Annotated in this window: 57 protein-coding genes, 1 other RNA gene and 1 other annotated feature (2 of these 59 only partly in view); of the genes, 17 read left to right on the forward strand and 41 right to left on the reverse strand. The window is 43.7% G+C overall.

Annotated elements, in window-relative coordinates; translation table 11 throughout:
* The 4 genes from lepA to gpr all read right to left on the reverse strand — a co-directional run.
* On the reverse strand, positions 1-1,429 hold the 5' portion of the coding sequence (lepA, locus tag ACFP56_RS07535) for a translation elongation factor 4 (protein WP_379232882.1). Its footprint begins 389 nt before the window's first position; 1,429 of the gene's 1,818 nt are visible here — the first part of the coding sequence; it begins with the start codon at positions 1,427-1,429; its stop codon lies off the left edge, out of view.
* A gap of 151 nt (positions 1,430-1,580) precedes the next feature.
* Entirely contained in the window at positions 1,581-2,048 is a 468-nt protein-coding gene (locus tag ACFP56_RS07540) for a hypothetical protein (protein ID WP_379232884.1), read from the reverse strand.
* A gap of 14 nt (positions 2,049-2,062) precedes the next feature.
* Entirely contained in the window at positions 2,063-3,304 is a 1,242-nt protein-coding gene (gene spoIIP, locus ACFP56_RS07545) for a stage II sporulation protein P (RefSeq protein ID WP_379232886.1), read from the reverse strand.
* Between the two features lie 245 nt (positions 3,305-3,549).
* The gene (gene gpr, locus ACFP56_RS07550; RefSeq protein WP_379232889.1) at positions 3,550-4,554 is read right to left on the reverse strand and encodes a GPR endopeptidase; all 1,005 of its coding nucleotides are present in this window, start codon (positions 4,552-4,554) and stop codon (positions 3,550-3,552) included.
* Between the two features lie 193 nt (positions 4,555-4,747).
* Here gpr and rpsT point away from each other — a divergent pair, with 193 nt between their 5' ends.
* Positions 4,748-5,020, forward strand: coding sequence for a 30S ribosomal protein S20 (gene rpsT, locus ACFP56_RS07555; RefSeq protein ID WP_379232891.1), 273 nt, complete (start codon positions 4,748-4,750; stop codon positions 5,018-5,020).
* A gap of 106 nt (positions 5,021-5,126) precedes the next feature.
* On the opposite strand, the gene ACFP56_RS07560 is transcribed toward rpsT, so the two are convergent.
* The 8 genes from ACFP56_RS07560 to ACFP56_RS07595 form a co-directional block, all read right to left on the reverse strand.
* Positions 5,127-6,515: an ABC transporter substrate-binding protein gene (locus ACFP56_RS07560; RefSeq protein WP_379232892.1), complete on the reverse strand. Its 1,389-nt coding sequence runs from the start codon at positions 6,513-6,515 to the stop codon at positions 5,127-5,129.
* 357 nt (positions 6,516-6,872) lie between these two features.
* Positions 6,873-7,928 (reverse strand): DNA polymerase III subunit delta, encoded by a 1,056-nt coding sequence (gene holA / locus ACFP56_RS07565; RefSeq protein WP_379232894.1) that lies wholly within the window; start codon positions 7,926-7,928, stop codon positions 6,873-6,875.
* 230 nt (positions 7,929-8,158) lie between these two features.
* Positions 8,159-9,250, reverse strand: a complete 1,092-nt coding sequence (locus tag ACFP56_RS07570) for an anti-sigma factor family protein (RefSeq protein WP_379232896.1) — start codon at positions 9,248-9,250, stop codon at positions 8,159-8,161.
* The gene (locus tag ACFP56_RS07575) at positions 9,247-9,795 is read right to left on the reverse strand and encodes an RNA polymerase sigma factor (RefSeq protein ID WP_379232898.1); all 549 of its coding nucleotides are present in this window, start codon (positions 9,793-9,795) and stop codon (positions 9,247-9,249) included. The genes ACFP56_RS07570 and ACFP56_RS07575 overlap by 4 nt, the downstream gene beginning before the upstream one ends.
* 164 nt (positions 9,796-9,959) lie before the next feature.
* The gene (locus tag ACFP56_RS07580) at positions 9,960-12,518 is read right to left on the reverse strand and encodes a DNA internalization-related competence protein ComEC/Rec2 (protein ID WP_379232900.1); all 2,559 of its coding nucleotides are present in this window, start codon (positions 12,516-12,518) and stop codon (positions 9,960-9,962) included.
* A gap of 67 nt (positions 12,519-12,585) precedes the next feature.
* On the reverse strand, positions 12,586-13,119 hold the full coding sequence (locus ACFP56_RS07585; protein ID WP_379232903.1) for a deoxycytidylate deaminase: 534 nt from the start codon (positions 13,117-13,119) through the stop codon (positions 12,586-12,588).
* A gap of 89 nt (positions 13,120-13,208) precedes the next feature.
* Entirely contained in the window at positions 13,209-14,501 is a 1,293-nt protein-coding gene (locus tag ACFP56_RS07590) for a homocysteine synthase (protein ID WP_379232905.1), read from the reverse strand.
* Positions 14,502-14,567: 66 nt separating this feature from the next.
* Positions 14,568-15,134, reverse strand: coding sequence for a ComEA family DNA-binding protein (locus ACFP56_RS07595; RefSeq protein WP_379232907.1), 567 nt, complete (start codon positions 15,132-15,134; stop codon positions 14,568-14,570).
* A 103-nt stretch (positions 15,135-15,237) separates the two neighbouring features.
* Between ACFP56_RS07595 and comER the strand changes: the two genes are divergently transcribed.
* Complete coding sequence (gene comER, locus ACFP56_RS07600) at positions 15,238-16,077, forward strand: late competence protein ComER (protein ID WP_379232910.1); 840 nt, start codon at positions 15,238-15,240, stop codon at positions 16,075-16,077.
* Positions 16,078-16,126: 49 nt separating this feature from the next.
* Here comER and leuS read toward each other — a convergent pair whose 3' ends face one another.
* The 3 genes from leuS to ACFP56_RS07615 all read right to left on the reverse strand — a co-directional run bounded on the left by leuS (position 16,127) and on the right by ACFP56_RS07615 (position 19,689).
* A complete protein-coding gene (gene leuS, locus ACFP56_RS07605) occupies positions 16,127-18,568 on the reverse strand; it encodes a leucine--tRNA ligase (protein ID WP_379232912.1) in 2,442 nt (813 codons plus the stop codon).
* Between the two features lie 52 nt (positions 18,569-18,620).
* Positions 18,621-18,845 (reverse strand) — a binding site (T-box leader).
* A gap of 57 nt (positions 18,846-18,902) precedes the next feature.
* The gene (locus ACFP56_RS07610) at positions 18,903-19,340 is read right to left on the reverse strand and encodes a hypothetical protein (RefSeq protein WP_379232914.1); all 438 of its coding nucleotides are present in this window, start codon (positions 19,338-19,340) and stop codon (positions 18,903-18,905) included.
* Positions 19,341-19,377: 37 nt separating this feature from the next.
* A complete protein-coding gene (locus ACFP56_RS07615) occupies positions 19,378-19,689 on the reverse strand; it encodes a hypothetical protein (RefSeq protein ID WP_379233306.1) in 312 nt (103 codons plus the stop codon).
* 132 nt (positions 19,690-19,821) lie between these two features.
* Between ACFP56_RS07615 and ACFP56_RS07620 the strand changes: the two genes are divergently transcribed.
* Entirely contained in the window at positions 19,822-21,258 is a 1,437-nt protein-coding gene (locus ACFP56_RS07620) for a DEAD/DEAH box helicase (protein ID WP_379232916.1), read from the forward strand.
* Between the two features lie 165 nt (positions 21,259-21,423).
* On the opposite strand, the gene ACFP56_RS07625 is transcribed toward ACFP56_RS07620, so the two are convergent.
* From ACFP56_RS07625 to ACFP56_RS07640, 4 genes are all read right to left on the reverse strand, one after another.
* Positions 21,424-23,307 carry a sensor domain-containing diguanylate cyclase gene (locus ACFP56_RS07625; protein WP_379232918.1) on the reverse strand — a complete coding sequence of 628 codons (1,884 nt, stop codon included), beginning with the start codon at positions 23,305-23,307 and terminating at the stop codon, positions 21,424-21,426.
* Positions 23,308-23,509: 202 nt separating this feature from the next.
* Positions 23,510-23,779: a hypothetical protein gene (locus ACFP56_RS07630; protein ID WP_379232920.1), complete on the reverse strand. Its 270-nt coding sequence runs from the start codon at positions 23,777-23,779 to the stop codon at positions 23,510-23,512.
* Between the two features lie 99 nt (positions 23,780-23,878).
* The gene (locus ACFP56_RS07635) at positions 23,879-24,634 is read right to left on the reverse strand and encodes a pseudouridine synthase (protein WP_379232922.1); all 756 of its coding nucleotides are present in this window, start codon (positions 24,632-24,634) and stop codon (positions 23,879-23,881) included.
* On the reverse strand, positions 24,635-26,185 hold the full coding sequence (locus tag ACFP56_RS07640) for an RsmB/NOP family class I SAM-dependent RNA methyltransferase (RefSeq protein ID WP_379232924.1): 1,551 nt from the start codon (positions 26,183-26,185) through the stop codon (positions 24,635-24,637).
* A gap of 121 nt (positions 26,186-26,306) precedes the next feature.
* Between ACFP56_RS07640 and ACFP56_RS07645 the strand changes: the two genes are divergently transcribed.
* Positions 26,307-26,822 (forward strand): thioredoxin family protein, encoded by a 516-nt coding sequence (locus ACFP56_RS07645; protein ID WP_379232926.1) that lies wholly within the window; start codon positions 26,307-26,309, stop codon positions 26,820-26,822.
* A 12-nt stretch (positions 26,823-26,834) separates the two neighbouring features.
* A complete protein-coding gene (locus ACFP56_RS07650) occupies positions 26,835-27,353 on the forward strand; it encodes a PCYCGC motif-containing (lipo)protein (protein ID WP_379232928.1) in 519 nt (172 codons plus the stop codon).
* A 73-nt stretch (positions 27,354-27,426) separates the two neighbouring features.
* Here ACFP56_RS07650 and ACFP56_RS07655 read toward each other — a convergent pair whose 3' ends face one another.
* Both ACFP56_RS07655 and ACFP56_RS07660 read right to left on the reverse strand, forming a co-directional pair.
* Positions 27,427-28,236: a GTP pyrophosphokinase gene (locus ACFP56_RS07655; RefSeq protein ID WP_379232930.1), complete on the reverse strand. Its 810-nt coding sequence runs from the start codon at positions 28,234-28,236 to the stop codon at positions 27,427-27,429.
* A gap of 18 nt (positions 28,237-28,254) precedes the next feature.
* Positions 28,255-29,352, reverse strand: a complete 1,098-nt coding sequence (locus ACFP56_RS07660) for a quinone-dependent dihydroorotate dehydrogenase (protein WP_379233309.1) — start codon at positions 29,350-29,352, stop codon at positions 28,255-28,257.
* A gap of 179 nt (positions 29,353-29,531) precedes the next feature.
* On the opposite strand from ACFP56_RS07660, the gene ACFP56_RS07665 reads away from it, so the two are divergent.
* Positions 29,532-29,672, forward strand: coding sequence for a hypothetical protein (locus tag ACFP56_RS07665; protein WP_379232933.1), 141 nt, complete (start codon positions 29,532-29,534; stop codon positions 29,670-29,672).
* 172 nt (positions 29,673-29,844) lie between these two features.
* Here the strand turns inward: ACFP56_RS07665 and ACFP56_RS07670 are convergent, their stop codons facing one another.
* Positions 29,845-30,081: a ferredoxin gene (locus tag ACFP56_RS07670; RefSeq protein WP_379232935.1), complete on the reverse strand. Its 237-nt coding sequence runs from the start codon at positions 30,079-30,081 to the stop codon at positions 29,845-29,847.
* Between the two features lie 120 nt (positions 30,082-30,201).
* Complete coding sequence (locus ACFP56_RS07675) at positions 30,202-31,482, reverse strand: DNA polymerase IV (protein WP_379232937.1); 1,281 nt, start codon at positions 31,480-31,482, stop codon at positions 30,202-30,204.
* Between the two features lie 239 nt (positions 31,483-31,721).
* On the opposite strand from ACFP56_RS07675, the gene cimA reads away from it, so the two are divergent.
* Positions 31,722-33,347 carry a citramalate synthase gene (gene cimA, locus ACFP56_RS07680; RefSeq protein ID WP_379232939.1) on the forward strand — a complete coding sequence of 542 codons (1,626 nt, stop codon included), beginning with the start codon at positions 31,722-31,724 and terminating at the stop codon, positions 33,345-33,347.
* A 58-nt stretch (positions 33,348-33,405) separates the two neighbouring features.
* Here cimA and ACFP56_RS07685 read toward each other — a convergent pair whose 3' ends face one another.
* Complete coding sequence (locus ACFP56_RS07685; RefSeq protein ID WP_379232941.1) at positions 33,406-33,963, reverse strand: TlpA family protein disulfide reductase; 558 nt, start codon at positions 33,961-33,963, stop codon at positions 33,406-33,408.
* 161 nt (positions 33,964-34,124) lie between these two features.
* Between ACFP56_RS07685 and ACFP56_RS07690 the strand changes: the two genes are divergently transcribed.
* Positions 34,125-34,541 (forward strand): Mov34/MPN/PAD-1 family protein, encoded by a 417-nt coding sequence (locus tag ACFP56_RS07690; protein WP_379232943.1) that lies wholly within the window; start codon positions 34,125-34,127, stop codon positions 34,539-34,541.
* Here the strand turns inward: ACFP56_RS07690 and ACFP56_RS07695 are convergent.
* Genes ACFP56_RS07695 through ACFP56_RS07705 form a run of 3 tightly spaced genes read right to left on the reverse strand, consistent with a single transcriptional unit; the run spans position 34,527 to position 37,733 of the window.
* On the reverse strand, positions 34,527-35,264 hold the full coding sequence (locus tag ACFP56_RS07695; RefSeq protein ID WP_379232945.1) for an exonuclease domain-containing protein: 738 nt from the start codon (positions 35,262-35,264) through the stop codon (positions 34,527-34,529). The two genes, ACFP56_RS07690 and ACFP56_RS07695, sit on opposite strands and share 15 nt — an antisense overlap.
* A 12-nt stretch (positions 35,265-35,276) precedes the next feature.
* Positions 35,277-36,344 (reverse strand): DUF294 nucleotidyltransferase-like domain-containing protein, encoded by a 1,068-nt coding sequence (locus ACFP56_RS07700; protein WP_379232948.1) that lies wholly within the window; start codon positions 36,342-36,344, stop codon positions 35,277-35,279.
* 36 nt (positions 36,345-36,380) lie between these two features.
* Positions 36,381-37,733, reverse strand: a complete 1,353-nt coding sequence (locus tag ACFP56_RS07705; RefSeq protein ID WP_379232950.1) for an ammonium transporter — start codon at positions 37,731-37,733, stop codon at positions 36,381-36,383.
* Positions 37,734-38,107: 374 nt separating this feature from the next.
* Here ACFP56_RS07705 and ACFP56_RS07710 point away from each other — a divergent pair, with 374 nt between their 5' ends.
* Complete coding sequence (locus ACFP56_RS07710; RefSeq protein ID WP_379232952.1) at positions 38,108-38,548, forward strand: MerR family transcriptional regulator; 441 nt, start codon at positions 38,108-38,110, stop codon at positions 38,546-38,548.
* 62 nt (positions 38,549-38,610) lie between these two features.
* The gene (locus ACFP56_RS07715) at positions 38,611-39,279 is read left to right on the forward strand and encodes a zinc metallopeptidase (protein ID WP_379232954.1); all 669 of its coding nucleotides are present in this window, start codon (positions 38,611-38,613) and stop codon (positions 39,277-39,279) included.
* Positions 39,280-39,409: 130 nt separating this feature from the next.
* On the opposite strand, the gene ACFP56_RS07720 is transcribed toward ACFP56_RS07715, so the two are convergent.
* Together ACFP56_RS07720 and ACFP56_RS07725 are read right to left on the reverse strand one after the other, a co-directional pair.
* Positions 39,410-40,306 carry a LysR family transcriptional regulator gene (locus ACFP56_RS07720; RefSeq protein WP_379232956.1) on the reverse strand — a complete coding sequence of 299 codons (897 nt, stop codon included), beginning with the start codon at positions 40,304-40,306 and terminating at the stop codon, positions 39,410-39,412.
* A 26-nt stretch (positions 40,307-40,332) separates the two neighbouring features.
* A complete protein-coding gene (locus tag ACFP56_RS07725) occupies positions 40,333-40,974 on the reverse strand; it encodes a rhomboid family intramembrane serine protease (RefSeq protein WP_379232958.1) in 642 nt (213 codons plus the stop codon).
* A 92-nt stretch (positions 40,975-41,066) separates the two neighbouring features.
* On the opposite strand from ACFP56_RS07725, the gene tpx reads away from it, so the two are divergent.
* Entirely contained in the window at positions 41,067-41,585 is a 519-nt protein-coding gene (tpx, locus tag ACFP56_RS07730) for a thiol peroxidase (protein WP_379232961.1), read from the forward strand.
* A 45-nt stretch (positions 41,586-41,630) separates the two neighbouring features.
* Here tpx and ACFP56_RS07735 read toward each other — a convergent pair whose 3' ends face one another.
* The 3 genes from ACFP56_RS07735 to ACFP56_RS07745 form a co-directional block, all read right to left on the reverse strand.
* Positions 41,631-42,026, reverse strand: coding sequence for a DUF1499 domain-containing protein (locus ACFP56_RS07735; RefSeq protein ID WP_379233311.1), 396 nt, complete (start codon positions 42,024-42,026; stop codon positions 41,631-41,633).
* Positions 42,027-42,130: 104 nt separating this feature from the next.
* Positions 42,131-42,313: non-coding RNA, 6S RNA (gene ssrS, locus ACFP56_RS07740), on the reverse strand.
* Between the two features lie 51 nt (positions 42,314-42,364).
* Positions 42,365-43,174 carry a YesL family protein gene (locus tag ACFP56_RS07745; RefSeq protein WP_379232963.1) on the reverse strand — a complete coding sequence of 270 codons (810 nt, stop codon included), beginning with the start codon at positions 43,172-43,174 and terminating at the stop codon, positions 42,365-42,367.
* Positions 43,175-43,318: 144 nt separating this feature from the next.
* On the opposite strand from ACFP56_RS07745, the gene ACFP56_RS07750 reads away from it, so the two are divergent.
* Positions 43,319-43,456 (forward strand): YjcZ family sporulation protein, encoded by a 138-nt coding sequence (locus ACFP56_RS07750; RefSeq protein WP_379232965.1) that lies wholly within the window; start codon positions 43,319-43,321, stop codon positions 43,454-43,456.
* Between the two features lie 71 nt (positions 43,457-43,527).
* Here ACFP56_RS07750 and ACFP56_RS07755 read toward each other — a convergent pair whose 3' ends face one another.
* A complete protein-coding gene (locus ACFP56_RS07755) occupies positions 43,528-45,081 on the reverse strand; it encodes a DEAD/DEAH box helicase (RefSeq protein ID WP_379232967.1) in 1,554 nt (517 codons plus the stop codon).
* Positions 45,082-45,231: 150 nt separating this feature from the next.
* Between ACFP56_RS07755 and ACFP56_RS07760 the strand changes: the two genes are divergently transcribed.
* Both ACFP56_RS07760 and ACFP56_RS07765 read left to right on the forward strand, forming a co-directional pair.
* Positions 45,232-46,083 (forward strand): YitT family protein, encoded by an 852-nt coding sequence (locus ACFP56_RS07760; RefSeq protein WP_379232969.1) that lies wholly within the window; start codon positions 45,232-45,234, stop codon positions 46,081-46,083.
* A gap of 120 nt (positions 46,084-46,203) precedes the next feature.
* A complete protein-coding gene (locus tag ACFP56_RS07765) occupies positions 46,204-46,398 on the forward strand; it encodes a hypothetical protein (protein ID WP_379232971.1) in 195 nt (64 codons plus the stop codon).
* 100 nt (positions 46,399-46,498) lie between these two features.
* On the opposite strand, the gene ACFP56_RS07770 is transcribed toward ACFP56_RS07765, so the two are convergent.
* The 4 genes from ACFP56_RS07770 to ACFP56_RS07785 all read right to left on the reverse strand — a co-directional run bounded on the left by ACFP56_RS07770 (position 46,499) and on the right by ACFP56_RS07785 (position 50,259).
* Positions 46,499-47,533 carry a glycoside hydrolase family 53 protein gene (locus ACFP56_RS07770; protein ID WP_379232973.1) on the reverse strand — a complete coding sequence of 345 codons (1,035 nt, stop codon included), beginning with the start codon at positions 47,531-47,533 and terminating at the stop codon, positions 46,499-46,501.
* Between the two features lie 183 nt (positions 47,534-47,716).
* Entirely contained in the window at positions 47,717-48,685 is a 969-nt protein-coding gene (pfkA, locus tag ACFP56_RS07775; protein WP_379232975.1) for a 6-phosphofructokinase, read from the reverse strand.
* 32 nt (positions 48,686-48,717) lie between these two features.
* On the reverse strand, positions 48,718-49,746 hold the full coding sequence (locus ACFP56_RS07780) for a tetraprenyl-beta-curcumene synthase family protein (RefSeq protein WP_379232977.1): 1,029 nt from the start codon (positions 49,744-49,746) through the stop codon (positions 48,718-48,720).
* Positions 49,747-50,058: 312 nt separating this feature from the next.
* Positions 50,059-50,259 carry a cold-shock protein gene (locus ACFP56_RS07785; protein ID WP_379233313.1) on the reverse strand — a complete coding sequence of 67 codons (201 nt, stop codon included), beginning with the start codon at positions 50,257-50,259 and terminating at the stop codon, positions 50,059-50,061.
* Between the two features lie 286 nt (positions 50,260-50,545).
* Here ACFP56_RS07785 and ACFP56_RS07790 point away from each other — a divergent pair, with 286 nt between their 5' ends.
* The 3 genes from ACFP56_RS07790 (at position 50,546) to pepF (ending at position 52,980) form a co-directional block, all read left to right on the forward strand.
* The gene (locus ACFP56_RS07790; RefSeq protein ID WP_379232979.1) at positions 50,546-50,737 is read left to right on the forward strand and encodes a hypothetical protein; all 192 of its coding nucleotides are present in this window, start codon (positions 50,546-50,548) and stop codon (positions 50,735-50,737) included.
* A 60-nt stretch (positions 50,738-50,797) separates the two neighbouring features.
* Positions 50,798-50,977, forward strand: coding sequence for a hypothetical protein (locus tag ACFP56_RS07795; RefSeq protein WP_379232981.1), 180 nt, complete (start codon positions 50,798-50,800; stop codon positions 50,975-50,977).
* A 212-nt stretch (positions 50,978-51,189) separates the two neighbouring features.
* Entirely contained in the window at positions 51,190-52,980 is a 1,791-nt protein-coding gene (pepF, locus tag ACFP56_RS07800; protein WP_379233315.1) for an oligoendopeptidase F, read from the forward strand.
* 147 nt (positions 52,981-53,127) lie between these two features.
* Here pepF and ACFP56_RS07805 read toward each other — a convergent pair whose 3' ends face one another.
* The 4 genes from ACFP56_RS07805 to hemH form a co-directional block, all read right to left on the reverse strand.
* Positions 53,128-53,952, reverse strand: a complete 825-nt coding sequence (locus tag ACFP56_RS07805; RefSeq protein ID WP_379232983.1) for a DUF92 domain-containing protein — start codon at positions 53,950-53,952, stop codon at positions 53,128-53,130.
* A 36-nt stretch (positions 53,953-53,988) separates the two neighbouring features.
* On the reverse strand, positions 53,989-55,344 hold the full coding sequence (locus ACFP56_RS07810; RefSeq protein ID WP_379232985.1) for a CapA family protein: 1,356 nt from the start codon (positions 55,342-55,344) through the stop codon (positions 53,989-53,991).
* Between the two features lie 171 nt (positions 55,345-55,515).
* Positions 55,516-56,940 carry a protoporphyrinogen oxidase gene (hemY, locus tag ACFP56_RS07815; RefSeq protein ID WP_379232987.1) on the reverse strand — a complete coding sequence of 475 codons (1,425 nt, stop codon included), beginning with the start codon at positions 56,938-56,940 and terminating at the stop codon, positions 55,516-55,518.
* A gap of 4 nt (positions 56,941-56,944) precedes the next feature.
* Positions 56,945-57,671, reverse strand: partial view of a ferrochelatase gene (gene hemH, locus ACFP56_RS07820; RefSeq protein ID WP_379232989.1) — the 3' portion only. 218 nt of this gene lie beyond the right edge of the window; the window shows 727 of its 945 coding nt (coding positions 219-945); its start codon lies off the right edge, out of view — the gene reads right to left on this strand; the stop codon is at positions 56,945-56,947.

Below are 57,671 nucleotides of genomic sequence, written 5' to 3' on the forward strand. Positions count from 1 at the left end.
CGAATGAAGCGTAGCCCTTCGTGCTTGATTTCAGCTGATCGAAGAAATCATAAACAATTTCAGCTAGCGGAAGATTGTACGTAATCGTAACACGATTCTCATCCAAATACTCCATGTTGACAAATTCACCGCGCTTGTTTTGGCACAGCTCCATAATCGACCCTACATAATCATTTGGCACGATAATGTTGGCTTTAACAAACGGCTCCTCGACATAATCCAGCTTGCCTACTTCCGGATAATTGGATGGATTGTCAATCTCGATAACGGACCCGTTCGTTAACGTAACACGATAAATAACGCTTGGCGCTGTCGTAATAAGCGGAATATTGAATTCGCGCTCAATACGCTCTTGAATAACCTCCATATGCAGAAGTCCCAAGAACCCACAGCGGAAGCCGAAGCCTAGCGCCGTTGAGCTTTCTGGCTCATAGCGAAGCGAAGCATCGTTCAGCTCAAGCTTCTCTAGTGCCTCACGCAAATCGTTATAATCCTGCGAATCAATCGGGTACAAACCGCAGTATACCATCGGGTTGATGCGTCGGTATCCAGGGAGTCCTTCGCTGGCAGGACGGTTGGCATCAGTAATTGTATCCCCGACACGCGTGTCCTTCACATTTTTAACACCAGCTACAACAAATCCTACATCGCCAACACGCAGCTCATCGATAATCGTTGTTTTCGGTGTGAAGCAGCCCACCTCGATCACTTCAAACTCAGCATCGGTTGCCATGAAACGGATTTTTTGTCCAGCCTTGATTGAACCATTAACAACACGAACGTAGACGATAACACCCTTATAAGCATCATAATGAGAGTCAAATATGAGAGCTTGCAGCGGTGCATCTGGATCACCTTCAGGCGCCGGAACTTTAGCTACAATTTCCTCAAGTATATCTTCTATCCCAATGCCAGCCTTGGCAGAAGCAAGTACAGCTTCGCTTGCATCAAGACCGATTACGTCCTCGATCTCCTGCTTTACGCGTTCAGGCTCTGCGCTTGGCAAATCTATTTTGTTAATGACAGGCAATATCTCCAAATTGTTATCTAGCGCCAAGTACACATTTGCTAATGTTTGCGCTTCGATTCCTTGTGCAGCGTCAACGACCAACAAAGCTCCCTCACAAGCCGCAAGGCTTCGAGATACTTCATATGTAAAGTCGACGTGTCCAGGTGTGTCGATCAAGTTCAGTAGATACTCTTCACCGTCTTTTGCACGATACGCCAATCGTACGGATTGCAATTTAATCGTAATGCCTCGCTCACGCTCAAGGTCCATCTTATCCAGTACTTGAGACTGCATTTCTCTAGAGCTTAGCGCGCCTGTAATTTCAATAAGTCTGTCCGCCAATGTCGACTTTCCATGGTCAATATGAGCGATAATCGAAAAATTTCTAATTTTTTTCTGTCTTTCGCGAACGTCGGTCATGCCTAACCTCCACACATTCCTTGAATAAAATCAATCAACCTATTATAACAGTAAGCGTTATTCACATCAATGGACTTGGTTAGAAAAGTTTAACGGCGCAAAAAGGCAAGCAAATCGCTGCTTGTGCAATACACAACGACTGCTTGCCACCTTAATTGATCACATTGCTGAACAGATTAGCGATAAATTGAAGACCTGAAGAAGAAGCATTTTGCAGCACCTCGGAGGTTGAATCAGCGAATCGATTGACTGCTGGTTTCGATGCATCCTCATTTAACAGCAGCTTTTGCTGCAACTCCTCCTTCTCCTTCAAAAGTGCCAGTCGTTTCAACTCCGCAATTTCTTCTTCTAATACGGCGATTTCCCGCTCAATGGCACTTCCGCTTGCTTGGCCTTGCTTCACGGTCTCATTCGTTTGCAGGTTAGACGCTGCTTCAGGAGCTTCACGCTCAATTGGAATCAAGCCTGCTCCCTCGATTGATTGTGCAGCTGTAGCCGTACCGTCTAGCGGTCCATATACTCGCTCGATTCCAGATGAGGTCATTTCCAGCATATAAAGTGCTATGATCGTTATCGCGCTCCCGATAATTAGCCACTTCCAAGCATTGCTCCGAAACATTCCGAACACCTTCCTCACTGAGCTTGCTCCTCTTCATGAATTTGAGCAATGACATCAGCCAGCGCTTCAGCTGTCCGATAGCATTCCTCCAGGGTATTGTCGATTCCACCCACTTCAATCAGTACACTTTGATTTGACAGTGATTGGTTGTACTCTGCATTTCCGCTATTAGCATTTTTACCCCAAATGCCTCGAGATAAACCAGGATATTGCTCCTCCAGCTTCTCATGTATTTTAAGAGCAAAGGCCTCGTTCTCCTTCCAATTCGGATTGCGCTGTCCGATTATGAAATAAACCTGAGCATAGCTGTTTCCATTAATTTCGGCTGTCGTATATTTTCTTGGTTGAGAATCGCGATGCAGGTCGAAAATGTATTGCAGCTCATTGTTGCTGGCTATCGCTTCTCTTACCGTTTTGCGAGAATATTTGTAGCTGTACGCCCATTCATAATCAGGAACCTCTGTCGGATAATCGGTATCTGACACCATCGAGCCAAGGCCACGCTTTTCAAGCTCCTCTGCTAGCCGTTGGCCTACCAACGTAATGTTCGTATTGGAGGACTGCGCATCTCGCTCATTTGGTTTTAACTCACTATTCCATGATTCTCGATTATGCGTATGATAAATAAATGCGACAGGCTTTGATTGTTCTCCTGAGGTGTGCTGTCCCTTTTCCTGTTCAGGTCCACCCTCAGAAGCTGATTTGTTTGGCTCATGACTGCTCGGCGATCCGCTCCCAGTTTGCTTCTCTGCTTCGTCCAGCAGCTTGTCCAAGTATTGATCATCTATCGGCGCATAAGCAGCACCCTGATCATCCTGAGGAGCTCTTGCCGGATCAGCCCCTGCACCGCCATGAATCAATGTTGATTGCTCCTCAATACTGCTGTACAGCATTTCACTTGCTACGATGCTAGCAGGGTCCAGCAATGATACATTCGTTATTTTTTCCATGATCCATAACCCAAGCTTATGAAATGTAAAGGTGTCCAGCTGCTGATTGGCTGCATAGTATGGCAACTCCTCTGCAAGCATGGATTGCAAGGTCGCTTGCTTAAATTCGACGGAAGCAAGCTTGTTATCATTTTGTTTTGCGGCTACTTCATGACGCATATATGAACCTAATCCAATAATTAGGACAAAAACAATCGACAATGCCATCAAACTTAAAAACGTTTTGGCATATCCTTTAAGCTCCTTCCATTCCTCCACACTGTTCCATTGTTCAAGCGTTGTATTAAGCTTTAGTTCTCGTTCCATTGCTAACACCCTCTCCGGTTGTTTTCTATCAATCTACTTCTACTCTATGAGATCTCTCACACAACTAGAACTATAGATTTGAATTTAATAGAGTCATTAACGCGTTAGCCAAATCAAAAAGCCGAATCGAAGCATCTGTGCTTGGATTCGGCTATATGACATGATAGGTGTTGCTGTATGGATTACGTTTTGGTTGGCGTGTTTAGGGCGTGTCTGAAAACCCGTTCAGACACGCCCTAATTAACTTAATGGGTGTATGCAGCAACATTACTGCTGTCAATCGCTTCATGCAGTGCTGCATTCAAGCCGCTTGCAATAATATTGCCGATATCCTCAATAAACTCATCAATGTCTTTTGGCGTTACCAGCAAATTATGACCGACAGGCTCCAAAACTTCTTTTACAAAGGTCAATCGCTCGTCCTCACTCATTTGATTCAATAAGCCAAAGATTTTGTCATTGTCGCCATTATGGTTAGCCAGATGGTTTCGCATCAAATCAATTGTGTTGTTTACAATTGTAGATGCATACAGCACCGTTGGCACACCAATTGCAATAACGGGAACACCTAACGCTTCCTGCGTTATGCCTTTTCGCTTATTTCCTATTCCAGATCCTGGATGAATTCCTGTATCCGCAATTTGAATCGTCGTATTAACCCGTTCAATTGACTTAGAAGCCAATGCATCAATTGCAATAACCAAATCAGGCTTTGATTGATCAACGATACCTTTTACAATTTCGCTTGATTCGATACCAGTTGTCCCCAGCACGCCTGGAGAAACCGCGCTTACAGGACGATAGCCAGGTGCTACATCATTTGGCATCAGCTCAAAAAAATGTCTGGTCACGACCACATTTTCAACGACAATCGGTCCTAGTGCATCCGGTGTAACGTTCCAGTTTCCTAAACCAACAATTAATATTTTTGCATCCTTGTTTATGTTCGAACGCTGTAGGAAGAGTTCAAATTCTTTTGCCATATGGGTAGCAACTCGATCCTGCACAGTTGTATCGCCATTACGCAGCTGAGGCACCTCAATCGTGATATATCGACCTACCATTTTACCGATAGCCTGTGAGCCTGCCTGATCCTGCACGTGCAGACGTGTAATTAAAATTCCATTATCCTCAAACATCTCTCTCTCTATTCCTGGCAACGGAGCCGCAGTAAGCTCTGTAGCCATCTCAACAGCTTCAAGTGCAAGATCAGTTCGCACTTGATAAGCAGACAAATCAAGCTGTGACATTAAAGTTTCCTCCCTTGTCTAATCACTACACTGGTATTGTTTGCCCATTATAAACAATTCATTCACGTCCTATTTATTGAATCTGACCGCTCCACTCTTGCATTTTAGCTGACCACATGCTAATATATTTTAAGTTGTGTTGATAAGGTTTCTGGAAAAAGAAACGCTTTGACTAGTTTAGGAGGTGAATTCCATGCCAAACATTAAATCCGCGATTAAACGCGTTAAAACGAATGAAAAACGTCGCGCACTGAACGCTTCTCAACGTTCTGCACTTCGTACTGCTGTTAAAACAGCTGATCAAGCTCTTGTAGGCACTGATGTTGAAGCAGCAAAAGTTGCTTTGATCAATGCTTCGAAAAAATTGGACAAGGCTGTTACAAAAGGCCTAATTCATAAAAATGCGGCTGCCCGCAAAAAATCTCGTCTTGCTAAAAAACTTAACGCACTAAGCGCTCAAGCTTAATAGCCGATGAACCTAAACCTCGCCTAATGGTCGAGGTTTTTTATCTTTAAAAAATCAGCCGGTCCCATTATCATTGCAGATGGGGACCGGCTATCGTTTCGTCAAACTAATCCGCCCAAAGCTCGGCTATCGAACTATCCATTTGGGCTTTATATTTCTCTACCACAGTAGAAACGGAAATTCCTTCATTAAGCTCTTCCACTATTTCATAATAAGGCATGTTTGGGTATCCATCGATAATCTCGAGAAATCTAACGTTTTTGACAGTTTCTCTTGCATTGTTAACATCCTCTTCCGTCGCAAAACGTTTTTCAAACCCTGCCTGATGCGGATATTCGTACACAGACTCAATATCGAATATCTTCTCATACAGATATAAAATTTTATCTGGGTCTTCCACGGTCTTCGGAATTGTCAAATAGCTCGGCGAGGTTACAAAGCCATGATACATGGTCGCGCTAGGACCTTTAGGAGTTGGGAGAAAACCGAGATCATAATCAGACATGTCGGTATTCAATGAATCCATGTCATAATCTGCTCCAAAGAACATAAGCGTATTTCCTTGTGTAAAGAATTGCTTCGGTTCCGTCCAATCTCCGCCTTCTGTCGGCCTCACTACTTGCTCTGTCGCAAGCCTTGACATAAATTCCAGAACTTCTAAAGTTTTGGGATCCTCGAGCCCAGACTTGCCGTCAATTACAAAATTGGCACCGGTATTGGAAGCCAAAATAAAATTAAATGGAGCAGATGCAAGCCCCCATGTGTCCAGCTTTCCATCATTATTGGTATCCCAATTTGCTTCTTTGGCAACCTGTAAAAAAGTTTCCCAGTTCCAGTTATCCTCGTCTACATATTCCTGCAGAGGTTTCATCCCTAGCTGATTCATGAGAGTGCGGTTGTAGATAACGCCCCGAGCTGAAGAATTTATCCCTGATTTGAACCCGTATCCTCTTCCATTGTAATAGGAGTATTCAAAGGTATCTTGTTGAAGAAACACATCTGTATTAGCTACGTATTCGTCAACAGGCCAAAACAAATCCAGCTTGGTCAGTGATGGGATCATCTGTCCCCTAGCCAAGCGAATAATATCTCCGACTGGCTGTCCAGCCATTAGCGATGCCGTCACTTTTTCCTGGTACTCACCGAGATCGATTGTAATAAATTCCAATTCGAAATTGTGCTTCTCCTTCAATGCCTCCAAATTCGCTAATCTTTTTGCACCATCAGGAGTGTCATCCTTGATCGTTTCGTCATAGCTGCTCACCCATGTAATTACTCTACCACCCAAATCAAAATCCAACTCCGGTGTCGCGTTTGGATTAGTCTGTTCCAGTTCATCCTCGCCTAACGTAGTGTTTCCTGCTTCATTACCTCCTCCGTCTACATTCGTTACGACGTTATTAGCTTCGGTTCCGTTGCTTCCGCTGCTGCATGCCGCCGCGAAAACGATCAACAGGCTGCACAGCAATAAAAACAATACTTTTCTAACTACCATTTCGATTCCCCCTTATCTCTCTTTAGCGAGCGCTTACAAAAAGATGTGAATTCCTCACTTTAATACCTTGATTATGAAAGATATCAAAATTTAGGAATTCCTTTTGGATTATACTATCTACTCTGATGAGTAACCATAGCGGATATCAAGAAAATTTGTAATTACTCAATTAAAGAAATAAACGTAAGTGATCATATTAATAATTAATATGATGTTGATGGAAGTAATCGCAAGCACTATCCCTAAAGCTCTCTTTCGATACGAAAAAACTGTCCATCCTACTAAGCAGCATGATAAAAAAACTAGCCTCTATTGTAAAAATAAAGACTAGTTCATGTTTTGAGATTATAGTTGTGATTATGACAGCTTCCTGTGAAAGGACAACGAATAGCTGCTGCCAAGCGATAAAATAAACAGCTCTAGCCCAAGCGCTTTATCTACTCGTCCAGTCTTCATGCTGTAGTCCAAATCAGCTAATGAGCTTAAAAGCTCCGCCAACCGCTTTTTAGAATAGCTGCTTGCTTTTTCAGCTGCCAGCTTAACTGCGTACGGATGTGCGCCAATCATGCCTGCGATTTGCTTTGGACTATATTGTGCCTCCTCAAGCTCTTTGATGTGAAGCATCATCCGCAGTTGACGAACGATTAATGCAATAAGCTTAATTGGCTCCTCCTTGCGAATCAACAGCGCCTTGTACATAGCAAGCGCTTCATGTAATTTTATGTTAACAATCATATCCACTAGTGCGAATACGTCTTCTTCAATCGTAGCTGAGATCAACTGGTCAACAAGCGCTACAGTGATCTCCCCTTGATCGCCAACATGCAAACAGAGCTTGTCCAACTCCTGAGACAGCTGCTGCATCGACATTCCGATTCTTCGCATTAACAGCTCTGCTGCATCTGGCGTTATTTCTCTGCCTTGTTCTCCAGCTTTTTTGCGCAGCCATTGAATAAGCTGTATATAATCCAGCTCTGGGAAATGAACAATGACCTTGCGGTTCTTTAAGCTTTTTACAAGCTTTTTACGTTCATCAAGCTTCTCAGCTGACACTATAAATACGATAACTGTACTTTCCAGCGGATGGTCCATGTAATTCAATAACGCCTCTGGCCGATGCTCAAGCTTGGAATTTTCTTTAGCAGCAGCACTGAATATTGAGCTGTCCTTTACGATAATCAGTTTCTTTTCTACGAAAAAAGGAGCCGAATCTGCTTCAACAACTATCTCGTCTAATGTTGACTCCTGGGTATCAAATTTAACGATGCCCATATGCTGATCCTCATTCTTAAACATTCGATTTTTGATCAGCTCAACAAACTGCTCAATGCGGTAGCGATCCTTGCCGTATATTACATACAGCGGCGAAAACCGTCCCGCATTTACAGCTTTTATTGCCTCCGTTGCTTCCATTCCGAACCTCCCAAGCAGTTATCGTCAAAAGTGTACCATTGACACAAAGATTACGCAATGATTCCAGCAGCAAAACAAAGGGATGACCTTGCACGAGGCAGGCATCCCTTTGTTATATGTTAACATTCCTAGCCAGTTCCATGGCACTAGCTATAGAATGGTCTGACGACGGCTTAGACCTGTCGTAAGACGTTGACATATTGTAATATACGCAAGAACAACTTAATGTGTTACTCGATTTCGTCATTTATTTTAATCGTGAAGCTGTGTGATTCACCATTCACATCTATGACTTCGTACATAAATGACTTACCTTCCATATCCCAGCCTAACAGTGTAGCTGAACCTGCTACACTCATATCCCAAGTGCGCAGCAATTGACCCGTACTTGTCTCATACAAGGCTATTATATGCCCCTCAAACTGAACATAGACGTGTTCGTCAGGAGAATAATTTTTTTGAACCTCCGGCTGAAACCCGGCAATCCCGTGATCCTGTGATCCAACCATATTTCCGGCATCGCTACCTTGGTTTCCTGTTATTCCAAAACCGCCTTGATCTATTGGCAATGTTGGTGGCACTTCAGCAAACTCTTCTTCTCGAAAATAGCCTTGATTGCCTCGTGGCGAATCAATGGTAGCAGTAGGGCCTTCCGTCGAAGCTGGATGTTTGGGTTCAGCTGGCTTATCAGCAGACTCAAACGAATTGTCCGGATTTCTAGTCATTTCTACAGTACCTGTTGAGGTCCTGTTATCCTTTTCCTTTTCTTCCACCTGTGGCTGTAAGCCTCCAGTTGGCGAAGACATTGGTTCAATTAGATAGTCTCCCGATTCCTTGCTGGCAATATCTTGCATCATCATATTATGATAAGCATCCGCACCGTCAGAAGCGGCCTTAGACATTTGCATTACATCACCTGGCTCCGCAATGCGTGTATCTGTAGATAGCGCCACCTCATAGGCAAGATCTTTGGATGATTTGGAGTTTCCTACAAGGCTCGACATCACGAACACAACAGCTGCTGCTGCTGCCACACTCGCTGCCGTAGTCGCCCAGCGCATCCAAGGAGAATATTTTTTGGCTGCTGCACTTCGTTGGCGATCAATCGCATCCAGCTCAGGCAATATGGAATCTACAATATTTATCGATGGCGTTACACGAGGCAGCTGTTCAAGGCTTCCAGATAGCAGGGTTAGTCTCTCAAACAATTCTTTACAATCCTTGCATTCACTTAAATGCGTCATTAAAGTCGTCAGCTCTTGTTCATTCAGATCAAAATCCAATTGTCGCTGCATCAATTCACCTACTTCAGTGCAAATCATCCCCTAACACCACCTTTCTGATAATCTTGTAGCAGTTGCTGTAGCTGTTGTCTCGCTCGGAACAAATATGACTTGACGGTATTTAACGGCAGATCTAAAGAAGCCGCTATTTCATTGTAGGAAAAATCTTGTAAATACCGTAAAACAACTACTGTTCGATGATGTTCAGGTAGCTGCTCTATCGCTTGTCTTATATCTTCCATTGCGAAAGCGGCGAGCACATCATGCTCAACATTACTTTTTTCCTGAAACACTAGCTCATGTTCTTCAATTGATACTGTTGGTTTTGTGCGTCTGAACTTATCAATACAAATATTTGTAACGATTCGCTGTACCCATGTCTTAAACTGAGCCTTCTCCTCATAGGTATCAATCTTCGTATAAATACGAATCAGTGCTTCCTGTGAAGCATCGAGTGCATCCTGCTCATTGTTTAATATATAGTAAGCGGTTCGATACACATGGTTTTCAATTTCTCGCAAAAGAGTGACTAATGCTTCTCGATCACCCGACTGAGCCGCTTTAATTAGCGTTGGCTCTACCACGTGAAAGCTCCCCCTCTCATGCAACCTTACTGACGACGTGATTAGCTCAAAGGTTGCAGCTTTTATCAAATGTTATCATTATTTTATAAGTAAGCGATGAAATCTGATTTTTTTCATACTCCACCAACTTAAAGCATATCAAATAATGCAACATTCGTCACCGTCTATTTCCATTTTCGGTAATAGAGGTCATTAGACTCTACTTGAAAATTGATTTCACCTTGTAAATCCGTTCTCAACACATGACTTTGGTACTGCGCCAATCTTCCTAACACATCCGGATGCGGATGACCATAATGGTTATTGCGCCCTGCAGATATAACGGTCGTTTGTGGCTGCATGTAAGACATCCATGAATAATCCGTCGAATAACGACTGCCGTGGTGAGCTGCCTTCATGACAGCTATGCGAGGCAATGGCTCGACCAGCCCTTGCTTCAGTCGCTCACTAAACTCATCTATGATTTGTTCCTCTGTCTCTTTGCCAATATCGCCTGTGTATAAAAAGGTAGATTGATAGATCGTAAGTAAAAATACGATACTTTGTTCATTTTGCTTTTTAACTTCCTGAAGTTGAAGTGGAGATTGCTTTAACGGCCACAGCATATCGATTGTCGTGTAGCGGTCAATCTCGATGCTCTCTCCTATAAGCGGGGTACGCAAAGAGATGTTTTTCTCCATCACAAGAGCGAACAGCTTCTGCGCGTCGTCTGTTGCATTGTAGCTTCCATTCCACCACATTTCTTTAATTGGAATCGTATTCACAACTTCATACAGCCCACCAATATGGTCGCTGTCCAGATGAGAGATTACCAACAGGTCAATATGATGTACGCCCCGCTTCATTAATAATGGCAGCAGAACTTTTTTTCCAACTTCAAACGGATCTCTCCTTTGCTTCCATGCTTCCTGCTCTCCAAATGAAATCGTTCCTCCTCCATCTATAAGTATGATTTTTCCTGTTGGTGTGCGAATCAGGCTTGCATCTCCTTGGCCGATATCAAGAAAGCTAACTGAAGCAGTTCGATCAAGTGCCTGCGGCATGTAAGCATATAGCAATAACGAGAGAACGACACTGAAGCTAATTACTCCGCGATAGTGTTTTTTTATCCAGCTAGTTGACTGTGGCAGGTGAATCATATCATCAATAACACCTATCGGCTCAGTTTCCTCCGTACTTACTGCTTGCGCAGAATTTCTCGATAAAAGCCCTCTTGTCCGCCATAAATAAAAAATAAATATCCAGGTCGCGTACCACAGCATAATCCATACAATAGGAGGTGTGGCCCAAATCGTATGAAGCTTTTCTATTTCTCCTAATAGCTTAACGATAACAAATGTTAGCTCATTGCACCAATGGACAATGCTGGAAATCGGCTTTGCAATAACGATCGAAACATGACCCAAAAAGAGAACAAAAAGTGCAAGTGGCATAATAATCATGCTTATAAATGGAACGAGGAAGAAATTAGCGACGAGTGATAAGAAATGAAATTGATTAAAATAGTAGATGGTGACGGGGAAGGAGATAATTTGCGCCACTACCGTTATCGAGAGCAGATCAGTAGCCCACTTCCATTTTTTTGCGCTTGGAAGCACGCTTTGAAATGCAGGCACTCCTATCATTATTCCGAGTGTTACAATAAATGAAAGCTGAAAGCTCACATTATGAATCATATAAGGGTCCCATAAAATGAGAATACCAGCGACAGCTGAAATAATATGCAGACCATCCTTTAGCCTTCCAGCGCGCGCCGCAAGCAATCCAATCATAGCCATCATTCCGGCACGCAACACAGATGGCGACGCGCCAGTTAACGCAATATAGCAAGGAATTGCCAGAAGAAGGAAAGATATAATGCGCTCCTTGCTTAATCGCAGCATTTTTAATAAAGCAGTCATCATATACATAAAAACAGCGACATGCAGGCCAGAAATCGCTAATATATGAGTAAGTCCTACTGTAGAAAAGCTCCGAAATTGCTCCGGGTCTAAATCCGATCTAATCCCAAGTGTTAATCCCTTTAAAAATCCGCTCTCTTCAGGTGAAAACATCCTATCAAAAGGTGCACTTAAATGCTCACGCAAAACATCAACGCCATGAAGCAACCGAATTGGATGCCAGCTTGTTTCGATTACCTCAACATTGCTGCTGCCGCTGCTTTTCCACAGCCAATGGATGCCTTGTCTTTTTAAATACAATTGATAGTCAAATGCACCTTCATTGCTTGCTTCTGCTGGAATAGATAAGTCTCCCGCTAGTTGAATGGCACTTCCGCGAGTCCACAATCGCGCTTGTTCCAGCTCTTCTTCTGCTTGCAACGTCACATGCACCATAAATACTTCCTTTTCATAAATCGTATAATCAAGCTCATGCAATACAGTTTCTGAGGATTGAAAGGTAAATTTCACGCTATTTCCGTCGATATCCACATTACTTACAATCATACCTGTCGCTTGGACTGATCCACCTTCCCAGTTTTCAGGCAAAGCGGTTACATTGCGCTGGTCTACTATGTACCGTTCTGCTGAGCCTGCAATAAATAAAAGCAGAAGCAGGCCCAGCATGCTCGCCGTGCAGTGCTTTAGAAGCAGCGTGCAAGCAAGCAGCATAAGCAGCGCGAGAAGTACAAGCAGCCAAATGTCGATTTTTTGCATCGATGCTGCCAAATGTCCGAGTAAAAACGCAATAACGAGATAAATGATTGGTCTTTTTTGAATCAATAGGTACACCTCCAACAAAAAAAGAACCTAGACACATCGTCCAGGTTCTTCCTTAACCTTGCAACCATTATTGTTTTATATCCATTGCCGCATGCTCAGGCGGTTCATACATATTCAATGAGCGAAATATGATTCCTGCTTGCTTCATCAAGTGTCTTACCTTCTGGTCATCCTTTAAGTAGGGTCTATGAAACACGATTTCATTTATCCCGCTATTGGCGAGCATATTCGCGCAGGTCCAGCAAGGCTGATCTGTAACATAGACAGTAGAGCCTTCACGATCAATGCGGTCAGTAAACAGCAGTAAATTTTGCTCGGCATGAATGGTGCGTATACAACGCTGCTTCTTCACCATCTGCTCTGCTCCCTGATCATTCAATACCAGCTCGTACTCTTCCGAAATCATGCAGCCTGCTTCCTCGCAATCCTCAATCCCCATCGGAGCACCATTATAAGCTGTACCTAGCAATTTTTTCCCTTGAACAAGTACAGCTCCGACATGCCTGCGGTGACATCTTGAACGTGTCGATACCATGTAGGCAATATCCATAAAATAAGTATCCCAGTCTTTACGAGCATGCTCTTGATGCTTGCTTTTCATGTTGATCTTCCCTTTCGTGCAATTCATGCTAGCACTATTATAAGCTCATCTACGTCAGGTTGCAAAGCAACGGCATGTTTGAAGCGATACTACGCCTGACTTGCAGCAATTGCTTGCTCCAAATCAGCCAATATATCATGGATTCCTTCTGTACCGACAGACACACGAACCATGCCAGGCTGAACGCCAGCAGCAATCTGCTCATCCTCCCCTAGCTGTTGATGCGTTGTGCTGGCAGGATGAATAATTAGCGACTTGGAATCACCTACATTCGCCAAATGCGAGAATAGCTGCACGGAATTAATGAGCTTTTTGCCTGCTTCTATGCCGCCTTTTATGCCAAAGGTCATAATAGCACCTTGTCCTTTTGGCAAGTACTTTTTCGCAAGTCCATAGGATGGATGGCTCTCCAAGCCTGGATAGTTAACCCATTCCACCGCATTATGAGCCTCTAAAAACTTCGCAACTGCCAGCGCATTTTCACTATGACGTTCCATACGCAGATGAAGCGTTTCCAAGCCTTGCAGCAGCAAAAAGGCGTTAAATGGCGACAATGCCGCGCCTGTATCCCGCAGCAGCTGAACACGAGCTTTGATGATATAAGCGATAGGGCCGACCGCTTCAGTGTATACAACGCCATGGTAGGTTGGATCAGGCTGAGTCAAGCCAGGGAATTTACCGCTTGCAGCCCAATCGAATTTGCCGCTATCCACAATGACACCGCCAATCGATGTCCCATGTCCACCGATAAACTTCGTAGCAGAGTGCACTACGATATCCGCGCCATGCTCAATCGGTCGGCATAGGTATGGGCTTGGGAATGTGTTGTCCACAATAAACGGAATCCCATGCTCATGTGCAATAGCAGCGACAGCTTCCAGGTCGATAATGTCGCCTTTAGGATTACCGATCGTTTCAGCAAATATAGCTTTCGTCTTTTCATTGATATGTTCGCGGAAATTATTCGGATCAGCAGGATCAGCGAAGCGAACTGTAATTCCTAGTTTTTTTAATGTGTGCGCAAATAAATTATACGTTCCACCGTACAAGCTGGTCGCGGATACGATCTCATCTCCAGATTCCGCAATATTCAAAATGGCATACGTAATCGCAGCTTGTCCAGAAGCGACTGCCAAAGCTGCGGCACCGCCTTCGAGTTGAGCTACTCTGTTTTCAAATACGTCTGACGTTGGGTTCATAATACGAGTATAAATATTACCAAATTCAGCTAATCCAAATAAGTTAGCTGCATGATCCGTATCGCGGAAGCCATAGGATGTTGTTTGATAAATGGGAACAGCACGCGACATTGTTGTAGGGTCAATGGTTTGACCTCCGTGAATCGCTAGTGTTTCAAGAGAGAGCTTTTTTTCCTCTGACATAAAAAACATTCCTCCTAAAGTGGTAATATATTCAATTAACCATCACTCATTTCCATTATGACTGAATTAAGGGTTGGCTACAATACTATCTTGAATACCAGCAAAAAGTTTTTCACCGATCCCTTTTACCCGTTTAATATCCCCTATTGATTTGAAGCTGCCTTTGCGTTCACGATCCTCTACAATCGCACTCGCCTTCGATGGACCTATCCCTTTCAGCTGTTGAAGCTGCTCTGCGGTGGCTCGATTAATATCGATCTTTCCATCCTGCTCTGCTGCTTCGCTTGCCGGCGTAGGCGTTCCCCCTTGATCCGCTTGCCCTTCTTGAGCATCGTCATCTTTAGCTGCCTGATCCTCTGCTGCCTGACCCTGAGCGGCATCCGCATTTGATTCTACTTGTGTAAGGGCTGGCATCTCCTTCGGCAGTTGTTCATGCGCAGCCTCATTAGCAGGCTGTGCCGCCAGCTGCTCCTGCCAATATTGCTGCAGCAGCTGCTCTATCGGAATTTCTTCAGTTTTGGCTGCTTTGCCCATCTGCATGCAGAGTGCAATGACGACACAAATAAAACCAGTACATAAAATGCCTAATAAAATTAAGCGTAATCGATCAGAATCGCTTTTAATCGATAACATCGTCTCTCATTCCTTTCATAACTTTGACATAAGATACAAGCGTTAACGAATACGATAGGATATGAATAGAGCTTTCGCACTTTCACTAATAGGAGGGAACGTGATGAATATTGGATTTATCGGAGCAGGAAGTATGGGGAGCCTATTAATTGAAGCTTTTATAATTGCTGAAGCGATTGAGCCGCACCAAATCTATGTAAGCAATCGAACCTATGCCAAGGCGGAAGCATTAGCATACAAATTTCCTGGTCTTCATGCGCTGGAGCATAATACAGATATTGCGCTTAACTCGGACATAATCTTCTTATGCATCAAGCCGCATGAATTCGCAAAGGTCATATCAGAAATTAAGCCTCTGCTTAGACCCAATCAGCTTATCGTATCCATAACAAGTCCTGTGCTGCTGTCCCATTTGGAGCGGGAGCTTAACTGTCATATCGCAAAAATGATTCCTAGCATAACGAACAAAATGTGGAGCGGAGCTACGCTATGCATTTACGGCAGCCGCATTGATCAAGAAAGCCAAACCAAGCTTGAAAAGCTGCTTGCCTATATTAGTGAGCCAATTCGTATTGAAGAAGACTTTACACGTGTAGTGTCAGATATATCGAGCTGTGGCCCTGCCTTCTTTTCATTTTTGCTGCAGCAGTTCGTTGATGCCGCTGTCGAGGAAACTGGTATTTCTAGGGAAGGTGCGATGGTAATTGCAAGCAATATGCTGCTAGGCACCGGCTTACTGCTGACAGAAGGTGGAATGACAACTGAGGATGTGCAAAAAAGAGTGGCCGTACCTGGCGGCATTACAGCTAGAGCACTAGCTATGCTGAAAACCGACACAACGGGCATCTTTAATAACCTGATCCGGACAACACATGCCAAGTATTACGAGGATGTTGAGCAAGTAAGTGCCCAATTTGACAAAGAAGAGGTTAGCGAGCAATAGCTGTGCTTCAGCTATGTTCGCCACCTCTTCCTTTTTGGTCTTACCTCAATTAGTTAGCTACAATATTTACAAGCTTGCCTTTTACAGCAATAACTTTTCTAATCGTTTTGCCTTCGATTAGCTCAGCAACTTTAGGTTGTTGCTTCGCTTTTGCTTCCATCTCAGCTTCATTCAAATCTGCAGGGATGGATAAACGCTCAACGATTTTACCGTTAACCTGAACAACAATTTCAACCTCTTGGTCTACTGTCCAAGCCTCTTCAAATGTTGGCCATGCCTCATACGTAATCGTACCGGAGTGTCCAAGCACCTCCCACAGCTCTTCAGCAATATGCGGAACAATTGGCGCAATCATTTTCGCGAAATCTTCCATCGCCTTACGTGGCAATACATCAGCCTTGTAAGCCTCGTTTACAAAGATCATCATTTGGCTAATCGCGGTATTGAAGCGCAAATTCTCAAGATCATCTGTAATTTTCTTCACAGAGCGATGCCATGTGCGCATAAATGCTTCGCTTGCTTGCTCTGTGTCGGCAATACGAGGGTTCAGTTCACCGCTTTCTGTTACATACAAGCGCCAAATACGTCCAAGGAAGCGATATGCTCCTTCAACCCCATTCGTATTCCAAGGCTTCGTTGCCTCCAGCGGCCCCATAAACATTTCATACAAGCGAAGCGTATCCGCTCCGAACTCATTTACGATATCATCCGGGTTAATAACGTTGCCGCGAGATTTGGACATTTTTTCGTTGTTCGTTCCAAGAATCATGCCTTGGTTTACAAGCTTTTGGAATGGCTCCTTCGTATGAACAACGCCGATATCATACAGCACTTTATGCCAGAAGCGTGCGTACAGCAGATGAAGTACAGCATGCTCCGCACCACCGATGTATAGATCAACCGGCAACCACTCTGCCTGCTTTTCAGGAGAGCAAATTTCCTTGTCATTTTTAGGATCGATGTAACGAAGGTAATACCAGCAGCTTCCAGCCCATTGCGGCATCGTATTCGTTTCGCGACGTGCCTTCATGCCTGTTTCAGGATCAATTGTATTAACCCAATCCTCAACGTTGGCAAGCGGTGATTCCCCTGTGCCCGATGGTTGAATCGCATCTACATCCGGAAGCAACAACGGTAACTGATCCTCAGGTACTGTCTTCATCGTACCATCTTCCAAATGCAGGATTGGAATCGGCTCTCCCCAATAGCGTTGACGCGAGAACAGCCAATCACGCAAGCGATACGTTACTTTAGCCTTCCCTTTGCCTGTTTCCTCAAGATGCTTCACCATTGTGGAAATCGCTTCTTCATTGTTCAGGCCGTTCAAAAAGTCAGAGTTGACGTGTGGACCATCCCCAGCATACGCTTCCTCTTCCAAATTCCCGCCGGATACTACCTCGATTATCGGCAGGCTGAATTGCTTCGCAAACTCGTAGTCACGAGAATCATGTCCAGGTACCGCCATGATCGCACCTGTACCATAACCCGCCAATACATAATCTGCAATCCAAATTGGCAGCTTGGCACCGTTCACTGGATTAATGGCATAAGCGCCCGTAAATACGCCAGTCTTTTCTTTCGCAAGATCTGTACGCTCGAGATCGCTTTTGCGTGATGCCGCCTCCTGATAAGCCTCTACTTCCGCTTTTTGCGCAGCCGTTGTGATCTGCTCTACCAAGCTGTGCTCTGGCGCAAGCACGCAGTATGTTGCACCAAACAATGTGTCAGGGCGTGTCGTAAATACGACAAGCGAATCACTATGTCCATCAATTTGGAATGTAACCTCTGCTCCAGTTGATTTGCCGATCCAGTTGCGCTGCATGTCCTTGATGCTTTCGGACCAATCCAGTTCCTCAAGATCCTCAAGAAGACGCTCAGCGTATTCTGTAATTTTCAACACCCATTGACGCATCGGCTTCCGAATAACAGGGTGCCCTCCGCGCTCACTCAAGCCGTCAATAACCTCTTCATTCGCAAGAACCGTTCCAAGCGCCGGACACCAGTTAACCGGAACTTCATCTACATAGGCCAAGCCTTTGTTGTACAGTTGAATGAAGATCCATTGCGTCCATTTGTAATACTCTGGATCTGTCGTACTGATTTCGCGATCCCAATCGTATGAAAATCCTAGCGACTTGATTTGACGACGGAAATTGTCGATGTTGACAAATGTAATGTCTCTAGGGTGCTGTCCCGTATTCAACGCATGCTGTTCAGCTGGAAGACCGAACGCATCCCACCCCATCGGATGCAGCACGTTGTAGCCCTGCATACGCTTGTAGCGTGATACGATATCTGTTGCTGTGTAGCCCTCTGGATGACCAACGTGAAGACCTGCTCCAGATGGATACGGAAACATATCTAGCGCATAAAATTTCGGCTTGTTTTTATCCTCGCCTGTTTTGAACGTTTTGTTTTCTTCCCAATACGTTTGCCATTTTGGTTCGATCGATAGCGGACTGTAGCCATGTCTGGATTGCTCTTGACTCATACTTACTCCTCCTTTTTGATACACAAAAAAACCTCTCTCCCCGCGGATTAACGCTAGGGACGAGAGGATTCGCTCACGTGGTACCACCCTAGTTAACAGCTATATGCTCTACAGCTGCTCACTTTCATGTCTTTATCGCAGACATACGGTGTATTTCACATTTTCGTTTCATACACTGCTCCAAGGCGAGTTCCGTTCGTCCAAGCACCGACTTTCACCAGCCGTCGGCTCTCTGAAGCTTAAGCTCGATCGTACTACTCCTCTTCATTGCATTTCAGTTTGACAATTATAATTGATTATATAAATCCTGCTAAGCAGTGTCAAGTCAATACAGCTAAGGCATCTCAATTGACTCGTCAATGATATCCTTATGACGTTTGGGCGGTCGATGACTGGACAGGTAGTAATACATCGAAAGAAGCAGCAGCACCATATGTATAACTGCGCCAATAACCGCATCTGCTCCCTGCATCAACAGTGCCATAAACCACAGGCTGACGATCGGCAGCTGCAAAACAAATACGACCACAACTGCAAGCTCTACCTGTTTATCAATGATTTTAACATTCGTAAATTTGCGAACCGCCAACGATATAAGAAGTAGAATTCCGATTATAAGCAGCACCATCCCCCATACCCGCAGGCTGGTTAGCAATGCCCCTCTGCTAATTCCTAAAGATTTATAATCGAACCATTTATAGATGGTATAGTTAATGCCGCATATGCATGAAAGCACCGCGACTAAAGCTACTTCCCATACTCGGTATAACATGGTTGCACCACACTTTCTTCATCATTTCATTACTGTGTCATCTACGCTTATGTAAACCGAAACGTATGATATGATCCTGAAGACCAAGCTGCTGCAATATTTCATACTGATAAGGACCGAGTAAATCAAAATGCGGGTATTGATCTCTATAATGAATATAATCTGGATTCAATTGATGCGCCCTGCACCAAGCGGCGAGCTTCTGGACATCACGACAGCCAACCTTCGTAACGGTATGGCTGTTTGGGAAGCGCGCATCTCGCCAATAATGAGTTAAAAAAGCGATCTGTCCTTGGTTAATGGCAGCTTTCCAAGCTTCTAATTCAGCACGCGTGATACCGAATGCGATACAAAACACCTCCGTTCTGTCAGCCAAGCAAAAAAACATAGATACTTTAGCATACCATAACAAAGCAAATGATGCACTCATTGGTTACAACTGGTATACTAGAACAGATTAATAGAAATGAGGACATAAGCAATGACAAACACATTTAACCAGTTGGGAGTCGGCGAGCAGCTGGTCAAGCAGCTTCAGCTTAACGGTATAACTGAGCCAACTCCTATTCAAAAAGAAGCAATTCCCGCACTGCTAAAAGGAACAGATCTTATAGCAAAAGCACAAACAGGAACAGGAAAAACACTCGCATTCATACTGCCTATCCTTATGCAGGTTCGACCACATAAGGATCAGGTGCAAGCATTAATCTTGACTCCTACGCGTGAGCTTGCTATTCAGATTACGAGCGAGCTAAAAAAGCTGGCATCAGCAGTGAATGCAACCGTACTGGCCTGCTATGGCGGTCAGGACGTTACTGCACAGGTCAAAAAGCTGCAAAATGCACCGCAAATAGTAGTCGCTACCCCAGGTCGACTGCTCGATCATTTGCGCCGTGAAAGCATCAACATCGGCAAGATTACGCATTTTGTATTGGATGAGGCCGATCAAATGCTGCACATGGGTTTCCTTCCTGATGTGGAATCCGTTATTATGCAAACGCCAAAGGCTAAGCAAACGATGCTTTTCTCAGCAACGATGCCCGATGCCATTCGTCAGCTTGCAGTTCAGTATATGAACAAGCCTCAGTTTATTGAGATCCAATCTCAACAAGTGACGCTGGACAACATTAAGCAGCGTGTTGTTGAAACAACGGATCGCGGCAAGCAGGCTGCTCTTATCCAGCTGTTACGAACGCACAATCCGTTTTTGGCTGTTATCTTCTGTCGCACAAAGCTTCGTGCCTCCAAGCTAACGGAGGCGCTGCAGGAGGAAGGCTTTAACGCAGATGAGCTGCATGGGGATTTAACTCAAGCGAAACGCGAGCAGGTGATGAAACGATTCCGTGATATGAAGCTGCAAATTCTCGTTGCAACAGATGTTGCTGCACGTGGTCTCGATGTCGAAGGTGTATCGCATGTCTACAACTATGACATTCCACTTGATGCGGAAAGCTACATTCACCGTATTGGTCGTACTGGCCGTGCAGGGCATACTGGCTACGCAGTCACATTCGCTACAGCACGGGATATGGGGAAGCTGGAAGCGATCGAACGCGGTATCAAGCAAAAAATTGTGCGCCGCAAGCCCGATCAAAACGATGCTATGCCTGGCAAAGGCGATGACTATGCACGTCCCGCTGCAAAAAAGCCTAGGCAGCCGCGTAATGAGGATAGAAACCGCAAGCCGGGACAAGCTGGATCCGCTGCTAACTCAGCAGGTGTAAAAGCAAAGCCTACGCAAAAAAAGGATAATCCTTGGGAAATCACTAAATCAGATTTGGAAATAGCACAAGGCAAGCTTCCTAAAGGCTCCAGCTCTGGAAAAAAATCATCGAGTTCATCGCGCTCGAAAGATAGAAGCAAAACCAAAAACCAGACTGGACGTGGCGGACGCTCTGGCGGCAGAGGCCGCCGATAATAGAAAGAGGCTGGCGTAGTACCATTTTGTTTATTACCGCAGCCAAACCATAAGCTAGATCAGCTGCATCGCTTACATTTATACAAACTAATAAAAAACCGAACTGTCACGAATTGTTGTTACAAGCGCATTTCGTATCCTAGTTCGGTTTTTTAGTACTGGATTTCATTTCGTGTCTACTGCTGCATATGCTTTATTTCTTCCTTCACGCTTCGAACGATATAATTGCCGATCAGCTTCCCCCACCAGTTCAACCTCATTGCGATATCGGGTATGCTGATCCAGTGTTGCTACTCCTAGACTTATCGTCGTTATGCCACAGCTTCTATTCATATGTGACAGCTGCGCGTCCTCAACCGCTTGTCGCATTCTTTCCGCAGTTGCCAATGCCTCATCGAGCTTCATATAAGGAAGCACAACGATAAACTCTTCTCCACCGTAACGAGCATACAGACTATTGAATGGCAGCTGCTGGCTTGTAATCTCGATGACTGCTTTCAAAAGCTGATCCCCTTGTATATGACCGTAATAATCATTGTATTTTTTGAATTCATCCAAATCCAGCATAATAATCGATAATGCGGCTTGATGATCGAGTGCTTCTTGAAAAGCCTGACGAATGTACGTATTAAAGCGATGACGATTATACAGCCCAGTCAAACTATCAATCGCTGCTTGGTGGGCAAGCTTTTCATTCGCAAGCTTAAGCTCCTTCGTTCTCGCACTCACCTGTTCATCAAGTGTCACGTTAAGGGTTCGCAGCGAATGATTCAGTTGCTCCGTCTCCTGAACCTTATCCGCAAAGCTCTTGCTCATAATAAAAATTTGCAGGACTACGTAGACACCCACTGTAAGCAGCGACAACGTTGTAGTAAAGATCCAGCCCTGCACAAACATATAATCATTAAGCAGGCTGAGGCTCACCAGTATTAACCCAATGATATTAGGGATATCCTTCTTCTCTAGTCCTTTAATGCCATTGCGAGCCTCTAATACAACAGGAATTGCGACAAATAACGACAAAATCAAGACGAATTGATACACTCGCTGGAATATAATCGGCTCTGTAAACAACGTAATAGCCAACAAACTTCCGATTCCTCCAACGATAAATCGCAGCAGTCTTTTGGAAAACTTCTTTACAAACAGCTTCTCATACCATTCAGTTATTAATAGGATGAGCAAAAGTACACTTGCCTCTGAAAATAAGTATTGCAATCGTGTTCCCCAGCTATAATTAATTTGGTAAAGTACAAGCGTGTAGTAAAAGGGCTCCGCAAAGATTGCACGAATCGCAAAGCTAATGCAGAACAAACCAAAAATAAGAAAGGTTTTCTCATTTTTTCTAAACCAAGCAAACAAAAGCATGAACGTACCTATAATAAAAATACAGCCGATAACGAACAGCATCCATATAATATTAAAATTGAATTTCTGCGAAACTATTACGGGGTCTCCGATATAGATCGAATTTTCAAAACCGCCTCGTAATTGACCAAAGCTAGACACTTGAAGCGTAAATAAAACCTCATTTGAATCCGGTACAAAGATTCCCATTTTAGGCGCCATCTCTGACCGATGCTCTACTGAATTCATGCCTACTGTACCATTGCTAGCTATTTCAATTTGATCTGCATACAACTTATATGCACTATATTGAAATGGGATATAAACTGCAAGGGTACGTCCTACATACTCATCAGGAATAATTACTCTTGTCACATATGTACCGAATGTATCGTTATCTCCTGTCTGTTCCTTAAATGAAGAAGGAAGCAGCTCTGTTTCCAAAAAGTCACGCAAAATATAATGATAGGCCTCAGCAGGCGGGATTAATTTCTTTTCGAAGAAAAACCACTCGCCGTCCAAGGCCGTGTAAAATTCATGTTCATTTTCATCGCGCAGATCAATCACTGCTGGCAGATGTGAATCTTGCTCTTCGGCGTAAATCGTTTGCATTTTCATATGGATAAATTGAGAGATGATCATAATAAAAAGTATGCAAATGATGATATACCACAATCGAGGCAACGTTGCTTTTTTGAACATGAGCGTTCACCTCATTTTTTAGATGTATAATACAGTCTACCATATTCATAAATAAAGAAACGATGGAAAAATCGAACAATAAGACTTTTTATCGTATATTGTCGAAATTATGTCGAAATTTGCAGATTCCAATGGATTGATATGTAAAAAAAATGACCGATCGAGGTTGGTCACTTCGATTGGTCATATATCATTAGGCACGTTATGTCCTATATTGCAGCAGACTTGTCTGCAGCTGATGAAATGCCTTCTTATGCTTTCTGCGAAATGCGATTGTTGAGCTGTTCGCAACCGCCGCATCGATCCTTGTCGTCGCAGCATGACTGCAGCGCTTGCACACCTGCAGCTGCGTCCCATCAGATTTTTTGACGGTTTCAAGCAGCTTCGTGCGAGTCGCGAGGCATACAGGACAAGTGCCGCGAGCTCTTGAAGGCTGCTTGTACAATGCTTTACCACGATTATTTTTAGCCATATGAGTCCTCCGCGCATCTTAAAGTATTCACTATTTAGCGAACCTTTTCTATTTAATGCGGGAGTCCTTTTATTTATGCCTGTTTTACTAGAATCGGGGCTAGCTTTTTCCAGTGGAACGATGCTGCTTAAGCTGTTCAACCTCTTCTTCTGTCAGCTCGCGATACTGTCCTCGTTCAAGCGATTGATCAAGTTCAAGCGGTCCCATTGAAAGTCGATTCAGTCGCAATACTTGCTTGCCTACGCTCTGGAACATTCGCTTAACCTGGTGGAATTTTCCCTCGGTAATCGTTAATCTGATCCAACTGCACGGACCGTCACTGCTATCTTCATACGAGTCGATGATCAGTTTCGCTGTCTTCGTTATATAACCATCATCAAGCGCAACGCCTTGCTCGAATGCACGCTGATCCTCCTCCGTCACATGACCAAGTACGTATGCCTCATAGGTTTTATCGACATGCTTTTTCGGAGATAACAGCTCGTGGGCCAACTGCCCATCATTCGTAAGCAAGAGCAGCCCCGTAGTGTCTTTGTCAAGACGTCCAACCGGGAACGGCTTCAACAGCTTGTCCTCCGGCTGTAGCAGGTCGATAACTGTTCGCTCGCGTCCATCCTCCGTGGCGGAAATCACCCCTTGAGGCTTGTTCATCATCAGATATACGACAGAACGATAGCTTACAAGCTCCCCGTCAAATGTGACGGTATCCGCATCCGGATCAACGATATGGCCGCTGTCCTTGGCCTTCTGATCATTGACATACACTCTTCCGGCCTTTACTGCTTTTTTTATTTCACTACGTGTGCCAAACCCTGCATGCGCCAGCAGTTTATCCAAACGAAGCCTTTCACTCACTTACATCATCCTCCAACCCGCAGGAAGCTCATTTTTAATCATACCATCCAAATATTTTCCAAATCCAACCGGAAACTGATCCACACATATAAGCACGTAGCCATTTTTCTTCACGGAAGCATTGAATTGCAGCTGCTGTTCTTCAACAAAAATTGTCTCTCCTCTTAAATAACGAAGCAGCTGTTCATCGTCTGCCGACAATGAAAGAACTCGTGCCGCCTCACGTGGCCTTAATGCCATCGCTAAAGGGTGAAATGGTGCAAATTTATTGCGCTTCATCTCTCCAATTAGCCATCCTGCTCGAATCACTTTTAAGCCCTCCAAACTAGGGAGCTCCTCTGGCTGCAAGTAAACTCTGCTGCCAAACATCACTGCACGAAGCTGCCCGTTGCCTGTAAGCTGCACGTTCTCCAGCTGGAACTGCTGCCAGATTGACTCGCAATCGAGCTCCTCAACCTTTGCACCTTTTACTTTCACGGGCTTGCCCTTAGGCTTTGCCTTGCCCTTTACTTTATCATACGTTTTATGGTCTTGCATTGTAATGCCTGACCAATCAATGCTTAGCTGGGTCGGCTCGACAGACTGCGGCCTATCCGATGGCTGCCCTTGACGCATGAGAACAGCAACAAAATGCCCCTCGCCTTTCGTTCGGTGCGGCCATAACCGTACCGTTCTTGCTATGGATAAAAGCTGTTCCTTACTCAGCTCGGCTCCTGCTTCGGAAGATACCCACTGCGGATTACCGCTTGCCCAGCCCCACCGCGGTTCTATCGGCACCACGCTGAAGTCCGGATGACGAGCAATAAATCTTGCGATTTGCTCCTCATTTTCCTCAGGTGAAAATGTACAAGTAGAATAGACCATGCGCCCACCCGGGGCGAGCATCTGTGCTACTTCATCCAAAATCTCACGCTGCATCGTGGAGCAGCGTTCTACAGAATAGGATTCCCATTCTTCGACCATCGATGGACTCTTGCGGAACATCCCTTCCCCAGAGCAAGGAGCATCAATTAAAATCCGATCGAACCACTCTCCAAATTTTTGGGCAATATTGGCTGGGTGCTCATTTAACACCACTGCGTTTCGAACGCCAGCCAGTTCAATATTTTTAGCTAACGGCTTCGTTCGTTCCGTAGCTATATCATTTGTAATTAGAATGCCCTCGCCTTGCAGCTTAGAAGCAATTTGCGTTGACTTCCCGCCAGGTGCAGCGCATAAATCAAGTACACGATGTCCAGGCTTCACATCAAGCAGTTCGACAGGAACCATCGCACTTGGCTCTTGTATATAATATAAGCCCGCGTGATAATGCGGATGCTTGGCTGGTCGAACATCATCTGTATAGTAAAACGCATTGGCACACCACGGAATTTGCTGCAAATAAGGCTTCATATCGGTTTGCTCCAGCCATGTTGCAGCATTAATTTTTAATTCATTGATGCGCAGTCCGTAAAAACGTTCTTCATTATAGGATGCTAGAAAACGCTCATATTCCTCTCCTAAAAGCAGCTTCATTTTGTCAACAAACAATTTTGGTAAATTTAGCTTCATTCGCGTCCTCCAATACTAGCAGAAAAATTTCCTCTACTATAAATTTAGTGTATAATATAAAAAAGTAAGAGCCCTAATCTTATATCACTCCTAATCCAATTTAGACGGAGGTAATATGTCAGTGAACAACAAGAGAAAAAAGAAAAAAAGCAATATGGTCTTTATTTACATCGGTGTTGTCGTAGTATTGTTAGTGGGCATATTTGCGCTTGGCAACCTGCAACAGGACAACCCTCTATACGGCAAACCAACAAGTGAGCTTAACCCTGCTACTCGTGCTCAGCTGAATGATGAGAATTACCAGAATATTATATTACCAGCAGCGCTTGATGAAAAGGTCGAGAACAAAGAAGATTTCATCGTTTACATGTTTTCATCCACTTGCATTTATTGCAAGGAAACAACTCCTCAAATTATGCCAATCGTCAACGAGCTTGGAGTTGAGCTGAATCAATTTAATCTGCTAGAATTCCCTGAATATCAAGCCAAGTATAATGTCGAGTTTACTCCTACACTCATTTACTTCGAGGATGGTGTTGAAAAAGAACGTATCGTTGGCGGAGTGTCAGCAGAAGGTTCTGGACAAGGCGCTACCTTAGAGGATTTCCGAGCATTCTTTGAAAAATACAAAGGATAACATGGTGGCATTATGAATGAAATGAACGTTGACGATATGAATCAGCAGCAGCAGCTTTCTGAAAAGCCTTCATCCAAGCTTTCTGGCGTAATGTATCTGTTTCTGCTAGGATTCGCGCTGATCACGCTGCTGGCTGCTTGCAGCTTAAGCGACAAGGAAAGCCATGTTCATATGGTTGGCTCTGAAACGTGGGAGACAACCGCTTCTGCTGAAGAGCTGCCTCAATTTCTCGATAATCATACCGATCTGACTAGATCGCTTTATGGTGAAGTAATTGAGCATGCCCATCACTTAAGCGGGCTGCCATGCTATTGCGGATGCATGGAGGGGACAGACATTGACGAGCCCCATGATTCTTTGCTCAGGTGCTATCTAATCGAGCAGCTGGATGATGGCTCAGTCACCTGGACCGATCATAGTACTACGTGCGGCATATGCAAGCAAGAGCTGCAGCTCGCCGTCGAGATGTCCGATTCGGGTAACAGCCTTGAAGAAATCAAGGCGGCAATCGACCAGCAGTTCAAGCATTAACTCGCGTTGAAACCAAAAATCACCGAGCTCGTTTTCGAGACTCGGTGATTTTTTTCTGCCTTACTCGTTACAGTTAATCCAAATAAGCCTTGTTTTTCCGTGCTTGGGCGATATCAGCCGTTAGCTCCACAGATATCTGCTCAAGGGCATCGTAATCCTCTTGAGCAAACGCTATATTAAATTTTCCTTGATATTGAGCAGCAAGTCTTACTTCATGATAAGAATATAGCTTTTGAATGCCAGATAAAATCGCAGCCACACAATTAGAATTTTCTTCAAAGGTCATTTGTGCGTCCAGAATTTCCTTGCGAATGCTTGTCATCTCATTATCCAGCAAATTAGCCGCCTCTGCTGCCTTCTGTAGTCGATACTTTACCTCTTCCGGCAAATCCTTTTTATATTTATAATTGAGCGAATGTTCAATCGTCGCCCAAAAATTCATAGCCAGCGTGCGAATTTGGATTTCTGCCAATATCAACGTATGCCCTAATGCCGTTTGAACGGGATATTCTATTATCATATGGTAGCTGCGGTAGCCGCTTTCTTTGTAGTTCGTAATGTAGTCCTTCTCATATACAAGCTTTAAATCCTGACGACTGCGAATAAGTGATGCCACTCGATATATATCATCAACAAACTGACACATAATACGTATTCCAGCAATATCCTCAATGCCGATATGAAGACGATCTTCGCTAACATTCAACCGTTTCGCTTTATCTAGAATGCTTGATACCCGTTTAACACGTCCAGTAACAAACTCAATCGGCGCATAGTCCTCTCGGCTCTTCAGTTCGGCTCGCATCGTTTTAAATTTCACTTTTAGCTCTTCTACTGCCTGCTCGTATGGCTGCAAAAATAGACCCCAATCTCTTCCGTCCATTCGGCCGCCTCCTGTACGTTATTTATGATCTGCCCCAATTGCTTCCATAATATGCGTAAAGCCATCCTTGCGCATGCATTCCTGCAAGCCTGCAGTCAGCTCTCGAAGCAATTCTGGTCCTTTATAGATTAATGCTGTATAAACCTCAACCAAAGATGCACCAGCCCGAATTTTATCGTATGCATCTTGGGCTGTAAAGATTCCACCAGATCCAATAATTGGAAGTTTGCCTTCCGTTAATTGATATACCTTGCGGATCACTTCAGTGGAGCGCTCACGCAGTGGCGTACCGCTTAATCCTCCCGCCTCGCCTTGATTAGCATGGGATAAGCCTTCGCGAGACAGCGTTGTATTTGTTGCAATAATCCCGTTAATATTGCTGTTTTGAATCGTTTGTACCGTATGTGCAAGTTGATCATCCGTCATATCCGGTGCGATTTTCACAAAAATCGGCTTTACTTTAGCGTTTCGCTGCGCTGCCTGGATATCCATCTCTTCGCAAACGTGAACGAGCAAATTATGTAATTCATTGCCATGCTGCAAGTCGCGCAATCCCTGTGTATTGGGTGAGCTAATATTAACTACGAAAAAGTCTCCATGATCGTATAGGGTACGAATACATGACCGATAATCCTCATGAGCGAGTTCATTGGCTGTCGCTTTATTTTTTCCGATATTAACGGCAACAGGAATCGTATGAAACTTGCGGCGCTCTAATGCTTGAGCCATCTCGGTGGCGCCATTATTATTAAAGCCCATTCGATTAATCAATGCCTCGTCCGGAGGCAACCGGAATAAACGCGGTTGTTCATTACCAGGCTGTGGTTTAGGGGTTACTGTGCCCGCTTCCACAAAAGCAAAGCCTATATTGGAAAAGCCATCCGTTGCAACTCCATTTTTATCTAGCCCCGCTGCAAGACCAATTGGATGCATAAACTGCATGCCGAGCAGATTGACATTCAGCTCAGAGGTAGGCTTCACGCCGTACAGACTATGTAAGATCGAGCATGCCCCAGGTACTTTACCAGCAGTGGCAAGTCCATCAATAACGAGATGATGAGCTTTTTCCGGGTCCATCTTGAAGAAAAAAGGCTTTAATATATTTTTGTATAACAACACTGTCCACTCCGTTCCCATAAAATGTTCTCTATCTTTTAGTGTATCGTTTTTGCTCATAAAAAGAAAGTAATGGAACTGGTAATTCTGTATTGTTAGCGCATTCATATTGCCAGTCCAATTCAATTGCATTACAATACATCTTATAGAGACTATTACGAATAGAAAGGTTGAGTAGCATGGGCGCACCGAAACGTAAACCAGCAACAATAAAACAAAAGCAGCAAGAGGAAGTTAATAAAAAAGCTATCTATTGGTTAGCGGGATCTGCTGGAGCTGTCATTGTCATCTTAGCTGTATTAATGATCATTTTCTCATAGTACATAATGAAAGCTTCATGAGCAGCTCCTATTAAGGAAAGTTCTCATGAAGCTTTTAAGAATGAAGTTTGCTTTTCTCTTTTAATCCACTGAAATGAATATTGGGTTATTTCTTTATAAACAAAAAAACAGCGCAGATAATCGTACCTGCACTGCTTCTTCAAAACGCAATTTATGCGTTGAACGGTTCATCAGAAATACGAATGGAGTCGGTTGGGCAACCATCGCATGCATCCTGCATATCTTCGTACATATCTTCAGGGATTTCAGTAACCCCTCTGTTATTATCACCGTCATAAATCACTTCGGCTAGCCCTTCATCATCGTAGTCGTAAATGTCCGGCGCAGTAGCCCCACATGCACCGCAAGCAATGCAAGTGTCTTTTTCAACCCATGTAAATTTAGCCAATGCTATTCCCTCCTAAGTTCTATCACAACAAAGCAGTTTACCATGTACTCATGTACTCTGTATATATACCAAAAGCTATTATATCACATTATACAGGCAGTTGTGTACTACGTTTTATTCTTATTCGAAATCAATACTATTTAATTTTTCTAAGGACGTTCCTCGTATCTTTTTATTGCGAATCAAGCTGGAAGGATCATCGGTCAGCATGCCAGCCGTTAAAACAGCGCCTTCTCCAAATTTATCACGCAGCTGATCCATTACCTTTGTCAAAGCCTCCTTTTTGGGCTCTTCCTCATAGCTGAATAAATCAAGCTGTATCGCAGCCTCTCTTTCGGCCACTAAGTTTTGCAGCGTCACGCCTAAAAGTCTTACTGGCTCACCCATAGCCCAGTGCTGTACAAATAATCGTTGAGCATGCTTGTACACCTCTTCCATGCTTTGGGTTGGAGTGGGCAGCGTAAAAGACCGTGTAATCGTTGACATATCGGGTCTGCGTATTGTAATTTGCACAGTGGATGCCACAAGACGCTGGTGACGAAGTCGGCGTGTCGTTTGATCAGATAAGTTTAGTAATACACGATTTATGTCATCGATATGCGTTAAATCAGCTGGTAAAGTTGTTGTATGTCCAATTGATTTGCTCCTCTCACGCTCCGATTTAACAGGACTATGATCCAAACCATTTGCTGCATCTTTAAGCCAGCTTCCCATGACGCCAAATGTTTTTAGCAACAGCTGCTCGTCAGCCTTTGCCAATTCGCCAATCTTATGAATATGAAGCTTCTTTAGCTTCTCGGATGTTTTCGCACCAATCCCAAACAAATCTTGGCACGGCTTAGGCCATAGCACATCCGGTACATCCCTGCGACGCAATATCGTAATTCCATTAGGCTTCTTCATGTCGGAAGCCATTTTGGCCAACAATTTATTCGGAGCAATGCCGATTGAGCAAGGCAAACAAAGCTCCTGCGCAATCTTCATTTGAATCATTTGAGCAATTTCCAGCGGTGTTCCAAATAATTTAGACCCTGTAATATCAAGATAGCACTCATCGATTGAGACCTGTTCGATAATCGGTGTATATTGATACGCAATCTTCATAAATCCTTTTGAATACTGCCGATACAGCTCAAAATTAGGTGAAATTAGAATGAGATCTGGTGCAATTCGCTGAGCTTCTCTTACGGTCATCCCTGTTCGGATACCCAATGCTCTTGCTTCGTATGAGCAGGTCACGATTATCCCTTTTCTTTTCTCTACGCTGCCTGCCACGGCCGTTGCTTTTCCTTTATACAATTCCGGTTCATCAGCACTGTGAACAGAGCAATAAAAAGCATTCATATCGAGATGCAACACGACTCTACCATTAGATGGATAATAATCTTGAACATTTGACATGCTGTTCACCGTCTTTCTTCATGCACTCATTCATATAATCAACAATAGATACCGACCAAGCTTTCCTAATTATAGCACAAATGTTCGCGTTCCTGCATCCGTGGTTACTGAAGGGCGGTTAAACAATCTAGATTCATGCATATTTTCACATCATGCTATCCCTTCGCAGGTATAAAGTGCTATAATAGGGCAATATGGTTTGTGCAATGGCTATTAATGAAGGAGGCGGCATTTCTTATATGTCATCAAACATCTTTATTTTTGACACTACGCTGCGTGACGGCACTCAAGGGGAAGGAATCAGCCTGTCTGCAGACGATAAGTTGAAAATCGCCAAAAAGCTTGATCAATTAGGCGTTCATTATATTGAAGGCGGCAATCCAGGTAGTAACGGCAAGGATATTGAATTTTTCCAGCGTGTAAAGTCACTAAATTTGAATGCCAAGCTTACGGCATTCGGCAGCACAAGACGTAAAAACAGTGTAGCTGAGCATGATGCAAACTTGCTTAAAATTGTAGAATCTGGGGTTCCAGCTGCTACACTCGTCGGCAAAGCGTGGGATTTCCACGTGCACATCGCCCTTCAGACCTCACTTGAAGAAAATCTGGCGATGATTCAAGAATCTTTCGCGTTTTTGAAGCGCAATAGCATGGAAGCCATGTATGATGCAGAGCATTTTTTTGATGGATATAAAAACAATCCTGAATATGCATTAGCAGCATTGAAGGCAGCCAAGGATGGCGGCGCTGACTGGCTCGTGTTATGTGATACGAATGGCGGTACAATGCCAAATGAGATCGCTGAAATTGTAAAACGAGTAAAAGCTGAGCTCGATATGCCAATCGGGATTCACACGCATAATGACTGCGAGCTTGCAGTGGCCAACACACTAGCAGCAGTTGGGGCGGGTGCTACTCAGGTTCAAGGTACGATTAACGGCTATGGAGAGCGTTGCGGCAATGCCAATCTGTGCTCGATCATCCCTAATCTTCAATTGAAAATGAATTACGATGTTTTGCCTGCTGATCAGCTTTCTATGCTGACGAACACTGCGCGTTACATTAGCGAGATCGCCAATGTCCATATGCCAGTCGGACAACCTTATGTCGGCAATGCTGCATTTGCTCATAAGGGCGGCATTCATGTATCAGCTATTATGAAGGATTCCAAAACGTACGAGCATATTGTGCCCGAATTGGTTGGGAACAAACAACGTGTCTTGGTTTCAGAGCTTGCTGGACAAAGCAATATTATTTCGAAAGCAGCCGTTCTTGGTCTGAATGTAAACACCAACAACGAAAAAACGAAACAAATTATGGATCATATCAAGCAGCTTGAGCATGAGGGCTACCAATTTGAAGCAGCTGATGCCTCTCTTGAATTGCTGCTCCGAAAAGCATTTGGCGATTGGAAGCCTGCATTCCAGGTTGAATCCTACAAGGTTAACACAGAACGCAAGCAGGAGCACATTGTATCTGAGGCAGTTGTCAAGATCAACATCGACGGACAGCAGATTTACACCGTAGCAGAGGGCAATGGTCCGGTTAATGCGCTTGATACAGCACTGCGTAAAGCTTTAGCTCAACAATATCCGGATATTGAACACGTATACTTAACGGATTATAAAGTGCGCGTCATTGATGAGACCGATGCAACTGCTGCAAAAGTACGCGTACTCGTAGAATCAACGGGCAAGCAAAACAGCTGGAATACGGTCGGACTATCCGGCAACGTTATTGACGCCAGTTGGGCAGCCATTGTTGATAGCTTCCATTATGCACTGCTGAGTTTGCAAAAAGTGAATGTTGAGACGCCTAATCAGGCTTCCCAAGCCCAGGATTATGTTGGATTAACCAATATTTAAGAATAATATATAACTTGGCAACACAAAAGGCGTGAGAGGACTCTCACGCCTTTTTAAGCTACGTATTAACCAAGTAAGAATCTATTATCTTTTCCCACTGCTCCAGCGTGATAACGCCATTAATCCGCTCTTTAATGACCCCACGCTCATCAATTAAGAAGCTGGTCGGAAAAGTATTCACCCGGTATAGCTTTGTAATATCTCCATCACGATCAAACAACACCTCAAATGTGAACCCATAATCTTCTACAAATTTCCTAGCTTGACGCTCATTATCTGTGTCAGTCGCATTTACACCGTATAAAGCCAGCTTGTCCCCATACTTCAGATGCAGCTTTTGCAGGTCCGGCGCTTCAAGCTCACATGGCCCACACCATGAAGCCCAAAAGTTAACAAGCTGCAGCTTGCCTGTTTGCTCTCCACCAAAGCTTACAGCGGCCTCCTCCAAATTCGGCAGTTCGTTAGGAAACGAAAGCTCGCCTGCTTTCGGCTTGAATTCTTGAGATGCGTGGCTTACAGCGCGATTAGAGCCTTGATTGTTCGTTTGGATATATTCATATACTGCAAATCCGCTAAGAAATAGCGCAACAACTAGCAATGGGAAAATTTTTTTCATAGTCTGCCCTTTCCTCTGTCAATTACTCTTTTCATACTATCACGGAAGCACTGGATGCTTCAAGTTTCGTACAACTCTTGTCATTAGTGTATGCGAATCGCAACTTTGCTATACTAGCGATAGGATATGATCCACAATAGCATAATAAAGGAGTAGAACTGATGCAAGCTGTAACAACAATCTCATCAACCTGCAGGCAACAGCTTATCGACTACGCGCTTCAACAGCTCCCTGAAGAAGCATGCGGACTGCTGCTTGCACCTATCGGCAGTGACACAATAACAGTGATGCAGCCTATTGCCAATAGACATCACAGTCGAGTATACGCCTTTACGTTTGATGCTGAGCAATGGGTCCACTACTATTTTCATGCATCCAAACTGAACCTGTCGGTCGTTGGCATCTTTCATTCTCATCCTCATGAGCAACCTCTACCTTCTGAGGCCGATATGAATGGATTCTTTGATCAACACATGCTGTATGCAATCATCGGTTTTAATCAAAAAGAAAGCCCACAAATTCGATTCTACCGACGTTCAAAGAATCGATTCATAGACTTTCCATTAGTGCTGACTTAAATACGCGTAGAGATCTCCAAGCGTATTGATATTTTTTCGGCCATTAATTTTTTGCATATACTCCAGCCATAATTGAGCCGTCATTAAAGAATCTGATAAGGCATGGTGACGATTGGAAATTGGTATGTGATGCCGATTAAGCAACGTATCCAGATCATATTGTGGCAGTCCTGGCTCCAGCCATTTGGCCAGCATCATCGTATCAATAACACGGTGATTGAGGCTTATTTTTGACGTTTTCCACAGTGCTTGATTGAGAAATTGCTTGTCATGACCAGAAGCGTGTGCCACTAATACACGTCTGCCGATAAATTGCATAAATGAGCTCAGCACTTGAATAAGGTCTGGTGCATCCTCCACCATTTCATTCGTTATGCCTGTTAATTCAATGATAGCCGGTGGAATCATGCGCTTGGGATTCACTAAGGAGTAAAAGCTCTCTTCTTCAATCACTTGCCCACCACGAACAGCAACGGCGCCAAAAGAAATAATTTCATCACCGTTAGCAGGACTAAATCCGGTCGTCTCCAAATCAAACACTACAATTTCAAGATCCGTCAGATTCATATCCAGCTCCGACAGCTTGCGTTGAGAACGGTTCATATTTCGTATTTGCGCCATTTGTTGGGCATGCTGCGAGCCTAACATTGAGGCAATCGCAGGCGTAAAACCACCCATCTTATATAAGTTCCACATTCTACCAACGCCATTAGGCTCCTTCATCCATTACACCGCCTACTTATGCCTCGCCATTTCCTTCAAAACTAGCTTTTGAACTTCTTTCCCGTACCTTAGATTTCTCTTCAATCTTTTTATCTCGTCAGAGTCTAACCTTTTCGGATTTAACTTACTATAGCCCTTATACATCCCATCTTCTTCATGATAGCCTGCGAGTAATCTTAATGAGAGCATTTGTAAAAATGCCTTACGATATTTTTCGTAATCCTCTTCAGAAAACTGACCGCGTTCTTTAAGCTTTTCCAATCTGGAAAGCGTTGAAGTTTCTGAAATCGCTGCATTCAGTGACAGCCATCTGACTGAATTAACGATAGGGATATAGGAGCCATACTTCACATCAATGCTTCCAACATGATCACCATAACGATCCGTAATAAATTGACCAAATATGCCGACTACAACTTTGTGCTGAACCGTATTCTCAATCATGCGCTCCAACATATTCGTGTAACGCACAAGCCCCTGCTCAAAAAACGTACGAATTCGATTGAACAGTAAATCATCTCCTGCAATACATCTTGCGTCAGCTACGATCAGTAAATAGCGAACAGATTCCCAATCGGCATCCTGAAACCACTGCTCCAGCTTTTCTTTCCATTCGCTCTCCGACTGACACCACATGCTTTCATTGCTTTGAACCTTTCCATCACATGGCGGATAACCAAGCTCCATCAGCATAGAAACAACATATTGCGTAAAGGTGAGAAAATACGCCTTCGTTTTTTCTGAAGCTGTATGATCTTCATAAATAAGCGCACTATCCTGATCGCTAGCCATCGTTTGCTCGCTACGCCCTGCGCTTCCAAGCAGTAAATACGAATACGAGGCAGGAGGAGGACCCAGTCCTTCTCCTACCATACGTATTTCTGCTAGTGAAATGGTTTTTACGATCAAAGCATCGTGAATATCATTTATCAAATTGTTCAATTCAGCGATAGAGTCCTTATGCAGCTGCTCATTTTGCTGGATTGACAGTTGAAATTGATCTCGTAAGCTTCGTAGCTGCGGAAGTTGATCTGCATTCAAAATGTCGTTTTTCAGCTTAGTAAATGTTCCAACTCCCAACGCCATCGACTCCTAGCATATTGTATTGAACATCAATTAAGCTTTTTCTGTTTTGCTCATTTGTTCAGGATAACCATATACGCCATGCTCAGAAAGGTCAAGACCTACAATCTCTTGCTCTTCTGTTACACGGAAGCCCATAACAGCCTTCATAATACCTAGTACGATGAAGGAAGCAACAGCGACGAAGATTCCTGCAAACACTACCGATTCAATTTGTACCCAAAGCTGCTTGAAGCTGCCTGTGTCGATCAAACCACCTTGACCAACACCTACTTTATCAGCAAGCTCTTGTGTTGCGAAGATACCGTTAGCCAATGTACCCCAGATACCAGCCATACCGTGAACAGATAGTGCAAAAATTGGATCATCAATTTTAAGTTTTTCGAACATTTTAACGCTGTAGAATACAAGAACACCTGCGATCAAACCGATAATAACAGCAGCCCAAGGCTCTACGAAAGCACATGATGCAGTAATCGCTACCAGACCTGCAAGCACACCGTTCAATGTCGTTGTAATATCTGCCTTGCCGCTTACTGCCCAAGAAATCAATAGTGCAGCTACACCACCAGCACCAGCTGCAAGCATTGTAGTGAAACCAACGTACGCGAAGAAACCATCGCCAATTGCTACAGTCGAACCAGCATTAAAGCCGAACCAGCCTACCCATAGCAATAGTACAGAAAGTGCAGTGTAAACTTGGTTGTGACCTAGAATTTCATTTGGAGAACCGTCTTTATTAAATTTACCGATACGTGGCTTAAGTAGAATGGTAGCTACAAGCGCTGCAACTGCACCCGACAAGTGAACAACTGTAGATCCTGCAAAGTCTTGCGCACCATGGTCAGCCAACCAGCCGCCGCCCCAAATCCAATGTGCTACAATTGGGTAAATAAACGATACATAGAATAATGTAAATACGATATAAGCGCCTAGCTTCGCGCGCTCAGCAAATCCGCCCCAAGCGATGGATAGAGAAATTGCTGCGAAAGCTAATTGGAACAGGAAGAATACAGCTGATGGGAAATCTTCCCCTTCAAGCACTGCTGTTGCCGGGTTAAAGAAAAATTCTCCCCAACCGATAAATGCATTAATACCACTAGTACCAAATGCGATACCATAACCAACTGCCCAATAAACAAGTGCAGCTAATGCTACTGTGAAAATGGTTTTACCAGCAACGTGGCCGGCATTCTTCATGCGAGTTGAACCAGCTTCTAGTAAAATAAATCCCCCTTGCATAAGTAGTACTAAGATGAACGCCAACATAATCCAAAGTGAATCCAGTCCGATCGTTAAGTTGGCAATGTCAGCCTCTGTTGCGTAAGCTGCCAGCGGGAAGATCATTGAAATCAGTCCCAAAGCTAGTAATGTTTTCTTAACCATGATTACCACTCCTCAGTGTAATGTTTTCTAACATCATTCGCAAGAATTAATGTCATTATATACTTCAGAATGAGCGGATTGAATATATTTTCTGTATTCAAGTTTGCATTTTTTGCACACTTTTGTTATCGAAGCACAATGATTCTAAATACCTAACATGAAATATGCCGGTATTCACACTATTATAGTTAACAAGGACTAGCTTCAGCTTCATTTCAACCAATAAATATAGAAACTACAACTTTTTCTTTCATTATTATATAATACTTCTTTACACGGAAATAGTATATAAGTTGTCATCAAACATGTTTGACGTTTCAACCTATTTCCTATTAAAATTAGATAAGTTACATTAGAAAGGACGGTGAAAGGAATTGACAGAGGCTACGCTTTATCGCATTGGAGAATTATCAAAGCTGGCTAATATTAGCGCTCGTACAATTGACTACTATACCTCCATTGGTCTTATCATGCCTGTTAAGCGGTCGAATGTGAATTATCGTCTATATAATGTTGAAACCTTACAGCGATTAGAACGTATTGAATCATTGAAAAAAGATAAATATACGTTAGAAGAGATAAGAAGCATTCTTGAGCAATGGGATCATATTTCTCCAAAGCAGGAAATCAAGCAAAAACTCTCTGATTTAGAGAAGCAGCTTTCCGCTTTGCAGCGAGAAGTAAAGCAGCTCGAGCCTGTTCTGGATCAGTTGAAGCCCAAGCAGGCAAAGCATCTGTATACGCGCTTGCTGCCTCAAACTGCAGCGTGTATGGAGGCGCTGATGATCCTAATGAATAAAGGCTCTCTTATGTAGTCCTTTATTCAGATGTGTTATCTCGAAGACGTACTCATTAACATCATATGGAGGAATGTAACATGATCTACATATTGTTAATACTCGCTTTCGCATTAACAATTTGGGCACAATTCAAAGTTAAGGGTACTTTCAAAAAATGGTCAACCGTAGAAACATCAAGCGGTTTAACGGGCTATCAGGCTGCAAGAAGAATGCTTGATAACAATGGCTTGCATGATGTTCCTATCGAACCAGTCGCAGGCGCCCTTACAGACCACTACGACCCGATCAATCGCGTAGTGCGACTGTCAGAACCTGTTTACTACGAACGTTCCATTAGCGCTATCTCAGTAGCCTGCCATGAGGTCGGTCATGCGATCCAGCATCAACAATCGTATCCATTCTTGGTTGCGCGTCATAAAATATTCCCGATTGTGAACTTTGCATCTGGAGTCGCGCCATTTTTGATACTTGCAGGATTTTTATTCGGAGCCTTCGGTCTTGCACAGATTGGTGTAATCTTCTTCGCAGTTACTGTAATCTTCCAGCTTATTACACTGCCGGTTGAATTCAACGCTAGTAATCGCGCACGTGATATTATGATCTCGGAAGGCTTTATTCGAACGGATGAAGAAAGAGGCGTGGCAAAAGTACTAAATTCAGCCGCTCTTACTTACGTAGCAGCTGCCCTATTGTCACTTATCGAGCTTATTCGCTTCGTGTTGATCTTTACTCAAAACCGCGAATAGGGATTGTGGACACTCACTCATAATCGATTAAAGGTGAGCGGACATTCACCACTTCATTTTTCTAAAATGCAAAAAAGGTTGGGCGAGCTCGCCCAACCTTTTTTTTGTTATTATCTATTTCTCAGTCCTATTACTTTGTATAATTGGAAAAGTAATTCATTAAGAAATTATAGAACACTTTAGCAACTAACGGCAGCTTTTCATTTGTTCGGTGGATCAAACCAATATTTCGCGTGACGACTGGGTCAACCACCTTAACTATCGAGATCGGGAGCGGGGCAATATATTCAACTGCAAGTTTAGGCAGTAAGCTAATCCCCATACCTGCCGCAACCAGGCCGCGAATCGTTTCTGTTTCCTCTCCCTCAAATGCGATATTCGGTGTAAAGCCTGCTTGTTCACAAGCATTAATAACGAGTGATCTCAAGGAATAACCCTCACTAAACATAATAAACGGATCGTTTTTCAGTTCATCCAGCCTAATTTGCTCATGGTTTGCAAGCGGATGATTGCTTGGAAATATCGCGAACAATTCTTCGGTAATAAGCACTTTCCCCGTTACTTGCTCAATGTCATTAGGTACCGGCGAAATAAACGCCAGATCAATTTCCCCTTTGATCAAATCACGAATCAACGAAGGGTACATCCCTTGTTTAAATCGAAATCTAACGTCAGGATTATGACACCTGAATGCTGCAACAACTTGTGGAACAAGTGAAATTCCAAGACTATGAGGAAACCCTAGACGAATTTCACCTTTTTCAGGATCAAGAAACTCATGAATTTCCTGAACTGCACGTTCCAAATCCCTCAATATCTCATCAGCTCTACGTAAGAAAAGCTGACCTACCGGCGTGAGTTGCAAATTTCTTCCCTTTTGTACGAACAGTTTCACACCCAGTTCCTCTTCTAGCTGATGAATCTGTCTACTCACTGCTGATTGTGCAACATGAAGCTCCTCAGCGGCTTGTGTTACGTGTTCTTTTTTCGCCACCTTTACAAAATAATAAAGCTGTCGCAATTCCATAAGATTAGCTCTCTCCTACTATTACATTATCTCTTTTTCTGAAGCTTCATTAATTGTAACTGATCAAAAAATCGATACAGCATAAAACCTGTTGCAAATCCGCCAATATGCCCCCAAACATCAATGGCGGGCATGACGAACGTCGTAATTAAACTGATCCCTAGAATAATATAAATCGTCTGTATCGAAGCTGCATCCAGCAGACGCTTGCGGAACATAGCTAGAAAGAAGTAGGCCCCAAATACGCCGAAAATGGCTCCTGAAGCACCAACCGAAAGGTGACTATCTCCATTAATATTGCTAATCAATGCCGATAATGCATTGCCTCCTATGCCGCAAAACAGATAAAACCATACATATCTCTTACTCTTCATCACATATTCAAGCGGAGGCGCAAAAATGATTAGCATCATCATATTCCGAAACAAGTGACCAAAATCAGCATGCATAAAGATTGACGTAATATAACGCCATGGTTCCGTCAACCCCCATGGGTCGACATCAGCGATTGTATAAAAAGCACCGAAGCGATATGCATCACTCCCCATACCAGGATTACCCATTACCGCGGTAATGAAATAATATACGATACACAACGATGCAATTGCAGCTGTCACAGGGTAATTTCGCAAATATCCTTTAAAGCTCTCATATCTTAAAAAAATCATTGTGATCCTCCTTACTTGAGGCGATTGGACAAGCCAAATTGTAACGTTTATAATATGTACGTAATGCATCGAAATTTAAGGAGGTTTTTTTCATGGCTCAAGAACGTACAGGTGTTGCTACACTTAAAGGCAATCCGATTACATTAGTTGGACCGCAATTAAACGTTGGTGACAAAGCACCAGACTTCACATTAACCAAATCACTAGGTGAATATGTGACGCTTCAGGATTATGAAGGCAAAGTGAAGCTTATTAGCGTAATTCCTTCCATCGACACAGGCGTATGTGAAGCACAAACTCGCAAATTCAACGAAGCCGCTGCATCACTAGGCGATAAGGTTGTTGTACTAACTGTTAGTGCAGACCTTCCATTTGCTCAAGCGCGCTGGTGTGGTGCAGCTGGTGTAGATCGCGTAGTAATGCTGTCTGATTACAAAGACAATAACTTCGGTCTAGCATACGGTGTGTACATAAAGGAATTTGCTCTTGATATGCGTTCGATCTTTGTACTGGATGAAAATAACGTCATTCAATACGTCGAATACTTGGAAGAGATGAGCAACCATCCAAATTACGATGCTGCGATTGCTGCTGTTCAACAGCTTGTGTAATTGGAAACAAAGCGAGTGAAGGATTACCCTTCCTCGCTTTTTTAATTACACATTATTTAACTTATAAGCGCCAAGCTTTTTATCAAGCACGCGATAGATATCTAATATAACACGGTAATTAGAGCCCAAATCTCCAAGAGAACCTCTGGATGCTGAATAAATATCAACTGCAGAACGCAACGGATCTACGCTGATGACAGAGACCGTAATATCCATCGTTCTACCAAACATCGTACGCTTTTCTAGAACGATTTCTCCAACGCTTTGTACCTCGTGAAGAAGCTTGTATCCTTGCATTTTTTTCAGTGTGGAAACTACTTCTTCCCACGCTTTTTCTCTAGAGAGCTTATATACGTGTGATTTTAATGCAGGATCCTTCGCCTTATCACCTGTTCCCTCATAGCTTCTTATCAAACCAACTAAGGTGCGTTTTAACAACAGTGATCTCCCCCTCTTGTCTAACTCTCTATCATGATACCATGTTTTTATCCATGAAAAAAGAGCTTTCGCTGGCTTCCGCCAGTTAATCGCTCTCGATCTAAGTATGACAACCCGCATATGCCGTTAAGCTCAAAATGTTTCTGAACCCGCTCTCGCAGGTGGGTGTTCGCATTTACGCTTTTGAAGTCCCAATGCTGGGCAGGTCAGCCACGTAATCATATTGAACTCCCGTGAAACAGCCATTGGTTCAAAACAACGCTGAGCCGAGACGCACATCGCAGGATGTATTGTCATTATAGACCGATTTCAATGAAAAGTAAACGAAAACACGCCTGTAATTATTTGGATTCTTTATAATCTGACTTAACCAGATCCTCTCGATCCATTTCTGCCGCAATCTCGACTTCTTCTTCTTCGTTTTTCTTCATATCTTCCAGCTGTTGCTGAAGCTTTGTATAAATAAGGTTAAAGTTCCAATACGACACAGCCGCAATCAAGCTACCAGTAAAGAACATTAGCAACCATGTGAATTGCGTGAAGCTCATGAACAAGATAAAACCAACTAGAATCGCTGACGTAATTGAGCGTAGTGGCTTACCGATCGTAATCAGAATCGAGTTTTTAATGAGCTGGAACGTTTTCATATGGTAATGTACAAGCATCGAGAAGAAATTCAACAGTGATACGACAGCAAGCACAAGCAAACCAATAAAAATACCGGAGATAATTTGACCGCTTCCACTGTTAACAAAGAAGTAGTAATCAACGACTAGAATAACAATAAGTATCGTATAGATAAGACCACCAAGCATACTTTGCTTGAAGTTTTCTTTATAACCTTTAAAGAACGTTTTGAACATCGGGACGTCGCCCTCTCCCGTTACCCATTTTCGAGCGACAGCAAACATTGCTGCAGTTGACGGGAAAAACGTAAAGGGAGCCAATACACCTAGTGTCAAGCATGCTGTTTGGATAAAGCTGAGCATTTGATCTTCCGGGACATTACCATTCAATAAGGAGATAAAGCTCATAAAGAAAAAGATAAAAAACGGCGCCCCGCACAATATCCATAGCAGATTAATTACAGATAATCGCATAATCCATTCAGTTAGTCGATATATTCCACCCATAACGCCTCTAGGTTCCATTGAATACGCCTCCATTTTATCGAAAGTAAAGTGGTGATATTAGCCCAAAATTGATTAATCTGGGTATTGGTCTAAACCATCTATAAGCTACAGCATAGTATATGGTATGTTCCCCAACAAGAAAACTTAAAGGAGGTTGCTAATATGGGCAACGCAGCATACAACAATTGTGGTGGTGGATACGGCGGTAGTTTCGCTGCTTGGATTCTAGTTCTATTCATCCTTCTTGTAATCATTGTTGCAACATTCGGATTTGGTTCCGGCTATGGTTATGGATACTAATCAGAACTAGCATAAAATGAATATGTAGAAAAAGTCCGTGCTGCCCGTAGGCAGCACGGACTTTTCCATTTTTACTCGCTTCTTGAAGAAGAATTAGCACGAGGACGACGATCAGAACGTCCCTCACTGCTGCGACCTTCACTTCTTTTTGAGTAGCTGCTGCGACCATCCTTATTGCCTTCGCCACCTCTATAGCTAGAGCGACGATCACGGTCTCTAGAGCCGCTGCCACCACGATAATTGCCACCGCCACTACGTTGGAACGGACGGCCATTCGAACGAATGTCCGGTCTGCGTTTTTTAGCGCGAAGCGGTTCCTCTGGAGTAAGCTCGATTTCAACCTCTTTTTTATCGCCTGTAAGCAGCTTCAGTGCTGCTGCCAGCATTTGCACGGAATCATATTGCTCCAGCATTTGAATGGCAAGGCCTTTGTATTCGGAGAAATCACCATTCTCAACGATATCAATGACACGTTCAGCCGTTAGACGCTGTTTGCCCTCAATCGCTTCACTCAACGTTGGCAATGGTTTGCGAACCATACGTTGACGAGTAATACGCTCGATAAAATGCAAATGATCCATCTCACGAGGTGTTACAAACGTCCACGCTTTACCTTCCTTACCAGCACGGCCAGTACGTCCAATACGGTGTACGTAGCTTTCTGGGTCTTGTGGGAGGTCGAAGTTAATAACATGGGTTACACCCGATACATCGAGTCCTCGAGCAGCCACATCAGTAGCTACAAGCACATCAATGCTGCCATCACGGAATTTGCGCATAACAGCATCCCGTTGATTTTGAGATAAATCACCGTGCAGACCATCTGCACCGTAGCCGCGTTTTTGCAAAGCTTCGCTCAGCTCATCAACACGACGCTTCGTTCTACCGAAAATAATAGCTAGCTCTGGAGATTCCATATCAAGCAAACGACTAAGCGCTTCGAACTTTTGACGCTCATGCACTTCAATGTAAGATTGCTCAATAGATGGAGCTGTTACCTGCTTTGGAATGACAGATACATGCTCAGGCTCCTTCAAAAACTGTTGTGCCAAGCGTTGGATATTAGCAGGCATCGTTGCTGAGAACAGCATCGTTTGACGCTCATCCGGTACTTGCTTCAGAATGTTTTGGATATCTTCCATGAAGCCCATATCCAGCATTTCATCTGCTTCATCAAGCACGACAGTTTGTACATCCTCAAGACGAATCGTTTTACGGTTGATATGATCCAACAAACGTCCTGGTGTTCCAATAATAATTTGCGGTCTCTTTTTCAGAGCGCGAATTTGGCGGCCGATTTCTTGTCCACCATAAATTGGCAAGGAACGAAGTCCTTTGTATCTCGTAAGCTTTCCGATTTCTTCTGAAACTTGAATTGCCAGCTCACGAGTTGGGGTCATAATTAGCGCAACAATGCGCTCTTCGTTTACCGGGATTTTGTTAATGAGCGGAATCCCGAACGCTGCGGTCTTACCCGTACCTGTTTGAGCTTGGCCAATTAAGTCTTTACCAGTTAACGCAATCGGAATCGCTTTATCTTGTATCGGTGTTGATTCCTCAAATCCAAGCTCTGTAATTGCTTGCAACACTTTTGGTTCCAAGCCAAATTCAGCAAATGTTTTCAAACTTTTCTCATACTCCTTCTATTTTAAAGCCTCTAAAAAACGTCTTAGCTATTATACCACAGTTTTACATATGAATACTAGCCAACGTTTCAACACTATAATATAGTAGTACGTTACACCTTTGATTATACATAGGAGTGATTAGAAATTATGGCTGCTTACACCTTTAGCAAAAAGCAAATTATTACGAATTTCATATGGATGACGCTTAGTTCAATACTGCTTGCATTTGGCTTCAACATGCTGCTAATCCCGCTGGAATTGCTAAGTGGAGGCATATCCGGCCTCGCGATGGTTATTGGTTATATCACAAAAAGCAATATCGGATGGCTGTACCTCGTCTTGAATTTACCTGTCTTAATCTGGGGATGGTTTGTACTAGGAAAAAAAATTATTATTTGGAGCGTTTATTCGGTTTTAACCTCATCGTTGTTCATGCAAATTCTTCCTGTTCATCCACTTGCTGATGACGTCCTCTTAGGAGCGGTATATGGCGGAATTGCGGTTGGACTAGCAAGCGGCATCGCGTTGCGGTTCGGAGGTTCAACTGGTGGCTTTGATATTGTCGCTTCGATTGTTACGATGAAAAAAGATTTGCCTGTAGGGATTATTCTCACTTCACTCAATGGTCTTGTCGTTGCTCTTCACATATTGTTCACTCACGACTTTGAGCTTGCCATGTATTCTCTCGTATCTATATTTGTTACTGGCAAAATCATTGATCTTATCCACATTAAGCATCTGAAGGTGACTGTATTCATTATCACAACGCAAACAGATGCGATGCTTAAGCAGCTCTTGAATCATCCGCGAGGCATTACCGTTATTAAAACACGAGGAGCCTTTACTTCAAATGATCGAGACATGCTAATGACTGTACGTACGCGCTATGAGCTGGCAGATTTGAAAAAGCAAGTAAAAAGCATCGATCAGTACGCATTTGTCAACATTGTAGAAACCGTTGCCGTTATCGGCGAATTTAGAAAAATCCGTGAAAACTAAGTGCTTGATAATGTGTTATTTTGGAAGTTTTGTGGTATAATAGAGGCATTCCAAGCATCTTTATAAAACATGTTTTCTTTCTTTTGTAACACTTTAAACTTATGGATTGGGGTGTTGTTGATGGATATGGAAACAGTTAAACTCGCAACGATTGTGGAACGTCTGGCACCTGAAATGTTTCAATTTCTAACATCAGAAGAGCTGGATACCAAAATTGTACTTCGCGATGGGATTGAGCTTTTAGAGCCTGCTGATGCTTTGGAAATTGTCCAGTTCAGCATCTGCCGCGGGCAGTCTGGAACGATTTTGCATTAAGGTTTGGTTATCGCCATTAGCTTGGCGAAAAGATTATAAATATAAGAAAAGCCTTTGCCGTTAGTCACGCAAAGGCTTTTCTTATGCTTACTGCTCCAGTTTAGTTAATAAATCCCTCGAGCGCAATGGTTGGTCTCATATTGGAATTCCAAGCGCCTTTACTATAACCGCCATTATAACCCGGAGTGGCTTGAGGCTCCCAATAAAACACGCCCTGTCCTCTTCCTCCTGAGATATTCCTCACCTTGTTTTTAATATCCGTAATAAAGCTTTTAGCTGCTGTAGCCTGATTGTAGTCCATGCCAATTTCTGTAATGATGATCGGCTTGCCATAGCTTGATATCAAATTATTCGCATTACTGATAGTCTGATTCACCTTAGTAGACCAATCTGATGGCGAAGGATACAACGACATTCCAATAATATCAAAATTCGCACCGTTGCTGATTAGACCGCCTATATTCCATTGGTATAAGCCATTATCATAACCGTTAGCCAAATGAACAATCGTTTTCGTGCTGCTGCTTACTGACTTTACGGCATTATGACCACTGTTGACAAGCCAAGCATAGTTCCTCATGCTGTTTGTAGCCTTGCCGTCATCCCATAACATCCCATTATTCGTTTCATTGCCAATCTGTACCCAGTCTGGTGTCACCCCTTTTGCTTGCATAGAGGTCATAACGTAACGCGTCCAATTGTAGACTGCATCCATTAACTGTTGAAATGTGTAATTTCTCCAAGCAGCCGGTTTATTCTGCTTGCCTGGATCTGCCCATGAATCACTGTAGTGGAGTGTAAGCATTATGCTCATGCCTTTATCCTTGGCACGCTTAGCCAGCGTAGCAGCTCGATCAACCGTTAAGTAACCGTTTCCATAATCATTCGAAGGATTAACCCATACACGTATGCGCGCGGAGTTGATTTGATAATCATTTTTCAGAATATCCAAAATATCGCGCTGACTCCCATTCTTATCTCGCCATACGTAGCCCTGTGCTTCCATGGCCGGCACCCAGCTGATGTCTGCCCCTTTTGCAAAGCTTGGTGCAGCCTGTGCTGGCTGCAAGCCATTAAAATGCACCATCACAAGCGTCAAGCATAGCAATAGAAGCAGCGTTGATTTTTTCCACATCGTTCATACCCTCCCTTGAATTTTGATTCACCACTAGTATAGTGGCTACATTCACTCATCTAACAGGAGAGAATCCCAATATAATCAATGTTTTAACAATCGAAATTAAAACAAAAAAGCTTTGCAAAGCACCATCCGTGCTTTGCAAAGCTTTTCCATCGTTAGGACTGTTCAGCTATCCAGTTATTGAGAAAGACGCAACGCCAAATCATACATATCCATATCAAATGGACGCTTCGTTGACGTCACAACGTCAATGTCTGTCATAATCAGCTCGCCATTCACCACGCCGCAGCCTTTTCCAGAGCTTCCCTCCATTAGCTGGCGCACAGCGAAGTCACCCAAACGACTAGCTAAAATACGATCCTGTGCAGTAGGCGTACCACCACGCTGAATATGACCAAGCACCGTTACACGCGCCTCAATACCGCTAAGCTCAGTCAGCTTGTTCGCAACATCCTCACCTTTTCCAGCGCCTTCGGCAACAACAATTATACTGTGTCGTTTGCCCTTTTCAAAGTTGTGTCTCATTCGCTCTGCAACCTCATGAATGTCGTATGGCACTTCAGGTACGATAATCGTTTCCGCTCCACTTGCAAGTCCTGCATATAGTGCAATATCGCCGCAATGACGACCCATTACCTCTACAACAGAAGTACGTTCATGAGACGACATTGTATCGCGAATTTTATTGATAGCATCTACAACAATACCAACGGCAGTATCAAAGCCGATTGTAAAATCTGTAAATGGAATATCGTTGTCAATCGTTCCTGGAATCCCCATCGTCTTAATGCCCAGCTTGCTCAGTTTATTAGCACCTTGGTAAGAGCCATCTCCACCAATAACAACTAGACCGTCAATTCCTCTTGCTCTCAAAATATCAGCTCCACGCTGCTGACCTTCCGGTGTCATAAATTCTTTACAACGAGCTGTTTGAAGGATCGTACCCCCACGCTGGATAATATCGCCTACACTGCGCAGATCCATTGGGCGCAAATCATCGTTAAGCAGCCCTTGATAACCGCGTTGAATTCCAAACACTTCAATACCATGATAGATTGCACTACGGACAACTGCACGTACCGCTGCGTTCATCCCTTGTGAATCTCCACCGCTTGTTAATACTGCTATTTTTTTTACTGCTGACATCTTGAGTTCCTCACTTTCAATAGTTCAATATATTAAGCCTGCTGCTTGCGTATCCATACACTGTTCACTAAAAAGAATAGCCGCGTCATAGGGCTTCTTTTCAATAATTGCTTGGATATCTTACGTACATCGGATTGTTGCTGCACCTTCGGATCGGATAAATACAAGGCCAACAAGCCTTCAATAATTAAACGGTGAAAGCCCGATTCCGGTAGATGCTGAACATCCTCTCTAGCTCGATTGACAATTAGAGCGATGCGATCTACGAGATCAGCTTCATCCTTGTAGTAGCTGCAGAAATTCAAATCTCCACCAGCCTTGTCTTCCGCTTGATCGATTAAATAATCAAGCAAAATATGTAAGGCACAAACGTGTGGGAAGTAAATATTTTTAAATGCTTTTCCTTCTTCTTCCGTTAAGTCTGGATCTGTCGCATTAAGAAACAGCATAAACATGCCCAAAGTCGATCCAGTCGCCGCCGCAAATTCATTCCACTGAAGCTGAGGGTAACGGCCTCGATGCTGCTCCCACCATGCAAGGAGCTTCTCCTCGCGCAATTCCTTGGCAATATGCTTGTACACCTGCAAATCACAATATAATGAAACAAGTTCATAAACATGAGGCTGAACCTTCTCGTAAGATGGCAATTTTCCAATCTGTGTCTGACATTGCTGAACAAGTCCGTGCAAATATCCAGCGTCATCCTTTTCCTGTCGAAACGCATAGTAATCCTGCGGCTTTGCCTCAGGAGTGACTGCATCGAGCATGGATTGATGAAGCATGCGAAAATCATCGGCATCCAACGATGTGCTTCGATCACACAAATTATCTAAATAATCGCTTATTGTCTGTAACGCAACAATGAGCGGAATTAATACCTCGTGATACTGCAAATTGGCAGCAGCATATACACCGCCACCTTGGCAGTGAAACTTTTTATCGCGTATGCTGTTTAACGCTTGCTGCCTAAGCTCTGGGTCGGGAATAGCTCGAGCCTTATGTTTAAGCTTCTCCAATTCTTTATCAACACTGGGCAATACATACTTGTAAACCCGATGCATCAGACGAATTGCACCCGTTGGAGCTTGCTTGCTCCTTTTGGCAATAATAATGTGAATGCACCTCCTAGAACAATGTGACCATCCCGTGCAGAGGAATAGTGCAAATCTTCAACTCACATCATCTACAACCTAATGTAACATAATTTACCCTCAATAATCTAGACTTCAGGTGTTACAATTTCGTTATGACTGGTTATAGACCTAGCGTTAACTTTCAAATTTATATGAATTTATGCAAAAAGAAGCACTATGAAAAGAGAGCCTGCAAGCAGCAATTGCTGTTTGCAGGCTCTCTTTGGCTTAGCGATCTATTTATAGCTTCTGAACGTTAGCAGCTTGAGATCCACGATTTCCTTCGGTAATATCAAATTCAACCGATTGTCCTTCATCTAAAGACTTAAAGCCATCGCCAAGAATTGCGGAGAAATGAACGAATACATCCTCACCATTCTCTGCTTGAATAAAACCATAACCTTTTTCTGCGTTAAACCATTTTACTGTACCTTTCAAAATCAACTACCTCCTAAAATTGACCACTGCAAGTTGCAGTGAATACACACATTATAAGATTAATTCAATATAATTGCAATTTTTACAATTAATGAATATATACATAGCTTATGAGCCATACTATATAGTTATGCCTTATTTCATTAATAAGTTACATAAATTTTATTACCTTCAGTTGATTACCGTTATAATTATAGCTATGATGGTACTATTAACCCAATAACCATATATAGAAAGTGTGATCAAATTGTTCAAAAAACACGTTATTTATAAGCAGGATAAATACAATATGCTGACAGTCGAGGAACAAGGCAAAACACTTGTTGTTCGCAAAATTTCAGATCAATGGGGCGAAGAAGGCTTCCAATTTATTAGCAGAGGCGAATTGCTCGATTGGGCCGAGAAGCATTTTAAAGCGGAAGACTATATAGGTCGAGAAGACGAGCTTGATGAGATTATGACGAATTTGCGCAGCATATAAGCTGTTACTCCCCCAAACAACTTAACTTTGCTGGAAGCTTGAACGCTGGAGGTGAATGAATTGGATCCTACAATTAGTGTCATTTTTATCATATTAGCTTTTTCATTGGGATTAGTTCTTGTCATGAAGAAGGATACGATACCTGCTCCGTTGAAGAAGTGGATGGCCATCTCTTCGCTAGTGATGATTTTGTTTGCATTTTTCATTATCATTTATTCTTTATTGAAGCTCGGGACATAAACTAACAAATATGACTTGAGAATGATTTAGACTTGCTTGGGGAAACTGATAAGGTGAAAACTTTCCCAAGAGGTGTAAGCATGAACTCAGCTGCAAAGAAATGGCTTAATGTTGTTTGTATTGTTGCTTTGATTGGCTCTGCAGCACCTGCTGCAGCCGATCGGCCGTACATCAAGAAACAAAATGAAAACAAAGATATAAGGAGGAATACGATGAGTACCGTTAAAAAACGTGAGGAAATGGACGCACAATATCAATGGAAGCTGGAGGATATTTTTGCTTCCGAGAAGCAATGGGAAGAAGAATTCGAATCCGCTAAAGCGCTTATTCCTAAATTTCAAGCCTTCCAGGGCAAGCTTCACTCTGCTGAAGAAGTATTGCGCTGCTTCGAGCTTGAGGATAAGCTCTCCATCTCATTAGAGCGCCTGTACGTATACGCCAACATGCGCCTACATCAAAACATGGGCAATACGAAATATCAGGCCTTGTCAGACAAAGCTCGCAAGCTTAACGTTGACGCCAACGAGGCATTATCCTTTATTACTCCTGAAATTCTTGCACTAACAAACGAGGAGCTGGATCAGTTAATTGCCGATCCTAAACTAAGTAACTACAAGCATTCACTTTCTGAAATGAAACGTTCCAAAGCACATATCCTTACGCAAGCTGAAGAGGCTCTGCTAGCACAGGTTGGCAATATCAGCTCAGCGCCAAGCAATATTTTCGGCATGCTGAACAATGCCGATATGAAGTTCCCTAAAGTCAAAAATGAAAATGGCGAAGAGGTCGAACTGACACACGGCACCTATATCCAATTCCTTGAAAGCAAAAATCGTGACGTTCGCCGCGAAGCCTTTCAAGCCATGTACGCTACATACAGCAGTTTAAGCAATACGCTTGGGGCGACGTTCACTGCCAACGTCAACAAAAACCTGTTTCTCACAAAAACGCGCAAATACAATTCTGTGCTTGAAATGTTTTTATATGGCGACAATGTACCAACTGATGTGTACAACAACTTGATTGAAACGATCCATCAGCATTTGCCGCTTATGTACCGCTATATGGAACTGCGTAAAAAGCTGTTAGGCGTCGATGAGCTGCACATGTACGATCTTTTCGCGCCGCTGGTTGAAGAGTTCGATATGAAAATTACATACGATGAAGCGAAAAACATCGTATTCGACAGTCTTCAACCGCTCGGACAGGATTACTTAAATGTATTGAAGCAAGGCTTTAACGATGGCTGGATTGATGTGTATGAAAACGAAGGAAAACGAAGCGGTGCATACAGCTGGGGCGCTTATGGCACACATCCATATGTGCTGTTGAACCATAAGGATAACTTGAACAGCATGTTTACGCTAACGCACGAAATGGGTCATGCGCTGCACTCCTATTACTCGGATGAGGAACAGCACTACCGGAATGCACAGTATCCAATATTCCTTGCGGAGGTTGCATCTACTCTGAATGAAGCATTGTTGATGGATTATTTGCTTAAAAAATCTACAGATCCAAAAGAAAAGCTCTATCTGTTGACTTACTACGCGGATCAATTCCGTACGACAGTGTTCCGCCAAACGATGTTTGCTGAATTTGAAAAAATTGTTCATGAGCGCTCTGAGAAGGGTGAATCGTTAACACCTGAGGATTACAGCGAAATTTATTACAACCTCAATAAGCTGTATTACGGTGACGGTGTCGTAGTCGATAAAGATATTGCAATGGAATGGGCTCGCATTCCGCATTTCTATACGAGCTTCTACGTATACAAATACGCGACTGGCTTCTCTGCCGCAACTAGCTTCTCCAAGCAAATTTTGGATGAAGGTGCTCCAGCGATTGATCGCTATCTTGGTTTCCTGAAAAGCGGTGGAAGCGACTATCCGATTGAAATCTTAAAACGTGCAGGTGTAGATATGTCAACGCCTGCCCCGATTGAACAAGCGATGAGTGTATTTGCCGAATTGATTGAGCAAATGGAAGAGCTTGTGAAGTAATGAATTTAAAGAGTCTGGTCTTGCACCAGGCTGTATGCAAACACAAAAGTCCCGATCACTTAAGCGATCGGGACTTTTTTTCATAAGTGAACAAGACAGAAGCAAACAATAAGCTTAACGAAGCTATTAACTTGCGGTCTTTCTGTACTAACAAACTATAAGCCAAAACAATCCATACGCAATCAATCCAGCGACGATGCTGGATATCATATTCACTCGGTCATTGTTGAGCCAGGGCAAGCCCCTTAGCGGCATCGTCCTCTTACTGCAATGAACGGTTCGTTCCGTCTCCTTGCCACACCATTCACACCGATACATCGCCTGCCACTTGGCACCTATAAAGGAATCGCTAAGAGAGCCCAGCAGCCCCGTAACAGCTCCAATCCAAATCGCATGCCACGTTGTTATAGAGCTTACGACATAAGCCACAATTCCGATCAGAAGACCGCCAGTGAGCGATGCAATTAACCCTAGCGATGTAACTCCGCCGCTCGTGCCTGTAGTGACCACTTGCAGCGTCATAATAGAACGCGGCGGCGGCTTACTAAGCGCACCAATTTCTGTTGCCCAGGTATCAGCTGTTACCGCTCCCATTACACCAATATAGACATACAAGAGGGCTTCCTGTCCCGTCAAGAAATACAACACACAAAGTAATAGTCCGATGCCGCCGTTAGCCCATACTTGACCAGCATCACGTCTTCCGCCTTTTTCGTAAACCTGCTCGGCACGACGTTTCACTTGTGAGGCCTTCTTCCACTTTGACCACAGTGTAGAGCTAATAAAAAAAACCAGTAGCAAAGTGAACCAGATCGGTTCGCCTAATACAATAAAGCCCGTTCCCATAACAATCGCAGACAGCATCCCGGATCGTGACAAGGATGCTAAACGATACGCCACATAGCTAATGATAAAGCTTCCTGCTAATCCTAACAGCAGCCTGATCCACCATTCGGAAATAATTGATACCATCTTTACGCCTCTTTCCAGCTTCTTGCTGTTGTTAGCTTAAGGTGATTTCTTGAGATTTCCTCGTTCATCAAGCTTGACATCAAAGGAGACCGACTCAAGAAATGCCAGTATATTTTTTGCTTGCTCGCCTTCTACTGGAGTTGGCTGTGCATTTACGATTTTCATCGGAGCAAACTGCGCTTCACACTCTGCCTTAGCGTTGCATGTTGCGGTAAGCACGCCTGTTTCAGCCTGTCGCCCCTTAGGATGGGCAGAGAAAGCGAAATTGCCGAGCGAATAAGCAATCCACTTGCCATTATACTGCTCGAAGCCCTGCAGTACATGCGGATGACTGCCAATTACAATGTCCGCGCCTGCATCAATGTATCTTCTTGCCAAGTCTAACTGATATGGCTCTGGAGAATCCTCTCGTTCGAGTCCCCAATGCACAAGTACAACGGTAATATGAGCTTCTGCCTCTACCTTTTCTATCGCCTCAATTGTTTGCTCAGGCGCATAGGATTCTGCAAGTCCGGCTTGATAAGGAGTTGCCTTCCATGATGTTTCTGGCAGAACTCTGCTCGTTGCAACATAAGCTACTTTAATGCCGTTAGCCTCCAAGATGACTGGTTCATAGGCCTCTTCCGCATTATTTCCTGCACCGACATGTGCAATTCCGTATTCATCCAAATATTTTCTCGTATCTAGAAGACCGTCTATTCCGTGGTCAAGCGTATGATTGTTGGCAAGCGATACGATATCAATGCCCGCTTCAACAATCCCTGACAACGCTTCTGGCTGACCGCGAAACACATACGTTTTATCAGCAGGATTATTCACTCTCGTAATCGGCATTTCCAAATTTCCTGCGGTAATATCAGCTGACGTTAAATGAAAAAGCGCCTGCTCGTATGGATAGCTAAAGCCCTCTTTTTCCAGATAACTGTTAATGTATTCTCCTTGTAAAATGTCTCCTACAAATGCAAGTTGTATGACGGCTTCTTCCTCAGGCTCCACTGGAGCAGCTGGCGACTGCTCACCTTCTCCCTCTGCTTCACTGCTCTCAGGCTCGATTACATTCGTGCCTCCGCTGCCATCTTCATCTGTGTCATCAGCTGCTTTGCCCTCTTCCTCAACACTAGTACCAGCTCCTGGTGACTCCTCCTGAATCGCAGCCTCAGGGTCTGAATAAGGGTTTTGCACGACATGGATAGGCGGCTGCTCGTTTTTGAGCTTCCCTGCAATGCTCTCATATATGCTTTCGATACGGTCATATTGAAAAATAAAGGCTAGCCCGATGAGGATCAGGACAGCCAAACAAAAATTTATTATGCCTCTTCGTCTTCTTTTTCTACTACGGTGCTGCTCCTGCTTTTGCTGCTGCTTTCGCGATTCAACTCTTGATAACGACATGACCGCTGCTCCCCTTTGCTAACCGAGTACATTTTCGTCTTACAAGATTTTTATCCATTATAGCTTGTAATCGCGATCTTGAGTATAGTTTTTTTGTCATTTTCTAGGAATGAAAAAAGACTGACCCGATATTTCCTGTAGGACGTATCAGATCAGCTTTTCGATAATTTTTTATTGCGTTTGGATAAAGTCCAGCATCAATTCCGCAGCTTCTTTGCCCTGACGAATACAATCCGGCAATCCAACTCCGTGGAAAGCAGCTCCTGTGACCCATACTCCAGGCAACTTTTCATTCAACTCTATGCGCATCGATTGAATAGCCTGAAGATGACCGACAGCATATTGCGGCATGGAATGATTTAAACGGGTAATTTCGCTGAAAATCGGCTCTGCCTGCAATCCGATTGCCTTTTCAACATCCTCTCTCACCGCTGCAACTAGCGCTTCATCCTCCAGCTTAACTGACTCTTGATCCTCTGAATGCCCCACATAGCAGCGAAGCAGCACCTTATCGTCTGGTGCGGAGTGCAGCCATTTGTTAGATGTCCAAGTACATGCTGTAATACGCAGCCCTTCCGATCGAGGGACCAAAAAACCCGAACCATCGAAGGAAGCATCAAAGCTGGCTTTATCGAAGGCTAATACAACATTGGCAACAGACACATATCGCATATCAGCTAGCATCGTGCTCTTGATATGAGGCTGAAGCAATTGGTTCGCTGCCCGAGCAGGCGTTGTAACGATTACAGCATCAGCTCGAAGCGAATTGCCGTTTGACAACTTCAAGGCATATCCGTGCTCCTGCTTATCCAACGACTCTACCTTTGTACTAGTATGAATAGAAATATCCGAAAGTTCTTTTTCGAGCGCCTCAACCATCGTTGAAAGTCCATTTTTAAAGGTCATAAATGTAGCTGGCGGTTTGCCCTTGTTCTGCTCAGCCAACTGTGCCCGGCTATAGCGAGACCCCATAATAATGCTGCCGTGCTCCTTTTCATACTGAGCAAATTGCGGGAATGTTGCCTGCAAGCTAAGCTTGTGCAAGTCGCCTGCATAAATGCCTGCTAGCAGTGGCTCTGCGATATGAGAGACGATTTCATTTCCAATACGGCGTGATAAAAATCCGCCCAGCGATTCATCCTCCGCTTTTGGCTGTGGTCCTTTCAGCAGGTCGGCCAACGCCTCAAGCTTGCCCTGACCGCTTACAAGCTCTGTAGCCAGAAAAGGAAGAATACTTGTTGGGATGCCTAGTGTCAAGCCCTTCGGCATTTCATGCAGCTTCCCATTTTTCATGATATATGTTTTTGCAGCTTTTTTATTAGTCGGCACAAGCTCTTGTTCTATTCCTAGATCGTGAGCAAGCTCTATAATAGGAAGCTTTCGAGAAAGGAAGGAATCCGGCCCCTTTTCAATCACAAACCCATCCCGGTGCAGCGTATTAATTTTACCGCCGAGTCGCGATTCCGCTTCTACTAGCTCAATGTGAATGTTTCTGCCTTGCTCTTTCGCCATTTTGCGCAAGTAAAAAGCGGAGCTCAGCCCACTGATCCCCCCGCCAATTATGACAATCGTATCAATTGATTCTGCACTCCGCATATGATCATTCCTTCCCTAGCTGTTCACGAACCGTCATAACTGACTCTGCCAATGTATCCATATATAATGGATCAGTATTTAGCATTTCAATCCGTTCAAAGGCAATGCCTAATTCAGCCGCTTTCGCTTTTGCTTCAATGTCCAAATCATAAAGCACTTCCAAATGATCGGACACGAAGCCGATTGGTGCCGACAAGACCGCCTTGTAGCCTTCGCTTGCAACACGCTCCATCGTATCAAGAATGTCTGGTCCTAGCCATGGCTCGTTTGTACGTCCCGCACTTTGCCAAGTGAATTCCCAGTCTTCTATCTCTGCCGCCTCTACAATCGCTTCAGATGTATTCAGCAGCTGCTGCTCGTATGGATCGCCAAGCTCTCTAATTTTTTCAGGTAAGCTATGAGCGCTAAACAACACTTTTACAGGCTTGTCACCACTATGTGGAGCCAGCTCCTCATGTAATCTGCTTACTCTCTCTGTCAAGGCGCTAATAAGTTTAGGATGCAAATGGTACGAATGTACAAAGCACATCTTGATTCCGAGCTCTGCCGCCTTCACCTGAGCGCGTTTAATATAGCCGCCCACGCTCATCACCGAATAATGAGGAGCAAGTACAATACCGACTGCCTGCGTGATGCCAGCCTTTTTTATTTCTTCGACACCATCTTCAATATATGGCTCTGCATGCTTCAACCCCTGGAAGCATTGATAACGATCCGGCGCCAATTCATCC

Source organism: Paenibacillus septentrionalis (genome assembly GCF_042659865.1).
Classification (GTDB): domain Bacteria; phylum Bacillota; class Bacilli; order Paenibacillales; family Paenibacillaceae; genus Pristimantibacillus; species Pristimantibacillus septentrionalis.

Bases quoted from the DNA above. Each gene is read 5' to 3' on its own strand.
- ACFP56_RS07590 (WP_379232905.1), bottom strand. From the start codon at position 14,501: ATGTCAGAGGAAAAAAAGCTCTCTCTTGAAACACTAGCGATTCACGGA.
- holA (WP_379232894.1), bottom strand. From the start codon at position 7,928: ATGGAAGCAACGGAGGCAATAAAAGCTGTAAATGCGGGACGGTTTTCG.
- ACFP56_RS07720 (WP_379232956.1), bottom strand. From the start codon at position 40,306: ATGGAATTGCGACAGCTTTATTATTTTGTAAAGGTGGCGAAAAAAGAA.
- ACFP56_RS07745 (WP_379232963.1), bottom strand. From the start codon at position 43,174: ATGGAACCTAGAGGCGTTATGGGTGGAATATATCGACTAACTGAATGG.
- ACFP56_RS07750 (WP_379232965.1), top strand. From the start codon at position 43,319: ATGGGCAACGCAGCATACAACAATTGTGGTGGTGGATACGGCGGTAGT.
- leuS (WP_379232912.1), bottom strand. From the start codon at position 18,568: ATGAGTCAAGAGCAATCCAGACATGGCTACAGTCCGCTATCGATCGAA.
- comER (WP_379232910.1), top strand. From the start codon at position 15,238: ATGAATATTGGATTTATCGGAGCAGGAAGTATGGGGAGCCTATTAATT.
- ACFP56_RS07560 (WP_379232892.1), bottom strand. From the start codon at position 6,515: ATGGTAGTTAGAAAAGTATTGTTTTTATTGCTGTGCAGCCTGTTGATC.
- cimA (WP_379232939.1), top strand. From the start codon at position 31,722: ATGTCATCAAACATCTTTATTTTTGACACTACGCTGCGTGACGGCACT.
- ACFP56_RS07665 (WP_379232933.1), top strand. From the start codon at position 29,532: ATGGGCGCACCGAAACGTAAACCAGCAACAATAAAACAAAAGCAGCAA.
- ACFP56_RS07620 (WP_379232916.1), top strand. From the start codon at position 19,822: ATGACAAACACATTTAACCAGTTGGGAGTCGGCGAGCAGCTGGTCAAG.
- ACFP56_RS07685 (WP_379232941.1), bottom strand. From the start codon at position 33,963: ATGAAAAAAATTTTCCCATTGCTAGTTGTTGCGCTATTTCTTAGCGGA.
- ACFP56_RS07770 (WP_379232973.1), bottom strand. From the start codon at position 47,533: ATGTGGAAAAAATCAACGCTGCTTCTATTGCTATGCTTGACGCTTGTG.
- ACFP56_RS07640 (WP_379232924.1), bottom strand. From the start codon at position 26,185: ATGAAGCTAAATTTACCAAAATTGTTTGTTGACAAAATGAAGCTGCTT.
- ACFP56_RS07695 (WP_379232945.1), bottom strand. From the start codon at position 35,264: ATGAAGGAGCCTAATGGCGTTGGTAGAATGTGGAACTTATATAAGATG.
- ACFP56_RS07540 (WP_379232884.1), bottom strand. From the start codon at position 2,048: ATGTTTCGGAGCAATGCTTGGAAGTGGCTAATTATCGGGAGCGCGATA.
- ACFP56_RS07765 (WP_379232971.1), top strand. From the start codon at position 46,204: ATGGATATGGAAACAGTTAAACTCGCAACGATTGTGGAACGTCTGGCA.
- ACFP56_RS07610 (WP_379232914.1), bottom strand. From the start codon at position 19,340: ATGTTATACCGAGTATGGGAAGTAGCTTTAGTCGCGGTGCTTTCATGC.
- ACFP56_RS07585 (WP_379232903.1), bottom strand. From the start codon at position 13,119: ATGAAAAGCAAGCATCAAGAGCATGCTCGTAAAGACTGGGATACTTAT.
- ACFP56_RS07780 (WP_379232977.1), bottom strand. From the start codon at position 49,746: ATGCATCGGGTTTACAAGTATGTATTGCCCAGTGTTGATAAAGAATTG.
- tpx (WP_379232961.1), top strand. From the start codon at position 41,067: ATGGCTCAAGAACGTACAGGTGTTGCTACACTTAAAGGCAATCCGATT.
- ACFP56_RS07690 (WP_379232943.1), top strand. From the start codon at position 34,125: ATGCAAGCTGTAACAACAATCTCATCAACCTGCAGGCAACAGCTTATC.
- hemY (WP_379232987.1), bottom strand. From the start codon at position 56,940: ATGCGGAGTGCAGAATCAATTGATACGATTGTCATAATTGGCGGGGGG.
- ACFP56_RS07715 (WP_379232954.1), top strand. From the start codon at position 38,611: ATGATCTACATATTGTTAATACTCGCTTTCGCATTAACAATTTGGGCA.
- pfkA (WP_379232975.1), bottom strand. From the start codon at position 48,685: ATGTCAGCAGTAAAAAAAATAGCAGTATTAACAAGCGGTGGAGATTCA.
- spoIIP (WP_379232886.1), bottom strand. From the start codon at position 3,304: ATGGAACGAGAACTAAAGCTTAATACAACGCTTGAACAATGGAACAGT.
- ACFP56_RS07570 (WP_379232896.1), bottom strand. From the start codon at position 9,250: ATGATTTGCACTGAAGTAGGTGAATTGATGCAGCGACAATTGGATTTT.
- ACFP56_RS07655 (WP_379232930.1), bottom strand. From the start codon at position 28,236: ATGGACGGAAGAGATTGGGGTCTATTTTTGCAGCCATACGAGCAGGCA.
- ACFP56_RS07810 (WP_379232985.1), bottom strand. From the start codon at position 55,344: ATGTCGTTATCAAGAGTTGAATCGCGAAAGCAGCAGCAAAAGCAGGAG.
- ACFP56_RS07725 (WP_379232958.1), bottom strand. From the start codon at position 40,974: ATGATTTTTTTAAGATATGAGAGCTTTAAAGGATATTTGCGAAATTAC.
- ACFP56_RS07705 (WP_379232950.1), bottom strand. From the start codon at position 37,733: ATGGTTAAGAAAACATTACTAGCTTTGGGACTGATTTCAATGATCTTC.
- ACFP56_RS07760 (WP_379232969.1), top strand. From the start codon at position 45,232: ATGGCTGCTTACACCTTTAGCAAAAAGCAAATTATTACGAATTTCATA.
- ACFP56_RS07805 (WP_379232983.1), bottom strand. From the start codon at position 53,952: ATGGTATCAATTATTTCCGAATGGTGGATCAGGCTGCTGTTAGGATTA.
- gpr (WP_379232889.1), bottom strand. From the start codon at position 4,554: ATGTCACAGCTTGATTTGTCTGCTTATCAAGTGCGAACTGATCTTGCA.
- ACFP56_RS07595 (WP_379232907.1), bottom strand. From the start codon at position 15,134: ATGTTATCGATTAAAAGCGATTCTGATCGATTACGCTTAATTTTATTA.
- ACFP56_RS07650 (WP_379232928.1), top strand. From the start codon at position 26,835: ATGAATGAAATGAACGTTGACGATATGAATCAGCAGCAGCAGCTTTCT.
- ACFP56_RS07790 (WP_379232979.1), top strand. From the start codon at position 50,546: ATGCTGACAGTCGAGGAACAAGGCAAAACACTTGTTGTTCGCAAAATT.
- ACFP56_RS07625 (WP_379232918.1), bottom strand. From the start codon at position 23,307: ATGTTCAAAAAAGCAACGTTGCCTCGATTGTGGTATATCATCATTTGC.
- ACFP56_RS07630 (WP_379232920.1), bottom strand. From the start codon at position 23,779: ATGGCTAAAAATAATCGTGGTAAAGCATTGTACAAGCAGCCTTCAAGA.
- pepF (WP_379233315.1), top strand. From the start codon at position 51,190: ATGAGTACCGTTAAAAAACGTGAGGAAATGGACGCACAATATCAATGG.
- rpsT (WP_379232891.1), top strand. From the start codon at position 4,748: ATGCCAAACATTAAATCCGCGATTAAACGCGTTAAAACGAATGAAAAA.
- ACFP56_RS07675 (WP_379232937.1), bottom strand. From the start codon at position 31,482: ATGTCAAATGTTCAAGATTATTATCCATCTAATGGTAGAGTCGTGTTG.